Annotated in this window: 52 protein-coding genes (2 of these 52 running past the window's edge); 20 read left to right on the top strand and 32 right to left on the bottom strand. The window is 72.1% G+C overall.

Features of this window, described 5'->3' with window-relative positions:
* Positions 1-22 carry the 3' portion of an SHOCT domain-containing protein gene (locus FB462_RS04725; RefSeq protein WP_229666769.1) on the top strand. 227 nt of this gene lie to the left of the window's left edge, so 22 of the gene's 249 nt are visible here — the last part of the coding sequence; its start codon lies off the left edge, out of view; it ends in the stop codon at positions 20-22.
* On the opposite strand, the gene FB462_RS04720 is transcribed toward FB462_RS04725, so the two are convergent.
* Positions 9-548 carry a gluconokinase gene (locus FB462_RS04720; RefSeq protein ID WP_141860470.1) on the bottom strand — a complete coding sequence of 180 codons (540 nt, stop codon included), beginning with the start codon at positions 546-548 and terminating at the stop codon, positions 9-11. The two genes, FB462_RS04725 and FB462_RS04720, sit on opposite strands and share 14 nt — an antisense overlap.
* A 114-nt stretch (positions 549-662) precedes the next feature.
* Between FB462_RS04720 and gndA the strand changes: the two genes are divergently transcribed.
* Entirely contained in the window at positions 663-2,120 is a 1,458-nt protein-coding gene (gene gndA, locus FB462_RS04715) for an NADP-dependent phosphogluconate dehydrogenase (RefSeq protein ID WP_141860468.1), read from the top strand.
* 69 nt (positions 2,121-2,189) lie between these two features.
* On the opposite strand, the gene FB462_RS04710 is transcribed toward gndA, so the two are convergent.
* The gene (locus tag FB462_RS04710) at positions 2,190-2,816 is read right to left on the bottom strand and encodes a hypothetical protein (protein ID WP_167510015.1); all 627 of its coding nucleotides are present in this window, start codon (positions 2,814-2,816) and stop codon (positions 2,190-2,192) included.
* A 291-nt stretch (positions 2,817-3,107) separates the two neighbouring features.
* On the opposite strand from FB462_RS04710, the gene FB462_RS04705 reads away from it, so the two are divergent.
* Entirely contained in the window at positions 3,108-4,724 is a 1,617-nt protein-coding gene (locus tag FB462_RS04705; protein ID WP_141860464.1) for a molybdopterin-dependent oxidoreductase, read from the top strand.
* A gap of 27 nt (positions 4,725-4,751) precedes the next feature.
* On the opposite strand, the gene FB462_RS04700 is transcribed toward FB462_RS04705, so the two are convergent.
* From FB462_RS04700 to FB462_RS04655, 10 genes are all read right to left on the bottom strand, one after another.
* Positions 4,752-5,528: a putative protein N(5)-glutamine methyltransferase gene (locus tag FB462_RS04700; protein ID WP_141860462.1), complete on the bottom strand. Its 777-nt coding sequence runs from the start codon at positions 5,526-5,528 to the stop codon at positions 4,752-4,754.
* Positions 5,525-6,502: a ribose-phosphate diphosphokinase gene (locus tag FB462_RS04695; protein ID WP_114848877.1), complete on the bottom strand. Its 978-nt coding sequence runs from the start codon at positions 6,500-6,502 to the stop codon at positions 5,525-5,527. Before FB462_RS04695 ends, FB462_RS04700 begins: the two co-directional genes overlap by 4 nt.
* A 49-nt stretch (positions 6,503-6,551) precedes the next feature.
* Positions 6,552-7,988, bottom strand: coding sequence for a bifunctional UDP-N-acetylglucosamine diphosphorylase/glucosamine-1-phosphate N-acetyltransferase GlmU (gene glmU, locus FB462_RS04690; protein WP_141860460.1), 1,437 nt, complete (start codon positions 7,986-7,988; stop codon positions 6,552-6,554).
* Between the two features lie 191 nt (positions 7,989-8,179).
* Entirely contained in the window at positions 8,180-9,580 is a 1,401-nt protein-coding gene (locus tag FB462_RS04685; RefSeq protein WP_141860458.1) for an MFS transporter, read from the bottom strand.
* A gap of 160 nt (positions 9,581-9,740) precedes the next feature.
* Entirely contained in the window at positions 9,741-10,787 is a 1,047-nt protein-coding gene (locus FB462_RS04680) for an NAD(P)-dependent alcohol dehydrogenase (RefSeq protein WP_141860456.1), read from the bottom strand.
* Positions 10,784-12,091: an ROK family transcriptional regulator gene (locus FB462_RS04675; RefSeq protein ID WP_141860454.1), complete on the bottom strand. Its 1,308-nt coding sequence runs from the start codon at positions 12,089-12,091 to the stop codon at positions 10,784-10,786. Before FB462_RS04675 ends, FB462_RS04680 begins: the two co-directional genes overlap by 4 nt.
* A gap of 160 nt (positions 12,092-12,251) precedes the next feature.
* Positions 12,252-13,295, bottom strand: a complete 1,044-nt coding sequence (locus FB462_RS04670; RefSeq protein WP_141860452.1) for a sugar phosphate isomerase/epimerase family protein — start codon at positions 13,293-13,295, stop codon at positions 12,252-12,254.
* A gap of 26 nt (positions 13,296-13,321) precedes the next feature.
* A complete protein-coding gene (locus FB462_RS04665; RefSeq protein WP_167510014.1) occupies positions 13,322-14,422 on the bottom strand; it encodes a Gfo/Idh/MocA family protein in 1,101 nt (366 codons plus the stop codon).
* Entirely contained in the window at positions 14,419-15,117 is a 699-nt protein-coding gene (locus FB462_RS04660) for a ThuA domain-containing protein (RefSeq protein ID WP_141860448.1), read from the bottom strand. Before FB462_RS04660 ends, FB462_RS04665 begins: the two co-directional genes overlap by 4 nt.
* Positions 15,114-16,310: a Gfo/Idh/MocA family protein gene (locus FB462_RS04655; RefSeq protein WP_229666774.1), complete on the bottom strand. Its 1,197-nt coding sequence runs from the start codon at positions 16,308-16,310 to the stop codon at positions 15,114-15,116. The genes FB462_RS04660 and FB462_RS04655 overlap by 4 nt, the downstream gene beginning before the upstream one ends.
* A 97-nt stretch (positions 16,311-16,407) precedes the next feature.
* Between FB462_RS04655 and xylA the strand changes: the two genes are divergently transcribed.
* The 3 genes from xylA to FB462_RS04640 all read left to right on the top strand — a co-directional run bounded on the left by xylA (position 16,408) and on the right by FB462_RS04640 (position 20,279).
* Entirely contained in the window at positions 16,408-17,601 is a 1,194-nt protein-coding gene (gene xylA / locus FB462_RS04650) for a xylose isomerase (RefSeq protein WP_141860446.1), read from the top strand.
* Positions 17,602-17,657: 56 nt separating this feature from the next.
* The gene (locus FB462_RS04645) at positions 17,658-19,142 is read left to right on the top strand and encodes a xylulokinase (protein WP_141860444.1); all 1,485 of its coding nucleotides are present in this window, start codon (positions 17,658-17,660) and stop codon (positions 19,140-19,142) included.
* A gap of 147 nt (positions 19,143-19,289) precedes the next feature.
* Complete coding sequence (locus FB462_RS04640; RefSeq protein ID WP_141860442.1) at positions 19,290-20,279, top strand: acetylxylan esterase; 990 nt, start codon at positions 19,290-19,292, stop codon at positions 20,277-20,279.
* 22 nt (positions 20,280-20,301) lie between these two features.
* On the opposite strand, the gene FB462_RS04635 is transcribed toward FB462_RS04640, so the two are convergent.
* Together FB462_RS04635 and FB462_RS17215 are read right to left on the bottom strand one after the other, a co-directional pair.
* Positions 20,302-20,874: a TetR/AcrR family transcriptional regulator gene (locus FB462_RS04635; RefSeq protein ID WP_058742651.1), complete on the bottom strand. Its 573-nt coding sequence runs from the start codon at positions 20,872-20,874 to the stop codon at positions 20,302-20,304.
* 120 nt (positions 20,875-20,994) lie between these two features.
* Positions 20,995-21,165, bottom strand: a complete 171-nt coding sequence (locus FB462_RS17215; RefSeq protein ID WP_167510013.1) for a hypothetical protein — start codon at positions 21,163-21,165, stop codon at positions 20,995-20,997.
* Positions 21,166-21,248: 83 nt separating this feature from the next.
* Between FB462_RS17215 and FB462_RS04630 the strand changes: the two genes are divergently transcribed.
* Positions 21,249-21,647, top strand: coding sequence for a hypothetical protein (locus tag FB462_RS04630; protein WP_141860440.1), 399 nt, complete (start codon positions 21,249-21,251; stop codon positions 21,645-21,647).
* 11 nt (positions 21,648-21,658) lie between these two features.
* Here the strand turns inward: FB462_RS04630 and FB462_RS04625 are convergent, their stop codons facing one another.
* The gene (locus FB462_RS04625) at positions 21,659-22,093 is read right to left on the bottom strand and encodes a bleomycin resistance protein (RefSeq protein ID WP_141860438.1); all 435 of its coding nucleotides are present in this window, start codon (positions 22,091-22,093) and stop codon (positions 21,659-21,661) included.
* Positions 22,094-22,220: 127 nt separating this feature from the next.
* On the opposite strand from FB462_RS04625, the gene FB462_RS04620 reads away from it, so the two are divergent.
* Entirely contained in the window at positions 22,221-23,093 is an 873-nt protein-coding gene (locus tag FB462_RS04620; protein ID WP_152999550.1) for a hypothetical protein, read from the top strand.
* A gap of 22 nt (positions 23,094-23,115) precedes the next feature.
* Here the strand turns inward: FB462_RS04620 and FB462_RS04615 are convergent, their stop codons facing one another.
* The 5 genes from FB462_RS04615 to FB462_RS04595 form a co-directional block, all read right to left on the bottom strand.
* Positions 23,116-23,358 (bottom strand): hypothetical protein, encoded by a 243-nt coding sequence (locus FB462_RS04615; protein WP_141860435.1) that lies wholly within the window; start codon positions 23,356-23,358, stop codon positions 23,116-23,118.
* A gap of 164 nt (positions 23,359-23,522) precedes the next feature.
* On the bottom strand, positions 23,523-25,892 hold the full coding sequence (locus tag FB462_RS04610; protein ID WP_141863250.1) for a beta-xylosidase/alpha-l-arabinosidase: 2,370 nt from the start codon (positions 25,890-25,892) through the stop codon (positions 23,523-23,525).
* Between the two features lie 170 nt (positions 25,893-26,062).
* A complete protein-coding gene (locus FB462_RS04605; RefSeq protein WP_114848865.1) occupies positions 26,063-26,941 on the bottom strand; it encodes a carbohydrate ABC transporter permease in 879 nt (292 codons plus the stop codon).
* Positions 26,938-27,966 carry a carbohydrate ABC transporter permease gene (locus tag FB462_RS04600; RefSeq protein ID WP_058743122.1) on the bottom strand — a complete coding sequence of 343 codons (1,029 nt, stop codon included), beginning with the start codon at positions 27,964-27,966 and terminating at the stop codon, positions 26,938-26,940. The genes FB462_RS04605 and FB462_RS04600 overlap by 4 nt, the downstream gene beginning before the upstream one ends.
* A 7-nt stretch (positions 27,967-27,973) precedes the next feature.
* Complete coding sequence (locus FB462_RS04595; RefSeq protein ID WP_141860433.1) at positions 27,974-29,269, bottom strand: ABC transporter substrate-binding protein; 1,296 nt, start codon at positions 29,267-29,269, stop codon at positions 27,974-27,976.
* 156 nt (positions 29,270-29,425) lie between these two features.
* On the opposite strand from FB462_RS04595, the gene FB462_RS04590 reads away from it, so the two are divergent.
* Positions 29,426-30,463 carry a LacI family DNA-binding transcriptional regulator gene (locus FB462_RS04590; RefSeq protein ID WP_141860430.1) on the top strand — a complete coding sequence of 346 codons (1,038 nt, stop codon included), beginning with the start codon at positions 29,426-29,428 and terminating at the stop codon, positions 30,461-30,463.
* A gap of 204 nt (positions 30,464-30,667) precedes the next feature.
* Here FB462_RS04590 and FB462_RS04585 read toward each other — a convergent pair whose 3' ends face one another.
* Positions 30,668-31,651, bottom strand: a complete 984-nt coding sequence (locus FB462_RS04585) for a helix-turn-helix transcriptional regulator (protein WP_167510012.1) — start codon at positions 31,649-31,651, stop codon at positions 30,668-30,670.
* A gap of 115 nt (positions 31,652-31,766) precedes the next feature.
* Here FB462_RS04585 and FB462_RS04580 point away from each other — a divergent pair, with 115 nt between their 5' ends.
* On the top strand, positions 31,767-32,213 hold the full coding sequence (locus FB462_RS04580; RefSeq protein ID WP_058743118.1) for a MarR family winged helix-turn-helix transcriptional regulator: 447 nt from the start codon (positions 31,767-31,769) through the stop codon (positions 32,211-32,213).
* A gap of 160 nt (positions 32,214-32,373) precedes the next feature.
* Complete coding sequence (locus tag FB462_RS17210) at positions 32,374-32,529, top strand: hypothetical protein (protein ID WP_167510011.1); 156 nt, start codon at positions 32,374-32,376, stop codon at positions 32,527-32,529.
* Between the two features lie 100 nt (positions 32,530-32,629).
* Here the strand turns inward: FB462_RS17210 and FB462_RS04575 are convergent, their stop codons facing one another.
* The 4 genes from FB462_RS04575 to FB462_RS04560 form a co-directional block, all read right to left on the bottom strand.
* Positions 32,630-33,478, bottom strand: a complete 849-nt coding sequence (locus FB462_RS04575) for a carbohydrate ABC transporter permease (protein ID WP_229666778.1) — start codon at positions 33,476-33,478, stop codon at positions 32,630-32,632.
* Entirely contained in the window at positions 33,478-34,446 is a 969-nt protein-coding gene (locus tag FB462_RS04570) for a carbohydrate ABC transporter permease (protein ID WP_188868843.1), read from the bottom strand. The genes FB462_RS04575 and FB462_RS04570 overlap by 1 nt, the downstream gene beginning before the upstream one ends.
* Positions 34,443-35,762, bottom strand: a complete 1,320-nt coding sequence (locus tag FB462_RS04565) for an ABC transporter substrate-binding protein (RefSeq protein WP_141860426.1) — start codon at positions 35,760-35,762, stop codon at positions 34,443-34,445. The genes FB462_RS04570 and FB462_RS04565 overlap by 4 nt, the downstream gene beginning before the upstream one ends.
* A 165-nt stretch (positions 35,763-35,927) precedes the next feature.
* The gene (locus FB462_RS04560) at positions 35,928-36,956 is read right to left on the bottom strand and encodes a LacI family DNA-binding transcriptional regulator (RefSeq protein WP_180225637.1); all 1,029 of its coding nucleotides are present in this window, start codon (positions 36,954-36,956) and stop codon (positions 35,928-35,930) included.
* A gap of 198 nt (positions 36,957-37,154) precedes the next feature.
* Here FB462_RS04560 and FB462_RS04555 point away from each other — a divergent pair, with 198 nt between their 5' ends.
* The 5 genes from FB462_RS04555 to FB462_RS04535 are packed head-to-tail and all read left to right on the top strand — an operon-like array spanning position 37,155 to position 42,263.
* A complete protein-coding gene (locus FB462_RS04555; protein ID WP_114848858.1) occupies positions 37,155-38,390 on the top strand; it encodes a sugar ABC transporter substrate-binding protein in 1,236 nt (411 codons plus the stop codon).
* Between the two features lie 58 nt (positions 38,391-38,448).
* Positions 38,449-39,396: a carbohydrate ABC transporter permease gene (locus FB462_RS04550; RefSeq protein WP_229666780.1), complete on the top strand. Its 948-nt coding sequence runs from the start codon at positions 38,449-38,451 to the stop codon at positions 39,394-39,396.
* Entirely contained in the window at positions 39,393-40,283 is an 891-nt protein-coding gene (locus FB462_RS04545) for a carbohydrate ABC transporter permease (protein ID WP_114848857.1), read from the top strand. Before FB462_RS04550 ends, FB462_RS04545 begins: the two co-directional genes overlap by 4 nt.
* A 43-nt stretch (positions 40,284-40,326) precedes the next feature.
* Positions 40,327-41,151 (top strand): ThuA domain-containing protein, encoded by an 825-nt coding sequence (locus FB462_RS04540; protein ID WP_114848856.1) that lies wholly within the window; start codon positions 40,327-40,329, stop codon positions 41,149-41,151.
* The gene (locus tag FB462_RS04535) at positions 41,148-42,263 is read left to right on the top strand and encodes a Gfo/Idh/MocA family protein (RefSeq protein ID WP_167510010.1); all 1,116 of its coding nucleotides are present in this window, start codon (positions 41,148-41,150) and stop codon (positions 42,261-42,263) included. The genes FB462_RS04540 and FB462_RS04535 overlap by 4 nt, the downstream gene beginning before the upstream one ends.
* Positions 42,264-42,644: 381 nt before the next feature.
* Here the strand turns inward: FB462_RS04535 and FB462_RS04530 are convergent, their stop codons facing one another.
* The 4 genes from FB462_RS04530 to FB462_RS04515 all read right to left on the bottom strand — a co-directional run bounded on the left by FB462_RS04530 (position 42,645) and on the right by FB462_RS04515 (position 48,465).
* The gene (locus FB462_RS04530) at positions 42,645-45,176 is read right to left on the bottom strand and encodes an OpgC domain-containing protein (RefSeq protein ID WP_141860424.1); all 2,532 of its coding nucleotides are present in this window, start codon (positions 45,174-45,176) and stop codon (positions 42,645-42,647) included.
* Positions 45,173-45,586, bottom strand: coding sequence for an ATP-binding protein (locus FB462_RS17205; protein ID WP_167510009.1), 414 nt, complete (start codon positions 45,584-45,586; stop codon positions 45,173-45,175). The genes FB462_RS04530 and FB462_RS17205 overlap by 4 nt, the downstream gene beginning before the upstream one ends.
* On the bottom strand, positions 45,583-47,610 hold the full coding sequence (locus tag FB462_RS04520) for a glycosyltransferase (protein WP_229666782.1): 2,028 nt from the start codon (positions 47,608-47,610) through the stop codon (positions 45,583-45,585). Before FB462_RS04520 ends, FB462_RS17205 begins: the two co-directional genes overlap by 4 nt.
* 120 nt (positions 47,611-47,730) lie before the next feature.
* A complete protein-coding gene (locus FB462_RS04515) occupies positions 47,731-48,465 on the bottom strand; it encodes a TetR/AcrR family transcriptional regulator (RefSeq protein WP_141860420.1) in 735 nt (244 codons plus the stop codon).
* A gap of 122 nt (positions 48,466-48,587) precedes the next feature.
* Between FB462_RS04515 and FB462_RS04510 the strand changes: the two genes are divergently transcribed.
* Complete coding sequence (locus FB462_RS04510; protein ID WP_141860418.1) at positions 48,588-49,520, top strand: NAD-dependent epimerase/dehydratase family protein; 933 nt, start codon at positions 48,588-48,590, stop codon at positions 49,518-49,520.
* 139 nt (positions 49,521-49,659) lie between these two features.
* Here the strand turns inward: FB462_RS04510 and FB462_RS04505 are convergent, their stop codons facing one another.
* Both FB462_RS04505 and FB462_RS04500 read right to left on the bottom strand, forming a co-directional pair.
* Complete coding sequence (locus FB462_RS04505) at positions 49,660-51,483, bottom strand: DEAD/DEAH box helicase (RefSeq protein WP_229666783.1); 1,824 nt, start codon at positions 51,481-51,483, stop codon at positions 49,660-49,662.
* Positions 51,484-51,618: 135 nt separating this feature from the next.
* Positions 51,619-52,095 carry a MarR family winged helix-turn-helix transcriptional regulator gene (locus tag FB462_RS04500; protein ID WP_114848853.1) on the bottom strand — a complete coding sequence of 159 codons (477 nt, stop codon included), beginning with the start codon at positions 52,093-52,095 and terminating at the stop codon, positions 51,619-51,621.
* Positions 52,096-52,193: 98 nt separating this feature from the next.
* Here FB462_RS04500 and FB462_RS04495 point away from each other — a divergent pair, with 98 nt between their 5' ends.
* Complete coding sequence (locus tag FB462_RS04495; protein WP_141860416.1) at positions 52,194-54,380, top strand: MDR family MFS transporter; 2,187 nt, start codon at positions 52,194-52,196, stop codon at positions 54,378-54,380.
* A gap of 77 nt (positions 54,381-54,457) precedes the next feature.
* A complete protein-coding gene (locus tag FB462_RS04490) occupies positions 54,458-55,048 on the top strand; it encodes a TetR/AcrR family transcriptional regulator (RefSeq protein ID WP_141860414.1) in 591 nt (196 codons plus the stop codon).
* A gap of 377 nt (positions 55,049-55,425) precedes the next feature.
* Here FB462_RS04490 and FB462_RS04485 read toward each other — a convergent pair whose 3' ends face one another.
* Entirely contained in the window at positions 55,426-56,184 is a 759-nt protein-coding gene (locus tag FB462_RS04485; RefSeq protein WP_114848850.1) for an SDR family NAD(P)-dependent oxidoreductase, read from the bottom strand.
* A 91-nt stretch (positions 56,185-56,275) separates the two neighbouring features.
* Here FB462_RS04485 and FB462_RS04480 point away from each other — a divergent pair, with 91 nt between their 5' ends.
* Positions 56,276-56,703: the 5' portion of an acyl-CoA-like ligand-binding transcription factor gene (locus tag FB462_RS04480; RefSeq protein ID WP_141860412.1), read on the top strand. Its footprint extends 136 nt past the window's final position; 428 of the gene's 564 nt are visible here — the first part of the coding sequence; the start codon lies at positions 56,276-56,278; its stop codon lies off the right edge, out of view.

The following is a 56,703-nucleotide window of genomic DNA, read 5'->3' as shown; positions in this document are numbered from 1 at the left end:
CGCCGAGCTCAGCCGGAGGTGACCGACAGCGCCGACCTGATCGTCGCCACGGTGTCGTCGACGGAGCCGTCGATCGACACCGCGACGGCGGCCTCGTCGGGCTCCGGCCGCTCGAGCGTCGCGAACTGCGAGTCGAGCAGCGACGTCGGCATGTACTCGTGGTGCCGGTGCGACTGCCGCTCGGCGATGAGGTCGTGCGAGCCGTCGAGGAAGGCGATGACCAGGTCCGGGGCGGCGGACCGGAGCCGGTCCCGGTACACGCGCTTGAGCGCCGAGTTCGCCATCACGCAGCGGCGACCCGAGGCCTGCACCGCCGCGATCCTGGCCGCGCAGGCGTCGAGCCACGGCCAGCGGTCCTCGTCGGTCAGCGGCGTGCCCTGCCGCATCTTCTCCTTGTTCGCGGCGGGGTGCAGGTCGTCCGCGTCGACGAACTCGCTCGGCTGCCCCTGACCGGCGAGGGCGTCGGCGAGCGCCTGTCCGATCGTCGACTTGCCGGAGCCGGAGACCCCCATCACGAGCACGGGCGGGAGGACGGCGACGTCGTTCATCCCTCCACAGTAGGAGCACGTCCGATTCCCGTCCCCAGTTGCCGTCACACTCGTGCGACCCCAGGGTCCGGCTCGTAGGTTGGGCACCGAACATCCAGGACGAAGGAGACCCAGGTGGCAGAGCACGACGGACAGGCGAACATCGGGGTCATCGGCCTCGCGGTGATGGGCTCGAACCTCGCACGCAACCTCGCCTCGCGCGAGGGCAACACGGTCGCGGTCTACAACCGCACCTACGCCCGGACCGAGGAACTCATGCAGGAACACGGCGACGCCGGGTTCATCGCATCAGAGGACATCGACGGGTTCGTCGCGTCGCTGTCGAAGCCCCGGACCGCGATCATCATGGTGCAGGCCGGCAAGGGCACCGACGCCGTCATCGACCAGCTCGCGGAGCGGTTCGAGGAGGGCGACATCATCGTGGACGGCGGCAACGCGAACTTCCACGACACCATCCGTCGCGAGCACGACCTGCGCGAGAAAGGCCTGAACTTCGTCGGTACCGGCATCTCCGGCGGCGAAGAAGGCGCGCTCAACGGCCCGTCGATCATGCCCGGCGGCTCGAAGGAGGCCTGGGAGACCCTCGGACCGATCCTGAAGTCGATCGCCGCCGTGGCCGAGGGCGAGCCGTGTGTGACGCACATCGGCTCCGACGGCGCCGGCCACTTCGTGAAGATGGTGCACAACGGCATCGAGTACGCCGACATGCAGCTCATCGCGGAGTCCTACGACCTGCTCCGTCGCGTCGGCGGGTACTCCGTCGAGCAGCTCGTGCAGGTGTTCGACGAGTGGAACAAGGGCGACCTGGAGTCGTACCTGATCGAGATCACCGGCGAGGTCCTCAAGCAGCAGGACGCCGACACCGGGAAGCCGCTCGTCGACGTCATCCGGGACGAGGCCGGCTCCAAGGGCACCGGCGTCTGGACCGTGCAGAACGCCGTTGGTCTGGGCATCCCGGTGTCGGGCATCGGCGAGGCGGTCTTCGCCCGTGCGGTGTCGTCGAAGCCGACCCAGCGTGCCGCGGTGCAGCGGAGCGTGGAGAACCGACCGGACATCGCCGAGGTGCCGGACTCGTTCGCCGACGACGTCCGTGCGGCGCTGTACGCATCGAAGGTCGTCGCGTACGCGCAGGGCTTCGACCTCATCATCGCCGGCGCCGAGGAGTACGACTGGGACATCGACCTGGGCGCGGTCGCGAAGATCTGGCGCGGTGGCTGCATCATCCGGGCGCAGTTCCTCAACCGCATCGTCGAGGCGTACGACAAGAACCCGGCGCTCGAGTCGCTGCTGGTCGACCCGTACTTCGCGGACGCCGTCGCCGAGGGCGAAGCGGCCTGGCGGCGGATCGTCGGCATCGCGGTCGCGTCCGGGATCCCGGCGCCGGGCTTCTCGTCGGCGCTGGCGTACTACGACTCCCTCGCCTCGGACCGGCTCCCCGCGGCGCTGATCCAGGGGCAGCGTGACTTCTTCGGGGCGCACACCTACCAGCGCATCGACAAGGACGGCACGTTCCACACGCTGTGGTCCGACGACGACCGGCGCGAGGTCGAACAGGAGCCGTCGACGCACTGACGGGTCCGGACCGGCCGACGGGCGGGGAGCGCAGGCTCCTCGCCCGTTCCCGTGCCTGTGTCTGGTCGTTCAGGCGACGATGCGCTCGCGGGCCAGGTCGGCGACGAGCCGCTCGAGCCGCGGACCACGGCCGAGCAGGCGCTGCGACCCCGGAGCCGAGCGGACGAAGAACGTGGCGACCGCGGTCGTGTCGTCCGGCCGGACGTAGTGCAGCGCGATCGCCGTGGCGCTCCGTTCCCCGACGACGTCCTCGAGTCCGACGTGCACCATCCGGCTCCAGCGGATCACGAGCAGCCGGGTCGCGCGGCGCTCCTCGAGTTCCCAGAGCGACGCCTCGGTGGCGCCGAACGCCCAGGTGACCCGCTGCCCGAGCGCTGCCTCGGGCCGGGCATCGTGCACGGCGTCGCGGAGCTCCTGGGTCGGTACCGAGGGGACGAGCCAGACGGTCGGGTCGATGCGCCGGATCGCGAGCGCGAGGGCCTCGTCGGCACGGCGCCGTCGGATCGCCCTGGCCCGGAGGACCGCGACGGCGATGAGGACCAGGCCGCCGGTGATCGCGACCGCCTCGAGCACCCCGAAGTACGACAGGTCGGACTCCGGCGCGGTGGTGGACACCACGATGCGGGTGACGAGCAGGGCGACCCAGATCCCCACGATCGTCCAGCGCAGGGCGGCGAAGCGTCGGGCGACCGACACCGCCGGGCGGGACCGCCGCTGTGCACGTCGCTGTGCTCGCTGCTGGGCTCGTTCCTGGGCTCGTTCCTGGGCCCGCTGCTGCGCACGCTGCCGACGCGGCACGCGGTCGGGTCGGCTCAGCACATCCCGATCCTCGCACGGTCCGGCGTCGCCGCGCTGGCCCGTTCCGGGGAACGAGGTGATGAACGCCCGGGGAAGCCCCGCTCCACCCCAGCAGGTCGGCCGCCGGCGCCCGTCCACCGTCCGGCCGCCTGTCAGCCCGTCGGCGGCCTGCCGACCTACGCTGCACGGGTGAGCACCGCACCACCCTCCGCCTCCTCCGCACCCGCTGCCGAGCCGCTCCCGCCGGGGACCTCCGTCCGCCGCCCGGCCGGGTGGGCCGCCGCGTGCGGGATCGTGGCCGTCGTCGCGTTCCTGGCCGTCGCCGAGTTCGGTGCGCTGCTGCTCGGTGGCGCCGGCAGTCCGCTCGTCGCCGTCGGTTCCGCCGTCATCGACCTCGCTCCGCCCGCTGCGAAGGACCTCATGGTCGGGCTGTTCGGCACCGGGGACAAGGCCGCGCTCTTCGTCCTGATGGCCGTCGTCACGGCGGGCATCAGCGCCGGCGCGGGCGTCCTCGAACGTCGACGTCCGCCGTTCGGGGCGCTCGTGTTCGCGGTCGGTGGTGCGCTGTCGCTCGCGGCCGTCACCACGCGGTCGGGCAGCGGCACGTGGGACGGGCTGCCGAGCGTCCTCGGCGTGGTCGCAGCGATCGTCGTACTGCGCCTGCTCCTCCGTCGGCTCCGGCGGTGGGAAGCCGCAGCAGCCGTCCCGTCGGCCTCGCCCAGACCGGCGGCGACCGAACGTCGCACCTTCCTGGTGTGGGGTGCGGCGACCGCCGTCGCCGCGGTCGTGGTCGGTGGCGCGTCCCGCCTCGGGACCTCGGCGATGCAGGCGGCCGCGACTGCACGGCGGGCGATCCGCCTGCCGCAGCCCGCGACCACGGCGACGCCCGTCCCCGCCGGGGCGTCCCTCGACGTGTCCGGGATCACGCCGTACGTCACCCCGAACGCCGACTTCTACCGGATCGACACCGCCCTGCGCGTGCCGTCGGTCGACCCGGCGCAGTGGAAGCTGCGGATCCACGGCGCGGTCGAGCGTGAGGTCGAGCTGACCTGGGACGAACTGCTGGCGCTCCCGCTCGAGGAACACATGGCGACCCTGAGCTGCGTCTCGAACGAGGTCGGCGGGGACCTGATCGGCAACGCGCTGTGGCTCGGGTACCCGATCCGCGAACTCCTGGCGCGGGCGGGGGTCCGCGACGGCGCCGACATGGTGCTGTCCCGGAGCGTCGACGGCTTCTCGGCCGGGACGCCCCTCGACGTGCTGCAGGACCCCGACACCGCCGCGATGCTCGCCGTCGGGATGAACGGCGAGCCGCTCCCGCCCGAGCACGGGTTCCCGGTCCGGATGGTCGTGCCCGGCCTGTTCGGGTACGTCTCCGCGACGAAGTGGGTGAACGAGCTCGAGGTCACCCGATTCTCGGACGCGCAGGGGTACTGGACCCCGCGTGGCTGGTCGGAGCGCGGTCCGGTGAAGCTCGAGTCGCGGATCGACACGCCTCGGGATGGGGCATCGCTCACGGCGGGGAAGACCGTCGCCGTTGCGGGTGTCGCCTGGCAGCCGCACCACGGGGTGAAGGGCGTGCAGGTCCGGGTCGACGACGGCGAGTGGCAGGACGCGACCCTGGCCGACTCGGCGTCCGCCGACACCTGGCGGCAGTGGGTGTGGCGGTGGACCCCGACGGCCGGGTCGCACCGGCTGCAGGTCCGCGCCACGGGGACCGACGGGCAGGTGCAGACGAGCGTCGAGCGGCCTCCGGCGCCGAACGGCGCAACGGGATGGCACACCGTGCAGGTCAGCGCGGACTGACGGCGGTCCGCGGACGGCAGCCGGACGTCAGGCCGATCGGACCGCCACGACGCACGTCCCGTCGACCTCGTCGTCGCGCTCGACCGCGACGGTGAACCCGTCGGCGGCGAACAGTGCCGCCGACGCCGCGGACTGGGCCGCCGAGACCTCGATGACGACCGCCCCGCCCGGGCGCAACCACGCCCCGGCCCCGTCGGCGATGCGGCGGTGCACGTCGAGGCCGTCCGCTCCCCCGTCGAGGGCGACGAGCCGCTCGTGGTCGCGGGCCTCCGACGGCATCGTCGCGACCTCGCCGGACGGCACGTACGGGGCGTTCACGGCGATGACGTCGACGGCCTCCCGGAACCGCTCGGGCAGCGGCGCGAACAGGTCACCCGTGACGACGATCCCCCGGTCCCCGATGTTCTCGGCGGCCACGTCGGTCGCGTCGGGGTCCACGTCGGCCGCGACGAGGTCGAGCGCACCGACCCGGCCGAGCAGCGCGACGGAGATCGCGCCGACCCCGCAGCACAGGTCGACGACCCGGTCGTAGCGGTGGAGCCGCCGCGCCGCCTGCTCGACGACGACCGCGGTGCGTGCCCGGGGCACGAAGACCCCTGCGGCGACGCGGACCCGGTGTCCGTCGAAGGCCGCCCAGCCGAGGACGACCTCGAGCGGCTCACCGGCGAGGCGCCGCTGCACCAGGGCACGCAGGCGGACCGGATCGCCGTCGCCTGCCTCGAGCAGCAGGTCGGCCTCGTCCTCGGCGAACACGCTGCCCGCCGCCCGAAGCCGGGCGGCGAGCGCGTCCCGCGCTGTGGTCAAGCCGCGCCGTCGAACATCGACGTGACGGAACCGTCGTCGAAGACCTCGTGGATCGCGCGGGCGATGAGCGGGGCGATCGGCAGGACCTCGAGGCGGTCCCAGCGCTTCTCCTCCGGCAGCGGCAGGGTGTCCGTGACGACGACGCGGTCGATGAACTCGCTCTGCAGCAGGTCCTTCGCCGGGTCCGAGAACACCGCGTGGGTCGCCGCGACGACGACGCCGGTGGCACCGTTCGCCTTCAGGGCCTCGGCGGCCTTGGCGATCGTGCGACCGGTGTCGATGAGGTCGTCGACGAGCAGGCAGACGCGGCCGGAGACGTCACCGACGATCTCGTGCACGGAGACCTGGTTCGGGACGAGCGGGTCACGCCGCTTGTGGATGATGGCGAGCGGGGCGCCGAGCTTCTCGGACCAGATGTCGGCGACGCGCACGCGGCCCATGTCCGGCGACACGACGGTGAGCGTCTCCGGGTCGAGGATCTGCTGGAAGCGCTCGAGCAGCACGGGCATGGCGAACAGGTGGTCGACGGGGCCGTCGAAGAAGCCCTGGATCTGGGCGGCGTGCAGGTCGACGCTCATGATGCGGTGCGCACCGGCGGCCTTGAACAGGTCGGCGACCAGTCGGGCCGAGATCGGCTCGCGACCGCGACCCTTCTTGTCCTGTCGGGCGTAGGGGTAGAAGGGCGCCACGACCGTGATGCGCTTCGCCGAGGCACGCTTGAGCGCGTCGACCATGATGAGCTGCTCCATGAGCCACTCGTTGATCGGCGCGGTGTGCGACTGGATGACGAACGCGTCGCAGCCGCGGACCGACTCGTCGAAGCGGGCGTAGAGCTCACCGTTCGCGAAGGTGCGGGCGTCGGTCGGGACCAGCTCGACCCCGAGTTCGTCGGCGATCTGCGCCGAGAGCTCCGGGTGCGCTCGTCCCGAGACGAGGACGAGTCGTTTCTGGCCGGTTGTCTTGATTCCGGACAAGTGCGGTGCTCACTCCCTGACCCGCTCGGGGTCGCTACCGACGGCCGGGTCAGGTCGCCGTGTTCTGTTCGCCGTGCGCGCGCCGAGCCGCCTCGGCCGCCGGCGTACCGGGTCGGTGTTCCTCGACCCATCCGTCGGTGTTGCGCTGCGGGGCGTAGCTGATCGCGAGCGACCCGGCCGGTACGTCCTTGCGGACGGTCGTACCCGCGCCGGTGTACGCCCCGTCGCCAATCCTAACCGGGGCGACGAACACGTTGTGCGAGCCGGTCCGCACGTTCGACCCGACCTCGGTGCGGTGCTTGTGCACGCCGTCGTAGTTCGCGGTGATGGTGTTCGCCCCGATGTTGGAGTCCTCGCCGACCTCGGTGTCGCCGATGTAGGACAGGTGCGGCACCTTGCTGCCCCGGCCGATCACGGCGTTCTTGGTCTCGACGAACGTGCCGATCTTGCCCTGGTCGCCCAGGATCGTGCCCGGCCGCAGGTACGCGAACGGCCCGACCGAGGCCCCGTCCCCGATCACGGCGAGCGTCGCGTCGACCCGGTTCACGGTCGCGCCGGCGCCGACCTCGGTGTCGCGCAGGGTCGTGTCCGGTCCGACGACGGCACCGGCCGCAATCGCGGTGGCGCCGATCAGCTGGGTGCCCGGGAGCACCTCGGCGTCGGCCTCGATGGTGACGTCCAGGTCGATCCACGTCGTCGCGGGGTCCTGGACGGTGACGCCGGCGAGCTGGTGCCGACGGACGATCCGGGCGTTGAGCTCCCGGGCGGCGTCGGCGAGCTGCGCGCGGTCGTTGATCCCCGCGACGAGCCACGGGTCGGTGAGGGTCACGACGTCGATCGCTCCGCCGCGCGCGGCGATGAGGGCCGGCACGTCGGTGACGTACTTCTCGCCCTGGGCGTTGGCCGTCGTGAGACCGGGGAGCACGGCACGGAGGTGCGCGACGTCGAACGCGTAGATCCCGGCGTTCGCCTCGGTGATGGTGCGCTGCTCGTCGGTCGCGTCCTTGTGCTCGACGACGGCGACGAAGGCCCCGGAGGCGTCGCGGACCACGCGGCCGAGGCCGGTCGGGTCGGGGGCGATCGCACTGACCAGGGTCGCGGCGTTCCCGGCGTGGGCGTCCACGAGCATGCGGAGCGACGCGGCGTCGAGCAGCGGGACGTCGCCGGAGAGCACGACCACGGCGCCCTCGAAGTCGGCGGGGAGTGCCTGGACCGCGACCTCGACGGCGCGCCCGGTGCCGGGGACGTCGTCCTGGTCGACGACGATCGCGCCGGGTGCGCGCTCGGCGACCTCGGCGGCGACGCGCTCCCGCTCGTGCCGGACCACCACGGCGACGTGCTCGGGCTCGAGCGACGCCGCGGTGCGGAGCACGTGGGCGACGAGGGGCAGGCCGGCGAGGCGGTGCAGCACCTTGGGGGTGGAGGACTTCATGCGCGTGCCCTGCCCGGCGGCGAGGACGACGACGGCGATCCGCTGGTCGGTCATGCCCTCCATCCTGGCGCACGGGAGCCGAGCGGGTGCCACGGGGCCGTCACCGTGGACGATCCGGCCCATCGCAGGTGACGTGGGAGGCAAGACCGCGCAAGGGGTGCCGGAAGGAACGACACACCACGCGCGGATCGGCACCCGACGAGCGGAAACGCCTCCGACGCGCGGAACGGCACCCGACGCGCGGATCAGCCCCCGACGCGCGGGACGGCCGCCGCCCCGTCCTCCCGCTTGACGAACGCCATGAGCACGAGCCCCGCGACGAGCACCACCACGATGCCGAGGATGCCGAAGCGCGTCGAGCCGGTCAGGGTCACGGCGACCCCGAACAGCGCCGGCGCCAGGAACGACGCCGCCCGCCCGGTCGTGGCGTACAGGCCGAAGAGCTCCCCCTCGCGGCCCGGCGTCGCGAGCCGCGCCAGGTACGCCCGCGACGACGACTGCACCGGGCCGACGAACACGCACAGCGCGAGCCCGAGCACCCAGAACCCGATCTGGGCCGTCCCGACCGCGAGCACCGCCGTGCCGCACACGACGAGTCCGATCAGCGACACCGTGATGAGCGCCCGGGAGCCGAACCGGTCGTCGAGCCGCCCGGACAGGAACGTCGCGACCCCGGCGACGACGTTCGCGACGATGGCGAACAGGATCACCTCGGACGCACTGAAGCCGAACACCTGCGCGGCGATGATCCCGCCGAACGTGAACACCGCCCCGACCCCGTCGCGGAACACCGCGCTCGCGACCAGGAACGCCAGGACGTTCCGCCGCTCGCGCCACAGCCGGGCGACGTGGCGGCCGAGGTCCCGGTAGGCCCCGAGCAGGCCGCCGGTCTGCGTCCGGTCCGGCGCGGCCTCGGGGACGGTCAGGAACAGCGGCACCGAGCTGACGGCGAGCCACACGGCGGCGATGCCGATCGCGACGCGGACGTCCCACTGCCCGGTCGCCACGGTCGCCGGCAGCTGCAGGACCCCGGCCACGCCGGGCGTCCCGAAGTCCTGGATGCACAGGACGAGCAGCACGACCAGCAGCACGATGCCGCCGAAGTACCCGGCCGCCCAGCCGATCGCCGAGACCCGGCCGGTCTTCGGCCCGGAGGCGACCTGGCCGAGCATCGCGTTGTACCCGACGGTCGCGATCTCGTACGCGACCGTCCCGATTCCGAGCAGGGCGGCCCCGAGCACGAGGTACGGCTGGCTCGGTGCGACGAACACCATCGCCCCGATCGACAGCGCGATGCCGATGGTCGCGACGAGCACCGACCGGCGCCGGTGTCCGGAGGAGTCCGCGAGCCGGCCGACCGCGGGGGCGACGAGCGCCACGACGATCCCGGCGACGGTCAGGGCGGTCGAGACGGTCGCCGCGTTCTGCGCGAGCTCCCGCTCGACCGCGCGGGTGGCGGCAGCCGAGGTGCCCTCGGCCGCGACGAGCCGCGGGTCGACGAACGCGCGGCTCGCGAGGTAGGTGCTGAACACGAAGGTGGTGACGACGGCGTTGAACGCCGCGGACCCCCAGTCCCAGAGCGCCCAGGACACGAGGGCCCGTCGGTCGGTGCGCTGCGGCACTGCGGCCGCCGGTGTCGCCGTCATGGCCGAACCGTAGCGCGTCGCGGTGTCGCGCCGGTGCCCCCGGTCCGGGTGCACCGGCAGGTGCGGTCGCCGGACACGACCGCAGAACGGACGGGAGGCACGTGGCGGGCCCGCAACGTGCCTCCAGTCCGTGTCCTGGTCGCGCCACGACGGACGCGGGTCACGAGGCGGACAGGACCCCGTTCGGGTAGACGACCGACTTGAGGGAGGCCGGGTCGGTGTCGCTCTCGAGGGCCTCGCGGACGTCGTCGAGCCCGAAGCGTCCCGTCACGAGCGCGTCCAGGTCGACCTGTCCGGACGCGACCAGCCCGATCGCGACCGGCCACGTGTTCGTGTAGCGGAAGATGCCGGTGACCGTCACCTCGAGGTTCTGGATGTGCTCGACGGGCAGCACCATCTCGGAGTTGCCGAGCCCGACCAGGACGGCGGCGCCGGCCGGTCCGACCGCCTTGATGCCGTCCGAGACCGCACGGGGTGCGCCGCTGGCGTCGATGAAGGCGTCGACGGGGACGATGTCCGAGGTGACGTCGACGGACACGGGGTCGACGACCTCCGTCGCGCCGAAGGACAGCGCCCGCTCGCGGCGCTCGGGGACGAGGTCGCTGACGACGACGCGCGTCGCACCGAACGCGCGGGCGACCTGCGCGCAGATGACGCCGATCGGACCGGCGCCGGCGATGAGGACGCTCGACCCGGGGACGATCCCGGCCTTCCGTGCGGCGGCGATGCCGACGGACAGGGGTTCGAGGAGGGCGCCGGCCTCGAACGAGACGGTGTCGGGCAGGGTGTGGGCGAACTCGGCCTCGATCGTGACGTACTCGGCGAACGCGCCGTCGACCGGCGGCGTCGCGTAGAAGCGCATGTGCGGGCAGAGGTTGTAGCGACCGGCCAGGCACTGCGCGCAGCGGTGGCAGGGGCGCTGCGGCTCGACGGCGACGCGCTCCCCGACGCGGGCGGGGTCGACGCCCTCGCCGACGGCGGCGATCGTGCCGGAGAGCTCGTGGCCGAGGACGAGGGGCTCCTCGACGACGAAGTCCCCGATGCGGCCGTGGCGGTAGTAGTGCACGTCGGAGCCGCACACGCCGACGGCGGCGACGCGGACGAGGACGTCCCCCGCGGCGACCTCGGGGACGGGGCGGTCCTCGACGGTGAGGTCCTGGGTGCCGAGCAGGACGCTCGCGCGCTGGGTGGTGGCGGTGTCGGTCATGCGGATCTCGCTTCCTCGACCGCGTCGTCGCGGTCGGACGGGGTGGTCGGTGTGTCGGCGGCGGGCGGGGCCGTCTGGGCCGGGACCCGCGTCGCTCGGGCCGGGGCCTGCGCCGCCTGGATCGGGGTCGCCGTCGCCTGGCCGTCGCGGAGCAGGTCGGTGAACCCGAGCTCGGCGGCCCCGCGCACCAGGACGTCCCGGCCGAGCGCCGCCGGCACGACCCGGAGCCGGTCGGTCATGGCGGCCATCGTCTGCGCCCGGACCTCGTCCTCGACGCGGTCCCCGACGTGCCCGAGCAGCTCGCCGAGGAACCCGCCGAGGACGACGACCTCGGGGTCGACCGTGTGGACGGCGTTCCGGATCGCGGTGGCGAGCGCCGTGACCTGCCGGTCGACGACCCGCTCGACCTCGTCCCGGCCCTCGGCGAGCGCCGCGGCGAGGGCGTCGAGGTCGTCCGGGGGTGTCCCGGTGACCGCGGTCAGGGACTCGCGCGAGGCCTCGGTCTCCAGGCACCCGACGGCCCCGCAGTGGCAGCGGACGCCGTTCGCGGCGACGAAGGTGTGCCCGAGCTCGCCCGCGTACCCGTCGGCGCCGCTGAACGGTCGGCCGGCGCTGACGATGCCGCCGCCGATGCCGCTCGCGCCGCCGTTGAGGTAGACCAGGTCGTCGACGCCGCGGGCGCTGCCGTACAGCCGTTCGGCCCAGGCGCCGACGTTCGCGTCGTTCGCGGCGCGGACGGGCAGGCCGAGGCGATCGGCGAGCGGTCCCGCGAACGGCTCGTCCCGCCATCCGAGGTGCGGGGCGTCCCGGACGACCCCGTCCTCGACGCGGACGATGCCGGGGACCGCGACGCCGACCCCGACGAGCCGCAGGCCCGGTGCCGCCCGGGTGGTGAGGGTGCCGAGCACGCGGGCGACGGCGTCGATCGCCACGGCCGCGCTCGGGACGCTGGGCTGGGGTTCGACGAGCCGGTCGCGCACGGTGCCGTCGAGCGCGACGAGGGCCACCCCGACGGCGTCGATCTCGACCGTGACGGCGGCGGCCACGACGTCCGGCGACGCGCGGACGATCGCGCTGGGACGTCCGACGCCGGCTGTGGGGCGATCGGCACCGGGGCCGCCGGGGGCGGGGGACTCCTCGTGCACGAGCCCCTGTTCGACGAGCTCGCCGACTATCGCCAGGACCGTCGAGCGGTTCAGGCCCGTACGACGGGTGAGCTCGGCGCGCGGGAGCGGCCCGCCCTCGTGCACGATGCGGAGGACGCGCGCGGCGTTGCCGGGCGTGGTCGTGGCCGGTCGGGCCATGGGTCCTCCTCGTGGGGTGGTGGTGCGGGGTCGGGCGGTGCCGAGTCTCGGCACGAGCGACAAGTCTCGCGCGGCGCTCCGCGGAACTCGTCGCCCAGGCCGAGACTCGGCGCGGCGCCGGCGGTGCGCCGGCGGCGCGGCGCCGCCGGCGCGGCAGCGGCTAGCGCGAGCGCGAGAACGCGGCGTCGAACGCGGCGTCCGGCGGCGCGATGGTCCCGAGCTGCCGCACGAACGCCAGCGCCTCCGGGCCGCCGACGAGCCGGTCCATGCCCGCGTCCTCCCACTCGACGCTCGTCGGCCCGTCGTACCCGATGTGGTTCAGCACGCGGAACACCCGCTCCCACGGCACGTCCCCGTGCCCGGCGGTGACGAAGTCCCACCCGCGCCGCGGGTCGCCCCACGGCAGGTGCGACGACAGGCGTCCGTTGCGGCCGTCGAGCTGCTTCACCGACTCCTTGCAGTGCACGTGGTACACCCGGTCCGCGAAGTCGAGCAGGAACGCGGCGGGGTCCAGGTCCTGCCAGACGAAGTGCGACGGGTCGAAGTTGAAGCCGAACGCCGGCCGGTCCTGGAACACCTCCAGCGCCCGCTTCGCCGTCCAGTAGTCGTAGGCGATCTCGGACGGATGCACCTCGAGCGCGAAGCGGACGCCGACCTCCTCGAACACGTCGAGGATCGGCGACCACCGGTCGTGGAAGTCCTGGTAGCCGGCGTCGATCATCGAGGGCGGCACCGGCGGGAACCCGGCGACGGTCTTCCAGATCGACGACCCGGAGAACCCGGTGACGGTCGTGACGCCGAGCGCCGCGGCCGCGCGGGCGGTCCACTGCAGCTCCTCGGCTGCCCGCTGACGGACGCCCTCGGGGTCGCCGTCGCCCCACACGTGCGGCGCGAGGATGTCCTCGTGCCGCTGGTCGATCGGGTCGTCGCACACGGCCTGCCCGGTCAGGTGGTTCGCGATCGTCCAGACCTGCAGGCCGTTCCGCTCCAGGATCGCCTTCCGGTCCGCCACGTAGTCGGGATCCGTCGCGGCGCGACGGACGTCCAGGTGGTCGCCCCAGCAGGCGATCTCGAGCCCGTCGTAGCCCCACTCCCCCGCCAGGCGGGCGACCTCCTCGAACGGCAGGTCCGCCCACTGGCCGGTGAACAGGGTGACCGGTCGCGTCGACGCGCTCGGCCGGGAGGCACGGGTCGTCTCCGTCATGCTGCTTCCTTCCTCCTGCTGCTGGTTCACCAGGTGCTCGGCTCGGCTCCGGCGGGCACGGTGTCCGGTCGGTCGACGCGCGACCGCACGTCGACCACGGTGTGCTCGCGGGCGGCGGTCGAGACCGCCTCCATCACCTCGAGCACGTGGAACGCGAGGTCGCCGGACGCCCGGTGTGGCCGGTCCGTCGCGATCGCGTGTGCCATGTCGGCGAGGCCGTACCCGCGTCCGGCGTCGGCGTACCCGGCGCTCGTCGGCAGGTCCCGCCACTCGCGGGGCTGTGCTGTTCCCCCGTGGGCGTCGGCGATCGACACCGGGTCGGAGAACCGGTTCGGGTCGGGGACCCCGAGCGTGCCCGCGGTGCCGTACACCTCGAACAGTGGTGCCCGGGTGGCCCAGACCTCGAAGGACACCGTGACCGTGGAGACGACGCCGTTCGCGTGCTCGAGGACGGCGACCACGTGCGTGTCGATGTCGACCCGGAGCGGGGTGCCCGCGGCGGGCCCGGTGGCGATCGTGCGCTCGCGGTCGGAGCGGGTCGAGGCGCCGCTCACCCGGACGACCGGACCGAAGAACGAGACCAGGCTCGTCAGGTAGTACGGCCCCATGTCGAGCAGCGGTCCACCACCCGGCTGGTAGTAGAACGCGGGCGCCGGGTGCCACAGCTCGTGCCCGGGCGCCGACCAGGACACAGCGGCACCGACGGGCGTGCCGATCGCACCGCTGTCGAGCGCCTGCCGGGCCGTCTGGATCCCGGTGCCGAGCACGGTGTCCGGCGCGCTGCCGACCCGCAGCCCCGAGCGCCGGGCGAGGTCGAGCACGGGTTGCGCCTCGGCCGTCGACATCGCGAGCGGCTTCTCGCCGTAGACGTGCTTGCCGGCCTCGAGCGCCCGGGTGGCGATCTCGGCGTGCGCGGCCGGGATCGTCAGGTTGAGCACGACGTCGACGTCGTCCGCCGCGATGAGCTCGTCGACGCTCGTCCCGCGGACGCCCTGTGCCTCGCCGACCGACTGAGCCCGGGCGACGTCGATGTCCGCGACGGCGGTGAGCTCGAGCCCGGGCAGCGCCGGGAAGTGCTCGAAGTACTGCTGGCTGATGACGCCGACCCCGACGACACCGACCCTCATCGCGCTGCCCACAGGAGTCCCCTCTCGATGATCGTGCGGAGCGGCTGCGACTCGACGACCTCGAGCCGGTGCCCGGGCGCCGAGACGAACACGCGCCCCTGCCCCCACTGCCGGGTCCAGATCGCCGGCGCCGTGACCGGACGGTTCCAGGCGTCGAAGTCCCGGGCCTCCTGCGTCGTGGTCGCCAGCACGTCGTTGTACTCGTCGGAGAGCACCCAGTACTGCTCGGTCACCAGGTCGAAGTCCTCGATGCCCTGCGTGATCGGGTGCTCGTGCCCGGCCTCGGTGATGTGCACCGTGTACGGGATGTAGTTGTCGGACTGCTCGCCGGTGCGCTCGGACGGGTGCTTGCCCGCGTGGTGCGCGAACTGCCCGCCGATCATGTGCAGGTAGTCGGCGGTGTTCCGGAACGCGTCCGCGATCCCGCCGTGCCATCCCGCGAGTCCGGCGCCGCCGAGCACCGCCTTCTGCAGTCCGGCGAACTCGTCGTCCGCGATGGTCGACATGGTGACGACCTGCACGATCAGGTCGACGTCGGCCATCACGGACTCGTCGGCGTACACCGCGGTCGAGTCCGACACCTGCACGTCGAACCCGTTGTCCCGCAGGAACGGGACGAACAGGTCGGTGGTCTCGACCGGCATGTGCCCGTCCCACCCGCCCCGGACGACCAGGGCCTTCTTCCCGCCGGTCATCGGATCGCCGTCCAGGCGCTGCCGTCGGCCGCGCTGCGCTCGACCGCGTCGAGGACCCGCTGCACGTGCAGGCCGTCCGCGAACGACGGCTGCGGGTCGGTGCCGGCGACGATCGCCCGCACGAAGTCCGTGACCTGGTGGCTGAAGGTGTGCTCGTAGCCGATCAGGTGCCCGGTCGGCCACCACGCGGCCATCCACGGGTGCTCCGGCTCGGTGACCAGGATGCGGCGGAAGCCCTGCTCCCCCGCGGGCGCCGACGACTCGTACAGCCGCAGCTCGTTCATCGACTCGAGGTCGAACTGGATCGCGCCCTCGGACCCGCTGACCTCGAGCGTCAGGCCGTTCTTCCGACCGGTCGCGTAGCGCGTGGCCTCGAAGGTGCCGATCGCGCCGTCGGCAGCGCCACCGCTGAGCCGCCCGAGGAAGAACGCGGCGTCGTCGACGGTGACCTGTCCGCGTTCGCTCGACGCGGTGCCCGACAGGCCGACGCCCTCGGCCATCAGCGGGCGTTCGTGCACGAAGGTCTCGAGCGTGCCGGACACGGTGGACAGCTGTGCGCCCGTGACGTGCTCGACGAGGTCGATCGCGTGCGCGCCGATGTCGCCGAGCGAACCGGAACCGGCGAGCGCCTTGTCGAGGCGCCACGTCATCGGGCCCTCGGCGTCGGTCAACCAGTCCTGCAGGTAGAGCGCGCGGACCTGGCGGACGGCCCCGATCCTCCCGTCCTGCACCAGCTGGCGCGCGAGCGCGATGGCGGGCACGCGGCGGTAGCTGAACCCGACCATGGCGCGGACGCCGCGCGCAGCGGCGGACTCGGCGGCGGCCGTCATCGCCTCGGCCTCGGCCACGGTGTTGGCGAGGGGCTTCTCGCACAGCACGTGCTTGCCGGCCTCGAGCGCGGCGATCGCGACCTCGACGTGCGAGGAGCCGGGCGACACCACGTCGACGACGTCGATGTCCGGGTCGGCGACCACCCGGCGCCAGTCGGTCGACGCGGCCTGCCAGCCGTACTGCCGGCGCGCGGCCTCGGTGCGCTCGGCGTCCCGCCCGACGACGACCGCCATCTCGGGCTCCACGCCGAGGTCGAAGAACCGCGGGGCGGTCCGCCACGCCTGGGAGTGCGCCGCCCCCATGAAGCCGTGCCCGACCATCGCGACCCGCAGTCGCCCCGGTCCGTGTCCGTCCTGTGCCATCCACTCGCTCCTTTGCGATCCGATGTTGCCAGGATCCACCCTACCGCTTATGTTGGGCGCGGCAACATTTTGTTTCGACGACGAACGGTGACCCACCATGGCAACGACGCCCACCCGTGACGACAAGTTCTCCTTCGGTCTCTGGACCATCGGCTACGACGGCTCCGACCCGTTCGGCGGCCCGACCCGTCCCGCGCTGGACGTGGTCGAGGCGGTCGAGAAGCTCGACGAGATCGGCGCCTACGGCCTGACCTTCCACGACGACGACCTGTTCGCGTTCGGTTCGACCGACGCCGAGCGCCAGGGCCAGATCGACCGCCTCAAGGGCGCCCTCGAGTCGACCGGGATCATCGTGCCGATGGTCACGACGAACCTGTTCTCGGCCCCGGTGTTCAAGGACGGCGGCTTCACCTCGAACGACCGCCAGGTCCGCCGGTTCGCGCTCCGCAAGGTGCTCCGCAACATCGACCTGGCCGCCGAGCTCGGTGCGAAGACCTTCGTCATGTGGGGCGGCCGCGAGGGCTCGGAGTACGACTCCGCCAAGGACGTGCAGGCCGCGCTCGAGCGCTACCGCGAGGCCGTCAACCTGCTCGCCCAGTACGTCACGGACAAGGGCTACGACATCCGCTTCGCCATCGAGCCGAAGCCGAACGAGCCCCGCGGCGACATCCTCCTGCCGACCCTGGGCCACGCGATCGCCTTCACGGAGACGCTCGAGCGCCCGGAGCTGTTCGGCATCAACCCCGAGGTCGGCCACGAGCAGATGGCGGGCCTGAACTTCACGGCCGGCATCGCCCAGGCGCTGTACCAGGGCAAGCTCTTCCACATCGACCTGAACGGCCAGCGCGGCATCAAGTACGACCAGGACCTGGTGTTCGGCCACGGCGACCTGCAGAACGCGTTCTCGCTCGTCGACCTGCTCGAGCACGGCGCCCCGCAGGGCGGTCAGGCGTACGACGGCCCGCGGCACTTCGACTACAAGCCGTCGCGCACCGAGGACATCACGGGTGTCTGGGACTCCGCGAAGGCGAACATGCGCATGTACCTGCTCCTCAAGGAGCGCGCGCAGGCGTTCCGCGCCGACCCCGAGGTGCAGGAGGCCCTGTCCGCCGCGAAGGTCGACGAGCTGAGCACCCCGACGCTGAACAGCGGCGAGTCGTACGACGACTTCCTCGCCGACCGCTCGGCGTTCGAGGACTTCGACGCCGACGCGTACTTCGGCGGCAAGGGCTTCGGCTTCGTGCGCCTGCAGCAGCTCGCGATCGAGCACCTGATGGGCGCGCGGAATTGAAGGCAGACGCGCCAGCGGCTGCATTCCGCGCGCTGAGGCGGCCTGCCGCCGAAGGGGTGACCCTGGTCGCCGGGGTCGACTCGTCGACCCAGTCCTGCAAGGTCACCATCCGTGACGCGTCGACCGGTGCGGTCGTCCGGGAGGGGCGTGCGTCCCACCCGGACGGCACCTCCGTCGACCCCCGCCACTGGTGGGACGCGCTCGGCACCGCGATCGCGGACGCCGGTGGGTTCGACGACGTCGCCGCGGTCGCGGTCGCCGGACAGCAGCACGGCATGGTCGCACTGGACGCGGACGGTCGCGTGGTCCGCGACGCGCTCCTCTGGAACGACGTCCGCAGCGCCGACGCGGCCGCGCAGATGGTCGAGGAGCTCGGCCGACAGGCATGGGTCGCCCGGACGGGTCTGGTCCCGGTGGCCTCGTTCACCGGGACCAAGCTGCGCTGGCTGCGGGACGCGGAGCCCGAGAACGCGGCGCGGGTCGCCGCGGTCGCGCTCCCCCACGACTGGCTGTCGTGGCGGCTGCGCGGGTACGGCCCGGCGGACGAGAGTCCGCTCGGTCCGGACCTCGACGCGCTCGCGACCGACGGCTCCGACGCCAGCGGCACGGCGTACTGGGACCCGGTGCGCCGCGAGTACGACGCGGAGCTGTTCGCGGCCGCCCTCGGTCGTGGCCTCCGGGTCGCGGGTGGCGCAACCGCAGCCGCAGCCGGTGACGACGACGCGGTCGTGGTGCCGCGGGTGGTCGCACCGGACGAGGCGATGGGCACGCTGGGGTCCGACGTCGCGCTGCCGGGCGGCGCGACCGCCCGCGCCGGACTCGTGGTCGGCCCGGGACTCGGCGACAACGCCGGGGCCGCGCTCGGCCTCGGCCTCGGTCCCGGCGACGTCGCGGTGTCCCTCGGCACGAGCGGGACGGTCTTCGGGGTCACCGACACCGAGGTGACGGACCCGAGCGGGACCGTGGCGGGCTTCGCCGACGGGACCGGGTCGCGCCTCCCGATCGTGACGACGCTCAACGCGGCCCGCGTGCTCGAGGTGATCGGCGGGCTCCTCGCCGTCGACCACGACGGCCTCGGCGAGCTGGCGCTGCAGGCGCCGGCCGGCGCGGACGGGCTCGTGCTCGTGCCGTACTTCGTCGGCGAACGCACCCCGAACCGACCGGACGCGACCGCCTCGCTGCTCGGGATGACCCCGGCGACCACGGACCGGGCGCACCTCGCCCGCGCCGCCGTCGAGGGCATGCTGTGCGCCCTCGCCGACGGGCTCGCCGCGGTCGAGGGCACCGGCGTCACGGTGTCCCGACTGCTGCTCATCGGCGGGGCCGCGCGGAACGAGGCCGTCCGGGCCGTCGCCGCGCAGGTGTTCGGCCGCGACGTGTCGATCCCGGAGCCGGGCGAGTACGTGGCGTCCGGTGCCGCTCGACAGGCCGCGTGGGTGCTGACGGGGAGCCTGCCGTCGTGGGAGGTCTCCGCCACGGTCGTCCCCGCGGACCCGCGCCCCGAGGTGCTCGAGCAGTACCGGGCACACGCCGCGCGCTGACACCGCTCGCGAGCGATCGATCCCATCGCGCACGGTGTAGGAAGACGTTCTGCGCGTCGGAGGTCGGAAGGTTCGTCCTCCGACGCGCGGAACGACCCACGATGCGCGGAACGCCATCCCACGCGCAGAACGACCCCGGAGGACCCCATGCCGCTCACCGACCTGCCCCTCGACCAGCTCCGGGCGTACCGCCCCGAGGTGCGGCGTCCGGCCGACCTCGACGCCTTCTGGGCCGACACGATCGCCGAGGCCCGGGCAGCCGGTGCCGGCACCGCACCCGTCACCACCCCCGCCGAGACGCCGGTCACCGCCCTCGACGTGCAGGACCTGACGTTCCCGGGCTTCGGCGGCGACCCCGTCCGCGCCTGGGTCTCCCGCCCCGCGGGCACGGCCGACCAGGACCTGCCCGTCGTGGTCGAGTTCCTCGGGTACGGCGGCGGCCGCGGGCTCCCCGGGGAACGGGTGTCGTGGGCGCTCGCGGGCTTCGTGCACGTCGTGATGGACACCCGCGGGCAGGGAAGTGGCTGGGGTTCCGGCGGGGACACCCCCGACCCGCACGGCTCCGTGCCGCACGTCGGTGGGTGGATGGCGAGCGGCGTCGACGCCCCGGCGAACCACTACTACCGCCGCGTGTTCACCGACGCGGTGCGGCTGGTCGAGGCGGTCCGCACGCTCCCCGGCGTCGACGTCGACCGGATCGCCCTCACCGGCGGCAGCCAGGGCGGCGGGATCACCCTCGCCGCGGCCGCCCTGGTCGAGGCGCACGTCGGCCCGCTCGTCGCCGTGCTGCCCGACGTCGCGTTCCTGTGTGACTGGGAGCACGGCACGGCCGTCGCCGTCGGCGGCCCGTACCTCGAGCTCGCCACGCACCTGTCGGTCCACCGCGACGACGTCGACCGGGTGTGGGACACGGTGGCCTACTTCGACGGCGTGCACTTCGCCGAGCGCATCAGCGCGCCGGCGCTGTTCTCCGTGGCGCTGATGGACGACGTCGTGCCGCCGCGGACGACCTTCGCGGCGTACAACGCCCTGGGCTCGGCCGACCGCGAGATCGCCGTCTACCCGTACAACGGGCACGAGGGCGGCGGCTTCCGGCACTGGGAGCGCCAGGTGGCGTTCCTGCGCGACCGGCTCTAGCGGGTCCCGCGTCCTGGGCGGTTCAGCGGCCGAGCAGCTGGGCGACCGCATCCACGACGACCTGCCGACGGCGCGCGGCCACCACGGCGGACACGGAGCCCGTCGCCTCGGCGGGCAACGCGGTCCACACCCCGGCGAGCTGCTGCACGAGGGCCAGGAGCACCGCCGGCCGGAACGACCGCGGCAGGACCCCCGCGCGCTGCGCCCGCTCGACCTCGGCGACGCTGGACTCGTACCGCTCGACGAGCGCGGGGACCGGCGCGTCCGTGCGCTCGAGGCGCTGCCAGGTCGCCAGGCGCGCGACCCACGGCCGCTCGACGACCGCGTCGTGCAGACGTCCGGCCCATGCGGGCAGGTCGTCCGTGTCGAGCGGGACGGCGTCGTGCAACCCGCCGAGCTCCTGCACGAGGAGCGCGTCGAAGAGCCCCTCCTTGCCCCCGAAGTAGTGGAAGACCTGCGCCTTGTTGCTGTCCGCCGCCGCGGCGAGGCGCTCGACGCGCGCCCCCGTCAGCCCGTGGGCGGCGAACTCGTCGCGGGCGGCGTCCAGGATGCGCGCGCGCATCGCGTCGGCGGCAGGGGGCGTGAAGCGGGCCATGCGACCACGGTACCGACCCGACGGACGGTCGCCGTCGCGACGTGGTGACCGGGCGACGCAACGGGAGGCCCGTGGCGGCGTCGCCACGGGCCTCCCGGTGCGTCGTGTGGTCGCGTCCGCCTATTCGGCGGCCTCGTCCTCTTCGTGGTTGAAGTGCGAGTCGTCCCCGGCGAAGCCGGCAGCGACGCCCTCGGGGTGGTCGGGGATGGTCCCGTCCTCGCCGAGGCCGTCGGGCTTCGGCGTGCCCTCGGGGTCGTTCGTGGTGTCGCGGGGGTCGTGGGCGTCGGACATGGCCTGCTCCTTCGAGGGTCGTGAGGAACGCGACGGTACGCGCGCTCCCCGGGAGTTCGACGGCGTGCTCGTAGGATGCGACCGTGACGGACGACCTGTGGCACCGGGACGGGCCGTGGGCGCCGCTGACCAGGGACCGGGCCGGCAGGAGCGCGGCGGGGCGGGTCGGGGTGCTGGTGGCCCTCGTGTGGACGACGGTGTACCTCGCAGTCGCCGCGGCGGAGCCCGCCCTCGGCCCGGAGGACCTCACGCCCGCCGCCCGCGAGCAGATCGCGATCGGTCTGGTGCTGGCGACCGCGCTCCCGGTCGCCGTCGTCGTGACCCTGCTCGGCGTGCGGGGCGTCCGCCGTGGTGCCGTGCGCGGTCGGGCGATCGGCTGGTTCGCACTCCTGCTCGGCGGGTTCGCCCTGTTGCCGGCGCTCGTCGTGTCGGCGCTCGGTGTCCTCGCGAGCTGGCTCGCGACGGGTGTGCACGTCTCCTGAAGGCGGGCTCGTCAGTCCACCGGCCGTGGTCGGCGGCCGAGGGACGACTGGAAGCGGACGAGCCACCCGTCGGGATCGGCGACGACGAACTGCTCGACCCCGGTCTCCTCGTCGTCGACGCGGTACCACCGGTGTTCCACCGGCATGAACAGCGCGATGCCGGCGTCGGTCAGGCGGGCCGCGAGCGCTCCGGCGTCGGGGACGGCGACCTGCAGGTTCAGACCGCGGCCGAACGGGCGTTCGAGGGGGCCGGCGAGCCAGTTGCGCCCGACGCCGACCTGCTCGAGCAGCAGGTGCGCCGAGCCGAGGACGATAGCCGCGAAGCGCTCCTCGGGGCGGGCGTACCGGACGACGAAGCCGCAGCGGTCCCGCCAGAACGCCAGGCTGCGGTCGAGGTCGGTGACCAGGAGTTCGGGCACCAGGGCGGGATCGGGATCGAGCGGCACCCGGCCATCGTCCCACCGGGGCGTGTCGTGGTCTCGTCCGGTGGACGGCACGGCGTGGGTGCGGTTTGATCGTGATGTTCGAACTGCACCAAGCGGCGCCGGGGGCGCCGTGTCCGGAGCGGGACCGATGTCAGCAGGGAACGACACGACGGAACGACGGTCGTGGTGGCGGCGGCACCGTGCGTGGGTGATCCCGGCCGCACTCGTCCCGGTGTCGTACCTGGTGCTCGTCGTCGCCGGAAGCAGCCTCGGCGCCCTCGGGAACGACTCCGACCATGTCGGCTGGTCGCTGCTCGGGCTCCTGGTGCTGCTCTGCGCGATGGTCGCACCGATCGTCTTCCTGGTGATCGCACTCCGCAACGGGTACCGCGCGTTCCGATCGTGGCGACGTCGGCACGGGCACTTCACCAAGCGGGAAGCGATCGTCCGGCAGCACGAGGACGCCCACGCCGCCGGATGGCAGCACGCGCGCTGGCTCCGGTCGGTCCTGGAGCAGCGAGAGCTCCCACCCGAGGTCGAGGTGTGGGGCGTCGTGCCGTGGGCGGGCGAGCACTTCTTCCTCGCGGGGCCGCTCCAGTACTCGCGGTACTACGGCACGGACGTCGTGTACGGCCAGTCGTCGGTCGTCGCCTTCGGCCGTCCGGCCTGGGTCGCCGGAGCGGTCATCGGAAACGCGATCGGCAACTCGGTCGCCCGGTCCCGTGCACGGTCCGCGGCGGTGACGCAGTGGCGGGAGCACCAGCAGGCCGAGGTCCTGGTGAGCAACGAGCGCATCGTGTGCAACGTCGTCGGCCGGGGCTGGTTGAGCTTCCCCTTCACTGCGGTGACGGCGGTGTACCCGGACCCCGAGCGCTTCAACGTCGTCCTCGAGTTCGGCGACACGTCTCCACTGTCCCTCACCGGCCCGATGGCACCCGCGGTGAGCACCCTCTCGGTCATGCTGACGCACGGACACGAGGCGCTCCGCACCCACCCCGCGCTCGAGCCGCTGCGCCGCTGATCCCGAGCGGGGTCTCCCCCGGTCAGCGCTGCTGTCGGCGCAGCTCCCGCACGACCTGCCAAGCGGCGAGCGCCACCGAGACGACCGCGATCCCGACGAAGACCCAGACGAGCGGCCAGCCGACCGCGGGCCCGCTCGTGCAGACACTGGCGCCGCCGGGGATCGCGTCCGCGCAGCTGGTCGCCTGGAAGGCCACGCCGAAGAACAGGGCGACGAGGACGGCCCCGACCGCGAAGGCCACCCACCCGACCACACGCCCCGCCATGCGTCGACCGTACGCGCCAGGGCGCACGGTTGGCGGCACCACGGAGACCGGGCAGGCCGAGACTCGGCCAGGCGGGCACGTTCGCGGCCGTGGGGCCGCGAACGTGTCCGCAGAGCCGAGTCTCGCGCGGGCGCACCGCGCGGTGCGCGAGCGCACCCGCGCCCTCAGACGAGCGACCAGGTGACCGTCCGCCGGTCGGCGAGCGACACCTCGTGCACCGCACCGGTCACGCGCACGACCGCACGGTCCGTGGCGGACCCGGGCACCTCGTGCCGGACCGGACCGTCCCCGGAGGCGACGATCCCACCCGTCGGCACCGGGCCTCCCGGTCGGGACGCCGCCGCGTCGGACGCGACCCAGACCTGCACGTCCCCCGGCTCGACGACCTTCCGCATCGCCCGGTCCGTGAACGCGAACCGCTGCACCGGCACGTCGAAGCGCACCCGCACCGACCCACCGGCGGGGAGCGCGACCCGGGCGTAGCCGAGCAGCTGGGCGACCGGACGGGTGACCGACGCGGCGACGTCGTGCCCGTAGAGCTGCACGACCTCGATCCCGTCCCGGTCCCCCGTGTTCCTGATCGTGACGGACGCCGTGAACGCACCGTCGGTGGCGACGGCGTCGTCGACCTGCAGGTCCTCGTACGCGATGCTCGTGTACGTCAGGCCGAAGCCGAACGGCCGCACGGGCGTCGAGTCGGTCGCGGTGACGTCCGACGGGCCCCCGAGCCGCGGGTGCAGGTACGAGTACGGCTGCGCACCGGCGGACCGGGGCAGCGAGACCGGCAGACGACCGGACGGCGCGGCGGCCCCGGTCAGCAGGTCGGCGATCGCGAGACCACCGCCCTCCCCCGGGAAGAACGCCTGCACGACGGCGGACGGCTTCGCGTGGTCGCCGTCGAGCATCCAGCCGATCGCGTACGGCCGGCCGGTCAGCAGCACCACGACGGTCGGGGTGCCGGTCGCGACGACGGCCTCGACCAGCTCGCGCTGCACGCCCGGCAGGTCGAGCGTCTCGGAGTCGTTGCCCTCGCCGACGGTGCCGCGTCCGAAGAGGCCCGCCTGGTCACCGACGACGACGATCGCGACCGCGGCGTCGCGCGCCGTGGCGACGGCCTCTGCGAAGCCGGAGCGGTCGTCGCCCTCGACCTCGGCGCCGGGGGCGTACCGCACGGCGTCGTCCCCGAGGGCGTCCTGCAGGGCCTCGAGCACGGTCGGGATCGCGAACCCGAGCGGCAGACCCGGGTGCGTCGCGAGCACGTGGTTCGCGAAGGAGTAGCAGCCCTGCAGGGCCTCGGCACGGTGGGCGTTCGGGCCGATCACCGCGACGGGGCCCCGCAGGACTGCGCCCGCAGCGGCGACCGCGCCCGTCGCGGCGCCGGAGACCGGACCGCCGAGCGGGAGCACGCCGTCGTTCGCGAGCAGGACGAGCGACTCCGCCGCGAGCCGCCGCGCGAGCGCCCGGTGCTCCGGCGAGTCGAGGTCGACGCCCGTCGGGGGCTCGTCCTCGAAGGCATCGGGGTCGAGCAGCCCGAGCCGCTCCTTCTGCCGGAGGACCCGCAGCACCGCCCGGTCGACGAGCGCCTCGTCGACGAGGCCGCTGCGAACCCGCTCGACGAGGGGCGCGAGGTACGCGTCACCCGTCGGCAGTTCGACGTCGATGCCCGCGGTGAGCGCGAGTGCGGCCGCCTCGCCGCGGTCCCGGGCGACGCCGTGCATCACCTCGAGGAACGCGACCGAGAAGTAGTCCGCGACGACCGTCCCGTCGAAGCCGAGCCGGTCGCGCAGGAGCCCGGTCAGGAGCTCAGGGTCGGCCGCCACGGGCACGCCGTCGACCTCGGCGTACGAGTTCATGACGCTGCGGGCGCCCCCGTCGAGGAGCGCCATCTCGAACGGCGGCAGGAACACGTCCGCCACCTCGCGCGGTCCGGCGTGCACGGGCGCGTGGTTGCGTCCGGCGCGCGAGGCCGAGTAGCCGAGGAAGTGCTTGAGCGTCGCATCGACGCCGGCACTCTGCACCCCGCGCACGTACGCGGAGCCGACGGTGCCGACCAGGTACGGGTCCTCGCCGATGCACTCGTCGACGCGACCCCACCGGGGGTCACGCACGACGTCGAGCACGGGCGCGAGGCCCTGGTGCACCCCGAGTTCGCGCATCGACCGGCCGATCACCGCGCCGACCTGCTCGACGAGCTCCGGGTCGAACGCGGCACCCCACGCGAGCGGCGTCGGGAAGGTCGCGGCGCGCCACGCGGCGAGCCCGGTGAGGCACTCCTCGTGCACGAGCGCCGGGATGCCGAGACGCGTCTCGCGCTTGAGGCGCCGCTGCTCCGCCCACAACCAGGCCGCGCGCTCGTCGGGCTCGACGGGGCGGGTGCCGTACACGCGGGTGTACTGCCCGAGCCCGTGCCGGGTCACGTCGGCGAGCGTCTCGCCGCCCTGCGCGGCCGCCATCTCGCCCTGCATCGGCGCGACGACACCGTTCTGGTCGAGCCAGTAGCCGACGAGCTGCGCCGTCTTCTCCTCGAGGGTCATCGCGGCCAGCAGCGCGGTCACCCGGTCGGGCGCCGTCCCGTGCGCGACGTGCTGCGGATCGGACGGGAGGCGCGTGGCGGCGCCGCCACGCGCCTCCCGTCCGTCCGTCCGGTGGCGTCCGTCCGTCGGCTGGCGTCCGTCCGTCGGGTGCGTGGACGTGTCGAGCGCCGTCACCCCTTCACCGCCCCGGTCAGGCCACCGACGATGCGGCGCTGGAAGATCGCGAAGAACACGAGCGCGGGGATCATCGAGAGCGAGGTGAACGCGAGCACGCGCGCGGTGTCCACCGAGTACTGCGACGAGAACGCCTGCACCCCGAGGGGCAGCGTGTACGCCGACGAGTCGTTGAGGATGAACAGCGGCAGGATGTAGCTGTTCCAGCTGCCGATGAACGCGAGGATGCCGACCGTCACGACCCCGGGCAGGGACAGCGGCACGACCATGCGGAAGAAGAACCCGAGCCGGCTCGCCCCGTCGATCGCGGCGGCCTCCTCGAGCTCGTCCGGGATCGCCCGCAGGAACGGCACGAGGATGATGACCGTCGTCGGCAGGGCGAACGCGATCTGCGGCAGGATCACGCCGGCCAGGCTGTTCGTCAGGCCGAGGTCCTTGACGAGCAGGTACAGCGGGGTGATCGCGACGGTGATCGGGAACATCAGGCCGGCGGCGAAGAGCGAGTAGAGCGCGCCGCGACCGCGGAACCGGTACCGGGCGAGCACGAAGCTCACCATGAGCCCGAGGACGACGACGCCGACCGTGGTGGTGACGCCTGCGACGACGGAGTTGCCGAGCTGCTGCCAGAAGACACCGCTCGTCAGGACCGAGACGTAGTTCCCGATCTGCCATGGGTTCGGCAGGCCGGCGGGGCTCGCGGTGATCTGCGAGTTCGTGCGGAAGCCGCCCAGGATGATGTACGCGACCGGCGCGATGCACACCGCGATGAAGACCAGGGCGATGAAGTAGGTGCCGAGGTTGCGTTCCTTGCGGACCGGACCGTGGTCACGGGACCGGCGGCGGTTCGGCGCGACGATGGAGGCGGTGGCGGTCATCGGTCGCCCTTCTCGGTCAGGGCGCCGGCGGTGTCGCGGCGCAGGACGAACCGCTGGTAGACGAGGGCGACGACCAGCGAGATGAGGAAGATGACCACGGCCACGGCGTTGCCGTACCCGTAGTTGCCGGAGAGCCGACCGTTGGCGACCATGTACGTCGCCATCGTCGAGGTCCCGGCGGTGGCAGCGATGTACTGACCCCAGATGATGTAGACGAGGTCGAACAGCTGGAGCGAGCCGATGATCGACAGGAACGCCCAGATCCGGATGGTCGGGCCGAGGAGCGGGAGCGTGATGCGCCGCTGGATCTGCCAGTAGCTCGCACCGTCGAGCTGCGCGGCCTCGAACAGCTCCTCCGGGATGCTCTGCAGGCCGGCGAGGAACAGGATCACCGCGAAGCCGATGTACTTCCACGAGATGATCGCGAGCAGCGTCCAGATGGCGATGTCCGGGTTCGACAGCCAGTCGTTCCGGAGGGCTCCGAGCCCGACGGCCTGGAGCAGGTCGTTCACTGCGCCGCTCGACTGGAGCATGAGGCTCCAGCCGGTGCCGACGATCACCTCGGAGATGACGTACGGCACGAAGATGAGCACGCGGATCAGGCCGCGCCCCCGGATGCGCTGGTTGAGCAGCAGCGCGAGGATGATCGCGATCGGCCCCTGCACGACGAGCGACCCGACGACGATGAACAGGTTGTGCCAGAGCACGCCCCGGAAGTCCGGGTCGGTGAAGATGATGGTGTAGTTCTGCAGGCCGACGAAGTCGGTCGGGGTGCCGTACCCCTGCCACTTGTAGAAGCCGTAGTACGCGGCCAGCACGACGGGCAGGATCACGAACCCGACGAACATCAGGGTGGCCGGTCCGGCGAGGACGGCGATCTCGACCCGGGTGCGGACGTCGTTGCCCTTGCGGGCCCGGCGGGCCGGGGCCGACGGCGAACCGTCGGCCCCGCCCGTGCGACGCCCCGTCCCGGACCGCGCTGCCCCGGACTGGTCCGTGGAGCGACTGGTGACGGAGGTGGTCATGGGTTCGTCAGCCCTTCGCTGCTGCCTGGTTGACGGTCGAGACGATGTCCGACACGGACCCCTTGCCGGCGAGCAGGTCGACGACGCTCGTGTTGAGGGCGTTGCCGACGTTCTGGCCGTAGACGGTGTCGAGGTAGTTCGAGACGAACGGTGCCTTGTTGTAGGCCTCGAGCACGCTCTTCAGGTAGGGCTCGGTGACGACCGACTGGGCCGACTTGTTCGCGGGGATCGCGTTGAACGCCTTGTAGTAGGCCTCCTGCACGGGCTTCTCGGTCATGTAGTTGAGGAAGTCGGTGCAGGCCTTCTTCGGGGCCTTCGCCGAGCAGGAGTACCCGTCGACGGCACCCATCATCGAGCCGGGTGCGCCCTTGCCGCCGGAGACCTCCGGGAAGGGGAAGAAGCCGAGGTCGGACAGCGGCTTGCCGTCCGGGGTGAGCGAGGAGATCACACCCGGGTCCCACGCGCCCATGAGCTCCATGGCCGCCTTGTGGTTCGCGATGAGACCGGCCGAGCTGCCGGCGCCCTGCTGTGCGGCGGTGGTCAGGTAGCCGTCGTTGAAGGGCTTCGTGTCGAAGAAGGCCTTGGTCTCCTCGCCGGCCTGCTTCCAGCACGAGTTCGTGAACTTCAGGTCCTGCGAGGTCTTGTTGAGGACGCTCTCGGGGCAGGCCCGGAGCGCGAAGTTGTAGTACCAGTGTGCGGCCGGCCAGGCGTCCTTCGCACCCACGGCGACCGGCTGGATGCCCGCGTCCTTGAGCTTCTGGATGTCGGCGTTCAGCTCCTCCATCGTGGTGGGGGTGCCCTCGATGCCGGCCTGCTTGAAGAGGTCCTGGCTGTACCAGATGCCCTCGGGGTTGACGTCGACCGGCATGGCCCACGTCTTGCCGTCCTGCTGGTAGCCCTTGAACGAGCCCTCGCTGATCTCGGACTTCGCGGTGGACCCGATCGAGTCGGAGATGTCGAGCAGCTGGCCGGCGTTGACCATGGCGGCCATCTTGCCGCCGCCGCGCTGCAGGAACACGTCCGGGGCCGAACCGGAGTTCAGGGCGGTCTGCAGCTTGCCGTCGAGGTCCTCGTTCTGGATGGCCTGGACCTTGATCGTGACGTTCGGGTTCTTCGCCTCGAAGTCCTTGACGGTCTGGTCCCAGAAGGCCTTGCCCGGACCGGTCGTCGAGTTGTGCCAGAAGGTCATGGTGACCTTGCCGCCGTCGCTGGAGGCATCGCTGCCCGCTGAGCAGCCTGCCGCTGTGAGAGCGGTCGCCCCGATCAGCGCGATGGCTGCCGCGGCACGGATCTTCCTCGTCATCGTGGAACTCCTCGGTGTCGTCGTTGACGTGCGGCAGCGGATGCCGCTGCGGAGAGCGTGCCAGGCGTCGAGCAGGCTTGTCAATCGTTATCGATAACGTTTTCTTTATCTGGCTCCCGAGCCGTGCCGAGTCCTGAGCGGTTGTACGGTGAGCACATGCAGACGGCCCTCGACACCCCGCCCGGACCGGGCCGGGTCACGATCGCGGACGTCGCGCGGGCTGCCGGGGTGTCCATCCCGACGGTGTCGAAGGTGATCAACAACCGGGACGGTGTGGCCGCGGCGACGATCGTGCGCGTGCAGGAGGTCGTCGAGCGACTCGGGTACGAGACCTCGCTCGTCGCGCGGAGCCTGCGGAGCACCCGGACGAACGTGATCGGCATCCTGGTCACCGAGTTCGAGCCGTTCTCGACCGAGCTGCTGCGCGGCATCTCCGCCGCGACGACGGGCACCGGGTACGAGCTGCTCGCCTACGCCGGCCTGCTCACCGGGTCGAGCCGACCGGGCTGGGAGCGGCGGTCGCTGTCCCGCCTGTCCGGCACGCTCATCGACGGCGCGATCGTCGTCACCCCGTCCGAGGCGATGTCCGCCGCGTCGATCCCCGTCGTCGCGATCGACCCGCACACCGGGCCGGAGGGCCACGCCACCGTCGACACCGACAACGCCGCCGGCGCCCGCGAGGCCGTCGAGCACCTCCTCGCCCTCGGGCACACCCGGATCGCGCACCTGCAGGGTCGCGGCGACCTGGCGTCGTCCCAGCTCCGCGACGCGGGCTTCCGCGCGGCGATGGCGGCGGCGGGCGTCCCGGTGGACGAGCACCTCGTCCGCCCCGGCGACTACCAGGAGGAGCGCTCCGCCGCGGTCGCGCACGAGCTCCTGACCCTGCCGGACCGGCCGACCGCGGTCTTCGCGGCGAACGACTCGTCGGCGATCGGCGTGCTGCACGCGGCCGAGGCGCTGGGGCTCCGCGTCCCCGAGGACCTGTCGGTGGTCGGCTTCGACGACGTGCCGCAGGCGTCGACGACCACGCCGCCGCTGACCACCGTCGCCCAGCCGCTGGTCGACCTCGGCGCGAGCGCGGTGTCCATGCTGCTCGCGATGCTCCGCGGCGAGCCGACGACCGACCACGTGCGGCTCCGCACGACGCTGCGCGTCCGCAGCAGCACGGCGGCGCCGCCGGTCGCGCGCGGCTGACGCCGCGGCCGCGCGCGGCGCAGGTGCCTCGCACTGCCCCGTGCGCTCCGTGCGCTCCGCACAACCGGAAGCACGCCGCACCACGCGAGACCACGGCGCGGTGTGCTTCCGGTTGTGCGCGGGTACACCGCACCACGCAGGCGGCGGCGCCGCCGGCCGCGCGCGGCTGACGCGCCGCGCGCTGACGCCGCCGCGCGCCGCGCGTCAGCGCCAGAGCGTCTGCTTCGGGTACTCGCCGAACCGCTCGGCGTACGACGCCGAGAACCGCCCGAGGTGCGCGAAGCCCCACCGCCGCGCGATGTCCCCCACGGCACCGGCGTGCGGCCCGGCCTCGAGCAGCTCCTCGTGCACGTGGTCGAGCCGGACCTGGCGCAGGTACGTCAGCGGCGACACGTCGAAGACCCGGCGGAAGGACTCCTGCACGGACCGGACGCTCAGGCCGGCGGCGTCGGACAGGTCCGTGATGCTGACGTCCTCGGCCGCGTGCGCGTGGATGTACTCCACCGCGGCGCGCAGCCGGGCGTTCCGGGTCTCCGCCAGGACGTCGGGCAGGTCGTCGGTCTGCGGGGGGAACATGTCGAGGAAGACCTCGGCGGCCGACACCTTGGCGTCCTGCCACGCGTCCGACTCCGGCCCGCCGACGCGCAGCGCCCGGGACAGCGCCGTGAGCGCCCCCTGCCAGCGCTGCCCGACCGTCGCCTCGGGTGAGCGGAACCCGTCGAAGCGCAGCCCCTGCTCGCCGACCTCGCCGCGGGTGGCCGCGACCCGACGCACGAAGTCGCGGTCGAAGTGCACGAGCCGCTGGTCGTAGTCGGCGCTCGTGAACCAGAACTCCTCGTCCGCGGGGAACAGCACGGGGACGTCCCGCTCCATCGGCCAGCGCTCCCCGCGGACCTCGACCTCGCCGGTGCCGGCGCTGATCCACGTGACGACGTAGTCGCCGCCGCCCTGGACGACGCCGCGGATCTCGCCGTGCATCTGGGACCGGCGGATCGTCACCTCGCTGTCGCCGATCGCGGTGTACCGGTAGTCGAACCGGCCGCCGGACGCGCTCGCGCTCCACCGGTCGCCGGCGTAGATGCCTCCGAGGTCGCGGACGGCGTGGTCGGTCCGGGTGCCGGACACCTCGAACCGGACCGGGGCGATCGTGGCCTCGGCGGCGAACGCCTCGATGAGCGGGTCAGCCACGGTTCCCTCCGACTGTCCACATTGCGCGGTACATCTCGTTATCTGGATACGCTTCCGGGGTAGGGGCGGCGTAACGTCGCCCGGGACCACGACGCGACGAGGGGGCGACCACCACGTGAGCGAGATCGACCTGACCGCCGCCCTGACCCGGCTCGAAGCCGCGATGGGCGCACTGCGTGGACGACTCCGTGAACGCCTGTCGGTCTCCGGCTCGGACCTGACCGTGCTGCAGTTCGTCGCTCGCGCGGAGGCCGCGGAGCGGAAGGTCCGCGTGAAGGACCTGGTCTCGCACCTCGGCCTGACGAGTCCCGCGGTGACGGGCACGATCGACCGCCTGGAGCGGGCCGGGCACCTGTGCCGCGTCCCGAACCCCGACGACGGCCGCAGCCGGTTCATCGAGCTCACCCCGGAGACCCAGCGCGCCTACGCGTCCGCCATGGACAGCACCAACGAGCATCTGCACGAGCTGTTGTCCTCCTTCTCGGAACGCGACCGGGTCAAGTACGTGCGGGTGATCAACCGCGTGATCGAGGCGCTCGAGTACGGCGCTCCGACCCCCTGACGCAGGCTACGGGCGCGCGAGGACACTGCTCGAACATTTGTCCAACAAGCGCAACTAGGTAACTTCCCGACCTATCTTGCCGGACGTGACGGCCGCACGTCCGTAGCGTCCTCCGTGGGAGCCCCCGATCGGGGGCAACACAGGGAGACGGGGAGGCACCATGGGCGCGTACCAGTCCGAGCCGGGCATCGACCCGGTGCGCATCGAGACGTTCCGTCGCATGCGCAAGCGTTGGAAGTACGGGGAACTGCAGGACAGCAACGGCCTGTACGCCGACTTCTTCACCGACACCGCTCGGGACCCGCGGCGCGGCTGACCGCGCGGCGTACGGTCGCCCAGGGCGACCGGCAGACGGACGGGAGGCCCGTGGCTCGACAGCCACGGGCCTCCCGTCCGTCTCCTGGGCACGCCCGGCATCAGCCCTTCACGGCACCCGAGGTGAGCCCCGACACGATGGACCGGCGGAACACCAGCACGAGGATGACGATCGGGATCGTCGCCGCCACGCTCGCCGCGAAGATCTGCGCGAACGGCACCGTGAACTGGGTGCCGAAGAGCGCGATGCCGACCGGGATCGTGCGGAACGAGTTCTCGCTGTTGAACGTCAGCGCCATCAGGAACTCGCTCCACGACGCGGTGAACGTGAACACGCCGACCGTGAAGAGCCCCGGCTTCGACATCGGCAGGATCACCGACAGCACCGTGCGCCAGGCTCCGGCGCCGTCGATCTCGGAGGCCTCCTCGATCGTCGAGGGGATGCCCTGCAGGTAGTTCCGCATGATCCAGATGGCGAACGGCAGGTTGAACGCCACGTACGGCACGATCAGCCCCGGGTACGAGTTGAGCAGCCCGAGGTTCCGCTCGAGCAGGTACAGCGGCGTCAGCACCGCGATCGCCGGGAACACCGACAGCATCAGCAGCGACGTCATGATCGCCGTCCGCCCCGCGATCCACCGGCCGGCGAGCGCGTACCCGGCGAGGAACGACAGCGCGAGGACGATCACCGTCGTCGAGACCGACACGACGACGCTGTTCACCATGTACTGCCCGAGCGCGTTGTCCCGGAACGCCGTGACGAAGTTGTCGAACGTCAGGGAGCGCGGCCAGACCGTCGGCGGCGACTGCGCGATCTCGGACGACGGCTTGAGGGACGTCGAGACGAGCCAGTACAGCGGCAGTGCGGTGAGCACCGCGATGACGACGCCGCTGACGTTGATCGTGTTGACCCACCGCCGCCAGCCCTTGCGCACACGTGTCCGGGGCATCAGTCGTCCCCTCCCTTCGCCTGGTTCCGGAACGCCCGGAGGAACAGCAGGCACCCCGCCGCGACGATGACCGCCGTGCTCGTCGCGATGGCCACGCCCGGTCCGATGTTGATGTCCTGGAAGAGCACCTTGTAGCCCATGATCGCGAGCGACTGGGTCGCGGTGCCCGGGCCGCCGTTCGTCAGCACGAACGGCAGGTCGAAGACGCCGAACGCCTGCAGGACGCGGAAGAGCACCGCGATCGTCAGCGTCGGCGTGAGCTGCGGGAGCACCACGCGCCAGAACGTCTGCCACCCGTTCGCGCCGTCGAGCTCTGCCGCCTCGTAGTGGTCCTCGGAGATCTGCACGAGCCCCGCGAGCAGGATGATCGCGACGAACGGCGTCGTCTTCCAGATGTCGGCGACCATCAGGCCGGTGATCGCGGGGACCGGTTCGCCGAGGATGACCGGGGCGTCCCCGAACAGCCCGAAGAACCACGTCGCGACGCCGTACGTCGAGTCGTAGATGTACTTCCACAGCTGGGCGTTCACGATCGTGACGAGCGACCACGGGACGAGCATCAGCGCGAGCATCCACCCGCGGGTGACCCCGAGCCGCTCGAGGACGAGCGCGACGAGCATGCCGAGGACGAGCTCGACCGAGACGGTCACGAGCGTGTACAGCACCGTGAAGCCGAGCGCCCGGTACCAGTCGGCGCTCTGCAGCAGGGCCGCGTAGTTGCCGAGCCCGAAGCCCTGGATGCTGAAGCCGTCGTAGCCGATCTCGACGTCCGCGAAGCTCAGGACGATCGAGTACACGACCGGGAAGATCGTCACCGCGGCGACCACGAGGAGCGCCGGGGCCGCGAAGCCCCACGCCCCGCGCGCCCGGATGCGCTCCATGCGCGACCGGGCCGGGGTCCGGCGGTACCCGTCCGGTCCGGCGCCCGGGGTCCGTGCGGCGGGCCGGGTGGCGGTCCCGGCGCTCACAGCGCCTCCCCCGACAGGGCGAGCGAGATCGCCGAGGCCATCGCCCGGGTGCCGCCGTCCACCGACGCCTGGCCCCCGAGGATGCTGTTGCCGTTCTGGTAGACGCCCTGCGAGACCTTCGGGTAGTACGCGGTCGACGTCGGGCGGGGCACGAGCGTGATGCCGGCGGCCGTGTCGTACGTCGGCCGGTTCTGGCGCTTCGCGTCCTCGCTGACCAGGCTCGCACTGCGGGCCGGCAGGACACCGCCCTCGCGGGTCAGGAACTGCTGCGCGGTCTCGCTCGACATCCACCGGGCGAAGGTCAGCGCGGCGGCGGGCTGCTGGGTGTGCGGGTTGATGTAGTTCCCCCACCCGCCGATCGTCGAGTGGTGCTCGTCCGTGCCGTCGAACGTCGGTCGGGCGGCGAGCCCGACCTTGCCCGCGACGGCCGAGTCCGGCCCGTTCGCGATCCCCCACGCGTACGACCAGTTCCGCAGGAAGGCCGCCCGTCCACCCGAGAAGGCGTCGTTCGTGTCCTGCTCCTGGTAGGTCAGGGTCGCCCGGGGTGCGGCGCCGTCGGCGATGAGCGAGCGCATGAACTCGAAGGCGCGCTTGGTCTCCGAGCTCGTGGTCTCCGGCCGGGTCAGGTCGTCGTTCAGGAGCGAGCCGCCGGCGTCCGCGACGAACTCGGTCACGTTGCACGTCAGCCCCTCGTACACGTCGCCCTGGAACGCCAGGCCGTAGCTGACGTCACCGGTGTCGACGAGCTTCGCGGCGGTGTCCTTGACCTCCTCCCACGACCGGGGCACCTGGAAGCCGTGCTTGTCGAGCAGGTCCTGGCGGTACAGGAAGAACGACTCGTCGATGTAGAGCGGGAACATGTAGTACGTCCCGTCGACGCTCGCCGCCTGCCGCAGTCCCTCGGGGAACTGCTCGAAGAAGTCCGCCCCGACGAGCTCGTTCACGGGCGTCGCGAGCTTGTTCTTCGCGAACTGTCCCGGCCAGGCCACGTCGCCGAGGTACACGTCCGGCGTGGGGCTGCCCGCGGCGATCTGCGTCGTCAGGCTCGTCCGGTTCGTGTCGGTGTCGCTCGGTGCGCTGACGATCCGGACGCGGATGTTCGGGTGCTCCCGCCGGAACTCCGCGATGAGCCGCCGTCGCAGGTCGCCGCCGTCCTTCGAGGCGACCTGTCCGGCCCACCAGCTGATCGTGACGTCACCGTCCGGTGGGTCCGTCGGCCAGTCCTGGACGGTGGTGCGCTCGGGTCGCGTGGAGCAGCCGGCGAGCAGCAGCACCCCCGCTCCCCCGAGCAGGAACAGTCTCCGGTCGATGGCCATCCGTCCTCCTCGACGTGTGGTGCTGCGAACCTGTGAGTCCACACAACCAAGCGTCCCTGGGAGGGCGTGCAGGCGGTGCCGTCGTCGCACTCGGCGCACGTCCGCGCGCGGCCGGCACGGACGGACGGGAGGCACGTGGCGGCGCCGCCACGTGCCTCCCGTCCGTCAGGCGGTCGCGCCGGTGGGGGCCGCGGCCACCGACTCCGCGGGGCGGAGCACGCAGGGCAGCAGGAAGTGCGGTTTGCCCTCGCTCGCGCCGTCGAGCTGGTCGATCAGGGCGTCCGCCGCACGCTCGCCGAGCTCGCGACCCGGGGCGACCATCGTCGTCAGGCGGGGGTGGTGCTGGTCGCCCGCCGTCCCGGACGAGGCGATGCTCAGCACCGAGACGTCGTCGGGGACCCGTCGCCCGGCCGCGGAGAGCCCGACGAGGAGCCCGGCGGACGAGTCGTCCTTCATGACGAGCACGCCCGAGACCTCCGGGTCGGCGTCGAGCAGTGCGCGGGCCGCCTCGCGTCCGCCCTCGCTGCCGGCTCCGGCGTAGACCACGGTCCCGACGGCGCCGCGGGCCGCGACGGACCGTCGGAAGGTGTCCTCGACACGCAGGTGCGGGGCGTACCCGGCCATCGGCGTGCCCTCGAGGTTCTCGAGCACGAGCCCGAACCGGCGGTGGCCGAGGCCCTGCAGGTGGTCGAGGGAGTCCTCGATGGTGGTCTCGAAGTCGATGTCGACGAACGGCAGGTCGCTGCTGTCCCGGGTCCGGCCGATCAGCGTGAAGGGCACGTCGAGCTCGCTGAGCTTCCGGACGCGCGGGTCGTCCATCCGCACCTCCATGAGCACGACCCCGTCGACGAGCCCGCCCGACACGAGGTCGTCGAGGTCCTCGCCAGCGGGGTCGACCGGCCAGAGCACCAGGTGGTAGCCGCGCTGGGACGCCCGCTCGGCGGCGCTCATGAAGAACTCCGACGTCGTCGGGCTGAACCGGTTGCCGACGGTCGGGAACAGCAGCGCGATGATCCGGGTCCGCCGGCTCGCGAGCGCCCGTGCCACGAGGTTGCCGCGGAACTTCAGCTCGCGCATCGCCGCCTCGACCCGGGCGGTGGTCGCCGGCGTGACGTACTTCGTGCCGTTGACGACGAAGGACACCGTCGCGATCGAGACGCCGGCGCGGTCGGCGACCTGCTGCATCGTGGCCATGGCGCCTCCGGGTCGGGTCGTGCTGTCTCGTCAGCCTGCTGTCTGGTCAGCATAGACCCGCCGATTCCCGAAAAAAGCGCTTTACAGGCAAAGCGCTTTGCTGTTACGTTCTCGCCCCAAGGACCACCGCGACGACGACGTCGATGGAGCCGTCGCCGGGCGTCCCCTCATGCATCCGCCCAAGAGAAGAGCTACGCAATGAAGCACCGGTTCCACTCCTCGTCCCGCCGGATCCGCGCCCTCGTCGGCGCGGTCGCCGTGGTCGCCACGGTCCCCCTCGTCCTGTCCGGCTGCTCCGGCTCCGGGTCCGCCTCGTCCGGCGGCGGCTCCAAGACCCTCACGATCGAGGACTACTACGCCGCCAACTACGACACCATCTACCAGCAGTGCGCGAAGACCGTCGGCGCCCAGGTGAAGATCAACCACGTCGCCGGCGCCGGCCTCATCTCGAAGGTGCTGCAGCAGGCGTCGTCGCGGACGCTGCCCGACGTGCTCATGCTCGACAACCCGGACGTGCAGCAGATCGCCGCGTCCGGCGCCCTGTCCGACCTCGGCGACTACGGCCTCGACGCGAACGACGACGTCCCGGGCGTCAAGGGCGCGAACACGTACGAGGGCAAGCTCTACGGTCTGCAGCCCGTCACGAACTCGATCGCGCTGTACTACAACAAGAAGCTCCTGTCGGACGCCGGGGTGCAGCCCCCGAAGACGTGGGACGAGCTCAAGGCCGCCGCGAAGAAGCTCACGAGCGGGTCGACGTACGGCTTCGCGATGAGCAACATCAACACCTACGAGGGCACCTGGCAGTTCCTGCCGTTCTTCTGGTCGAACGGCGGTGACGAGAAGGACATCGCGACGCCCGAGGCGGCACAGGCCCTGCAGCTCGTCGAGGACCTGCAGAACGACGGCTCGATGTCGAAGAGCTCGATCAACTGGGCGCAGGCCGACGTGAACAACCAGTTCATCGCCGGCAAGGCCGCGATGATGATCAACGGCCCGTGGCAGCTGCCGGCGCTGAAGGAAGCGAAGAACCTGGAGTTCGACAGCGTCCCGATCCCGACCCGCACCGGCTCGGCGACCGTCGCCCCGCTCGGCGGCGAGGCCTTCACCGTCCCGCAGACCGGCGACAAGGAGAAGATGCAGCTCGCCGGCAAGTTCGTCGGCTGCCTGAACAGCGACAAGATGCAGAACGTCATCGCGGGCGTCACCGGCAACGTGCCGACGAACACCGAAGTCGGCGCCGCGTGGGCGAAGGACCACCAGGACGTCGCGTCCTTCGTGACCACGGTGCAGACCGCTCGGGCCCGCACCGGCGAGCTCGGCCCGGACTGGCCCAAGGCCGCCACGAAGATCTACACCGCCGTGCAGCTCGCGCTGACCGGGAAGGCCGACCCCGAGCAGGCGCTCGAGCAGGCGCAGTCACAGAACCAGTAGCGGATCCGGGGAGCCGGTCCCCCGACCGGCTCCCCGTCCTCGACGCAAAGGACCTGACATGAGCGCCTCGACCCAGCTCCGTTCGCGAGCGACGTCCCCGGCCCCCGTACGACCCGGACAGCGCCGCGCGCGGCTCCGTTCCGGCCTGACCCGATGGCTGTTCGTCATCCCGGCCGCCGTCTTCGTGGCCCTGTTCTTCGGCTACCCGGTGGTCAAGAACGTCGTGATGTCGTTCCAGGACTACACGACCAAGACCTTCTTCACCGGCGAGGCCCCGTGGGTGGGCTTCGGCAACTACGTCTCGGTGTTCACGAGCGCCGTCTTCACGACGAGCGTCGTCAACACCGCCCTCTTCACCGCGGGATCGATCGTCCTGCAGTTCGTCCTCGGGCTCGGGCTCGCGCTGTTCTTCCGGCGGCACTTCCCGCTGTCCGGGTTCCTGCGCGGCCTGCTGCTGCTGCCGTGGCTGCTCCCCCTCATCGCCTCGAGCGCGGTGTGGAAGTGGCTGCTCGACCAGGACAGCGGCGCACTGAACCAGCTGCTCGGGATCGTCGGCATCGGGCCGGTGCCGTGGCTGGTCAGCCCGAGCCTCGCGCTCATCGCGGTGATCGGCGTCAACGTCTGGCTCGGCATCCCGTTCAACACCACGATCCTGTACAGCGGGCTGCAGTCCGTCCCGCCGGAGCTCTACGAGGCCGGCGCGCTCGACGGCGCCACCGGGTTCAAGGCCTTCTGGTACATCACCTGGCCGAGCATCCGGTCGGTGGTCAGCGTGGTGATCGTGCTCGGGGTCGTCTACACGCTGAAGGTCGTGGACATCATCCTCGGCCTGACCGGTGGCGGACCGGCGAACTCGACGCAGACGCTCGCCACGAACGCGTACCACCAGTCGTTCATCAACTTCCAGTTCGGCATCGGAGCCGCGGTGAGCAACGTGCTCATCGTCGTCTCGTTCGTCTTCGCGATGGTCTACATCGCGATCTCCAGGAAGGCGGTCGACGAATGAGCGTCGGACTCGCAGGCAGGACCGTCACGGCGACCCGGGCGATCACCACGGCACGGAGCACCCGGGCCCGCCGACCCCGTTCGAGCCGCAAGGGGATCCCGTTCACGATCCTCGGCATCGTGTTCCTCGCGATCATGGTCTTCCCCGTCTACTGGATGGTGAACACGTCGTTGCAGGCCACGTCCGGTGCCGCCACCGCGACATGGTTCCCCTGGAACCCGACGTTCGCCGGCTACCAGGCGGCGTTCGCCCAGCAGGGGCAGAACTTCGTCTCGAGCATGATCATCGGCCTCGGCACCGTCGTGCTGACGCTCGTCATCGCGACCCCGGCGGCCTACGGACTCGCCCGCTTCCGGATGCGCGGCACGAAGGCGTTCCTGCTCGTGCTGCTCATCACGCAGATGATCCCCGGGATCGTGATCGCGAACGCGCTCTACGCGCTGTTCAACAACGTCGGACTGCTCAACAGCTACCTCGGACTGATCCTGGCGGACAGCGCCGTGCAGGTCCCCTTCGCGGTGCTGCTCATGCGCGCGTTCATGGAGTCGATCCCGCCGAGCCTGGTCGAGGCCGCGCTCGTCGACGGCGCGAACGACCTGCGGGCCTTCGTGTCGATCGTCCTGCCGATCAGCCGGAACGCGATCGTCACCGCGGCGCTCTTCACGTTCCTCGGCGCCTGGGGCGACTTCCTCATCGCGCTCACCCTGACGTCGACCGACGCCGTCCGACCGATCACGCTCGGCATCTACAACTACATCGGCTCGAACGTGACCGACTGGGGGCCGGTGATGGCGACGTCTGTGCTGGCCTCGCTGCCGGCCGCGGTCCTGCTCATCGTCGCCCAGCGCTACATCTCCGCCGGTGCGCTCGGCGGTGCCGTCAAATGACGACGGCCCGCTCCGCGCTCCCACAGCCAGGAAGGCACACACCATGACCACCACCCCCCTCCGCGTCACCGTCTGGGGCGAGAACGTCCACGAACAGGTCGAGCAACACGTCGCCGAGCGCTACCCCGAGGGCATGCACGGGGCGATCGCCGCGGGCATCCGCGAGCACCTGCCCGAGGCCGTGGTCCGCACCGCGACCATGCAGGAGCCCGAGCACGGCCTGACCGACGCCGTGCTCGCCGAGACCGACGTCCTCACCTGGTGGGGGCACGCCGCCCACGCGGACGTCGACGACGCCGTCGTGGACCGGGTGCACAAGCACGTCCTGTCCGGCATGGGGCTCGTCGTCCTGCACTCCGGCCACTGGTCGAAGATCTTCGGCAAGCTCATGGGCACGACCTGCACGCTCCGGTGGCGCAGCGAGCACGACCAGGAGCTCGTCTGGACCGTGAACCCGCAGCACCCCATCACCCGCGGCGTCCCGAACCCGATCGTCATCCCCGAGCAGGAGATGTACGGCGAGTACTTCGACGTCCCGACCCCCGACGAGCTGATCTTCATCTCGGGGTTCACCGGCGGCGAGGTCTTCCGGAGCGGCATGACCTACCGCCGCGGCCTCGGGAAGATCTTCTACTTCTCGCCTGGTGACCAGGACTTCCCCGTGTACCACCACCCCGACGTCCGTCGCGTGGTCGCGAACGGCGCGGAGTGGGCCCGGCCGGACCGGGAGCGCGAGCTGCCGACGCTCCGCCGCTACGACCTGGGCGAGTACTTCGAGGGCCAGCACTACCGGGGCCCGTTCGACGACGAGCCGGACGAGACGGCGTCCGAGCAGGCCGACGAGCACGCCGCCGGGGCTCGCGCATGACCGACCACGCCCCGCTGCGGGTCGTGCAGGTCGGCGCCGGCGGGATGGGCCGCGCGTGGCTCGCCACCGTCGCCGCCGACCCCGACGTCGAGCTCGTCGGCGTCGTCGACCTCGACCTCGACGCCGCACGCACCGGGGCCGACCTGGCCGGCGCCCCGTCGATCCCGGTCGGCCGGGACCTCACGGCGCTCCTCGCGGAGACCGGTGCCGAGGCCGTCCTCGACATCACCGTGCCGGTCGCCCACCACCAGGTCACGATGGACGCCCTGCACGCCGGTCTGCCGGTCCTCGGCGAGAAGCCCGCCGCCCAGACCGTCGCCGAGGCCCTGTCCCTCGCCGCCGCGGCCGAGGTCACCGGGCAGCTGTTCATGGTGTCCCAGTCCCGCCGCTACAACGACCAGCTCGTCGCCTTCCGGCAGCACGTCCGCGCGCTCGGCGGGGTCGGGAGCCTGAACACCCGGTTCGCGAGGGCACCGCGCTTCGGCGGCTTCCGCGAAGAGATGGACGACGTCCTGCTCCTCGACATGGCGATCCACGCGTTCGACTCCGCCCGCTACGTGCTCGAACGCGAGCCGGTGTCGGTGTACTGCGAGTCGTGGAACCCGTCGTGGTCCTGGTACCGCGGGCACGCGAACGCCGCCGCGGTGTTCACGTTCGAGGACGACGTCCGCTACGTCTACGACGGTTCGTGGTGCGCGCCGGGCGACGAGACGTCCTGGAACGGCGACTGGCGGGCCACCGGCGCGACCGGCTCGGCCGCCTGGGACGGCGACCACGACCCGTCGAGCGTCGTCGACGGCGGAGCGGGGTCGCCCGAGCCCGCCGCCGGGGTCGGGACGGAGATCGCGGGAGCGCTCGCCTCGTTCGTCCGCGCGGTCCGGTCCGGACACCGTCCCGACGGCGAGGTGCACCGCAACGTGATGAGCCTGGTGATGGTCGACGCGGCGATCGCGTCGGCGCGCTCCGGGCAGCGCGTGGTCGTCGACGAGGTGCTCGAGCAGGCGCACGCGACAGCCCTCGAGACCGAGCGGGACGAGGCGGTCCGGGAGCGGCTCGCCGCGTGGGGTCCGGTCCGGCAGGCGCTCGCGACCGACAGCGGCGCGCTCGCCTGACCCGCCCCACGCGACCACCCCACGGACGGGAGGCGCGGTGCCGGCCGGCACCGCGCCTCCCGTCCGTCCGTGGTCGCGGCGCACCCGCCCACCCGCGCTACCGGTCCGCGCGGAGGAAGCCGATCCGCGCATGCCGGGCCGATCCGCGCAACGGAGGTCGATCCGCGCATACCAGGTCGTTCCTTCCGACCTCCGACGCGCGATTCCGCTTCCCGGGTCACTCGCGATGGGAAAGAACGCGCGTGCTCGGTGCCTCCGCGCGTACCGGGCGAAACCGCGCGTACCAGGTCGATCCGCGCGCACCGGGTCGTTCGTTCTGACCAGGTATGCGCGATTCCGCTTCCCACATCACTCGCGATGGGAACGAACGCGCGTGCGGGGTCAGCGGGGGATGACCGAGAAGAGGAACTTCTTGCGGATCATGTACCAGACCAGCAGGATCAGCGCGGTGTGGGCGGCGAAGCCGATCCACCCGTTGAACCAGTCGACACCGGGGATCGACGCGATGGCCAGCGCGAAGAACACCTGCCACACGAAGACGTAGAGGCTCGCCTGCCCGATCGGGATCCAGAGCCAGCCGAGGACCGCCGCGATCGGCTTCCAGAACACCGTGAGGATCGCGTACGACACGATCGCGAAGAACGCGATGTCGACGAGCCGGCCCCACTGGAGGTCCACGCGCTGGTACGCCGTGTTGTAGAGCTGGTCGTACATCGTCGCGGGGAACGGGGTCGGGGTGAAGCCGAACTGGTTGCCCGCCCAGACGTAGACCAGGAACAGCGCGTACCCGGTGATGCCGACGCCGATGAGCACCTTGCCGAGCCGACCGGTGAGCGCGCCGATGACCTGTCGGCGGTAGTAGCCGAGCACGAGTCCGTGCGTGAAGACGACCTGCCAGGTGAGGAGGGGGAAGACCGCCTCGAACTGCGAGTTCAGCGGACGGAAGTCGGGGTTGAGGGCCTGGAAGACGTAGACCGCCCAGCTGACGACGAGCAGCGCCCACCAGAACCCGCGCCGGATCACCCACATGAAGAGCGGGATGAACAGGCTCAGCACCACGAAGAGTCCCATGATGTTGAACGGCCACGGGCCCATCTCGAGCAGCAGGAACTGCCGGATCGCGTACCAGGGCGGCGGGTACGCGAGCAGCTGCATCGCGTTCGGGTACAGGTCGTACACCCGTCCCTCGGCCCCGACGCCGCCGGTCCCGGTCCCCCGGTCCGTGAAGGTCGTGATCGCGTCGGTGTTCAGGAAGGGGATGAAGCTCATCGCGAAGACGACCAGGATCACCCCGAGCGTCACGAGGTACTGCTTCCGCGCACGCTTCCACGCGCCGACGGCGGCGACCCACTCGCCGAACTTCTTGATCGCGAACGGGTAGGTCATGCCGAGGACCATGCCGGACAGGAACACGAACATCTCGGCGCCGGTGATCGCGCCCGTGGCGTGCAGCGTGATGTACGAGTACGGCCCGCCGATCTCGATGTGCGTGATGACGACGGCGAGGATGATGAAGCCGCGGAACAGGTCGAGCCGCAGGTCGCGCCCGGGCTTGCCGTCGTCGGGGTAGCGCCAGCTCGGCAGGAGGCGACCGACGAGGCCGCTGAGCAGGAACACCGCCGCCAGACCGGCCGCCAACCAGACGATCCACGCCATCTGGTCGCCGCCGGTCTCGTACTCCTGGCTGATGGCGGCGGCGCCGTCCTGCGGTGTGATCCGCTCGGTGACCGGCCCGAAGACGAAGTGGTCGGCGTCCTGCAGGTCGGTGCGGAACGACCCGGCGATCCCCGGGACGGCCGTGTCCCGCCAGTCCGCGACCCGGTTGCCGGCCTCGGGCTCGCGGCGGTTCGTCTCGAGGAACGTGACGCCGCGGACCTCGGGGTGCTGCTGCACGGCGGCGATCACCTGCCGCCACCACTCCTGCTTGACCGGGAGCTCCGCGGCTCCCTCGAGCGAGTGGTCGTAGAGCGCCCCGGTGTCCAGGAGCATCGGACGGTCCTGGTCGACGGCGAAGCGCTGGGTGAAGGTCCCCTCGGTCTGCGGCTGCTGGTAGCCCCAGGTCTCGTCGAAGCGTGCCTGGACCTCACCGGCGGCGGGGACCTCGTTGGTGGTGAGGGGGACCTCGCGCCCGGCGGCCTCGGTGGCCTTGCCCTTGCCGAAGGAGAACATGGACAGGCCGACCCAGTCGACGCTCGAGGCACCGGGCCAGTACGGCGCGTACGGGTCGTCGGCCGCGGTGAGCTGTCCGTCGCCGTTCGTGTCGAGCTTCGACACGTCGGTCGCCGACAGGTCCTGCAGGCGGCCGGCGGACTCCCCGAACGGGTAGCCGGCCCCGTACGACGGCGACCACACCATCGCGGCCGACGAGTCGCCGGCGTGCACGACGCGGGCGAGCGTGCGGAAGGCGTCGACGAACGCGGTCGGCTGCTGCCCCCACCGGACCCACGTGCCGTTCATCTGTGGCGCGAAGCGGACGAGCACGCGGGTGTCGTACTGCCGGTGGACCTCCTCGAACAGGCGGTTCGCGGTCTCGGCGTCGGCGCGGGTCAGGGAGCCGAGCGACTGCGAGGGCTCGAGGCTGACGACGAGGACGGCCCCCTGGGCGGCCGCGGCCCGGGTCGCCCGGAGGAACTCCTTCCGGGCGCTCCGGTCGAAGGGGTACTCGATCTCGACGCCGTACATCGACGGCACGGCACCGAGTCGGCCCGCGTAGCCGTCGGGGCCATCGTCGCCCCAGTCGAGGTCCGGGCCGAACCACGCCCGGTCGGACGCCGGGAGCGCACCGCGGTCCGAGGCTGCCGCCGTCGCTGGGGACTGCGTCGCCGTGACCGCGGACGCCGGGAGCGCGCCGCCGAGCAGCAGCGTCCCGAGCACGACGAGGAGCGCGACGGCCTTGGCCAGGACGCCCCTCACCGGCTGCACGCGAGCGTCCAGATGTTGTGGCCGCCGACGTGCTGGTGCTCGAGCCGGTCGAGCGCGGCGATGGAGAGCGCGAGCCCGCGGCCGCTCTCCTCGTCGACGTCCGCCATCGTCACCGCGGACAGGTCGACGTCCGCCGGCTGCCCGTTGTCGGTGAGCACCGCGAGGAGCTCGCGGTCGGTCGCCAGGAGCTCGACCGTGTAGCGGCGGCCCTCGATCCGGTCGGTGCGCTTGGTGTGCTCGACGATGTTCGCGGCGACCTCGGCCAACGCGGTCTCGAGCGCGAAGCGGAGCCGCACGTCGTCGACGTCGAGCGTCTCCCACCAGGCGGCGAACCGGTCCTGCACCTCGTCGAGGGACGCGGCGACGGCCGGCACCTCGAAGGTCACGTGCTGCGTGGTCACAGCGGGCCTCCTGCGGTCGAGGACTCGTGTTCGGACTGCACCGTGCCGGGGCCGGGACCGCCGTAGCGGACCGCTCGGATCACGATGCTGAAGATGAAGAGGTCGAAGACGACCCAGGCGGAGTTGACGAGCGGGGCGATCCCCTCCGCCTGGCCGGTCAGGTAGCGGATGCCGATGAGCACCAGCGACGCGACGAGGGCCGCCATCGCGATGAGCTGCGGCTTGACGAGGTCCCACCGCGGCTTCTGCTCGGACTCGTCGCGGACCTTCGGGGTGACCCGGAAGCCGAGCGGCTTGCCCCGGAACACGTTCTCGAACGCGCTCGTCACGGACTCGATCCACACGGGGAACAGCGCGAGCGAGTACTGCTGCCCGCGCCACGTCGGTCTGCCCGCGGCGACCACCCAGAACAGTGCCTGGTTGAGCACGAGGAACGGGATGAGCCGCACGAAGAAGTCGACGCTGTACGCCTGGACCGGGACCACCCCGAACGACAGGCAGAGCACCGGGGCCGCGATGTAGACGACCGCGGCGAAGCCGGACAGGTAGCTCCACATCGTCGAGAAGTACATGAGGCGCTGCCCGAACGAGAGCCCCTTCTGCACGAGGGGGTTCTCGCGGAAGAACACCTGCATGGTGCCCTGTGCCCACCGGAGGCGCTGCACGAGCATGGTCGGCAGGTCCTCGGGCGCCAGGCCCTTGGCGAGGATCTCGTCGTGGTACGCCGACTTCCAGCCGAGGCCGTGCAGGCGCATCGCGGTCGCCATGTCCTCGGTGACCGAGATCGTGGCGAGCGGCATGATCGGCTGCGCCTCGTCGTCGCGGTTGACGTCGAGCGCGCGGGCCAGGACGGCGATCGACTCGATGGCCGCGACGGGCGAGGCCTCGCGCCGACCGAGGACGTCGAGTGCGGCGTCGTCGAGCCCGGCGAACGTGTCCGCCTCGGTCGACATCGCCGCCAGCTCCTGCAGGTCGCGGCGGACCGCCTCGAGGTCGGCGGCGGCGAACCGGAAGGCGATCGCGTCGATGCCGCGCTGGAAGTCGTACGTGACGTCGCCGAGCGGCTCGCCCCGGTCGATCTGGTCACGGGCGCGGTCGACGACCTGCTCGGCCCCGTCGAGCGCGTCGAGCACGCGCGGGTCGGTCTCGGTCTCGCGCGCCCGGGCCAGGAGCTTCCGCGAGGTCTTGATCGTCCGCTCGACGGACTCCTCGACCTCGCGCACGTAGCGGGTGACGCCGAGCTGCATGAGGGCCTCGCGGCGCAGGATCGCGTTCGAGCCGCAGAAGAACGCGGCGTTCCAGCCGTCCTTCGACTGCTGGATCGGCCCGTAGAACAGGGGCGCCTGACTTCCGAGGAGATCGGCGTCCGGGACGTTCTCGAACCACTGCGGGGTCTGCACGAGCGCCATCCGCTCATCCTTGAAGTACCCGAGCGTGCGGTCGAGGATCGACGGCTCCGGGACCTGGTCGGCGTCCAGGATGAGCAGGAACTCCCCCTGGGTGGCGAGCAGCGCGTTGTTGAGGTTGCCGGCCTTGGCGTGGCGGGGACGGTCGACCCAGTCGGCACCGCGGGTGATGACGCCGATCCCGAGTGCCTCTGCGGCGGCGCGCATCTCCGGACGGTTGCCGTCGTCGAGGATCCACGTGCTGTGCGGGTGTGTGATCGCCTTCGCCGCGCGGGCGGTGCGGACGACGAGCTCGACGGGCTCGTTGTACGTCGTGACGAAGACGTCGACCGTGACGTCCCCGGCCGGCTTCGTCGGCGGCTCCCCCCGCTCGCGCAGCCGCCACGCTCCGAAGGCGAACAGGAGCGAGTCGATGACGCTGTAGGTCTCCGCCAGGATCAGCGGCACCGCGATCCACCACGAGTGCCAGTTCACGGAGGCGGCCCAGCGCCAGACGATGTAGTTCACGCCGGCGATCGAGGCGAGCAGGGCGACCGTCCGGACCACGGCGAGCCGCCGGGTCGGGGTGCCGGTCGTGAGCCGTCGCCGGTCCTGGCGGCTGACGTCGAGCGCCGTCATCGGCATCCTTCCCTGCTGCTGCCGGACAGCGCTGGTGAGTGCGCTGCGTACCAGCCTGTCTACCGCAGGACACGAGGACCTGTCAGCCCGACGCCCCGATGAAGCGCCGCCCGACCACGCTCAGCGGCCCGCGAGCCCCAGGTCGTACGCGAGGTGGACGACGACCTCGTCGAAGTAGGCATCAGGATCGGACACCGATCCGACGGCGTGACCGAACAGCTCGAAGGACAGGACCCCGAACACCGTGGTCCACGCCATGAGCAGGCGGAGCACGGCTTCGGGGTGCGGGTCGGTGTGGAAGCCCCGCTGTCGCGTGTAGGCGACGGCGTCGGCGATCGCGGTGGCCGTCCGCGCCGGGTCACCCACCGCGGGGCCGGTCCCGGTCCGCGACGGACCCTCGTCCGGGTCGTCCCAGACCTCGGTGACGATCCGGACGAGCACGTGCGTCGCCCGCGAGGCCGGCTCGATCGTGTCCTGCGGTGCGACGTAGCCGGGCACGGGTGAGCCGTAGAGCAGTGCGAAGTCGCCGGGGTGGGAGGTCGCCCACGTGCGGATCGCCCGGCACGCCGCCGTCCAGCGGCCGAGGTGGTCGGCCCGGTCGACCGGCGCCTCGGCGGACTCGACAGCGGCGCCGAGCTCGTCGTAGTCCGCGACGAGCAGCGCCGTGAGCAGGTCGTCCCGGCTCGGGAAGTACCGGTAGACGGCGGAGGACACGAGTCCGACGTCCCGCGCGACGGCACGCAGGCTGAGCTGCGCGGGACCCTCCTCGGTCAGGCGCGCCCGAGCTGCAGCGAGGATCCGCGCGCGGACGGTCTCGCGCGCCAGGGCGCGGGCGGTCGGGGCCTTGTCGGACATCTCGTCAGGATGCCATGCGAGAGCAGTGCACACAAACAAGAGCACTGCTCTTGCTAACGGAGCCGATGCGCGCCACACTGCTTTCGAGAGCACCGCTCTCCGAATCGATCCAGGAGGCCACCATGTCCCGTCACCACGTCGTCGTCGGCGCCGGTCCCGTCGGGCGGCACGTCGCCGCCCACCTCGCCGACCGCGGGGAGGAGGTGGTCGTCGTCACGCGGTCCGGCCGCGCCACCGGCCTGCCCGGAGTCCGGCACGAGGCGCTCGACGCGTCCGACGCCCGTGCACTGACCCGCGTCACCGAGGGCGCCGCTGCGCTCTACAACTGCGCCAACCCCGGCGACTACACACAGTGGGAGCGGGTGTGGCCGCCGCTCGCGGACGCCCTGCTGACCACCGCCGAGCGCACCGGGGCCGTGTACGGCATCACCGGCAACCTGTACCCGTACGGACCCGTCGACGGACCGATGCGTGAGGACCTGCCCGACGCGGCGACGGACCACAAGGGCGTGCTGCGGGCACGGATGTGGGCGGACGCCCGGGCCGCGCACGAGGCCGGACGCCTGCGGGCCGTCGAGGTCCGCGGTTCGGACTACGTCGGGCCCGGCATCGGCCAGAACGGGCACGTGACGCGGGTGTTGCCCGCCGCCCTGCAGGGGAAGGCCGTGACGGTGATCGGCCGGACCGACCGGCCGCACACCTACACGGACGTGCAGGACGTCGCGCGGACGCTCGTCGCGGCGGTCGGCGACCCCTCGTCGCACGGGCGCACCTGGAACGTCCCGTCGAACCCACCCCGGACCCAGGAGCAGGCGCTCACCGACGTGCTCCACGCCGCTGGTCGTCCGCCGGTCCGCGTGCGCGGGCTGCCGATGGGACTGGTCCGGGCCATCGGCCTGGTCACGCCCCTGATGCGCGAGCTCGCACAGCTCGGGTACCAGTGGACCGCGCCGTACGTGCTCGACGACCGGCAGGCGCGGGCGCACTTCGGCATCGAGCCGACGCCGTGGGACGAGGTGTGCCGCCGGACCCTGTCGGGACTCGTGACGGCGTAGCGAACGGCGCCCCCGAACGCACCGAGACGCCCCCGAACGCACCGAGACGCCCCCGAACGAGCGAGACGCCCCGGATCCGGGGGCGTCTCGGCAACGGCAGGGCGTCTCGGCAACGGCGCCGAGCCGGCGACCTCGCGTCTCAGTACCGGGGCTTGCGCGGCGCGCGCTCCCGGTCGCCACCACGGAACCCGCGGTCGTCGCGGTCGCGGTCGCGATCCCGGCCCCCGCCACGCGGCCCACGGTCGTCCCGGTCCCGGTCACGCCGCACGCCACCACCCCGGCGGTCCGGCTTGATCTCGATGAGCTTCCCGCTGATCCGGGTGTCCGACAGCCGGTCGAGCACGCCGGCGTCCATGTCCCGCGGCAGCTCCACGATGGAGAAGTCCGGCCGGATCTGGATCGCGCCGAAGTCGTCACGGCGCAGGCCGCCCTCGTTCGCGAGCGCGCCGACGATCTGCCGGGGCTCGACGCGGTGGCGACGCCCGACCTCGATGCGGTAGGCGGTCATCGGCTGCGAGCGACGCGGACCACGGTCCTCGCGGTCCCGGTCGGGCCGGGCGGCGCGGGCACCGTCGCGGTCGACCTGGTTCCGCAGCTGGTCGTCGGCGGGGTCGAGCAGCAGCGGCGACTCCCCCTGCGCGACCACCGCGAGCGCGGCGGCGACGTCGTCGGCCGGCACGTCGTGGTTCCGCACGTAGTGGGCGATGACGTCGCGGAACGCCGTGATCCGGTCCTGCTGCTCGAGCGCCGCGGTGATCGCGTCGTCGAAGCGGGTCAGGCGGGTCTCGTTGACGTCGTCGATCGTCGGGAGCTGCATCTGCGTGAGCGGTTGCTTGGTGTGGCGTTCGATCGCCGAGAGCAGGCGGCGCTCGCGCGGCGTGACGAAGCTGATCGAGTCGCCCTTGCGTCCGGCGCGACCGGTGCGGCCGATGCGGTGCACGTAGGACTCGATGTCGACGGGGATGTCGAAGTTCACGACGTGCGTGATGCGGTCGACGTCGAGACCGCGGGCGGCGACGTCGGTCGCGACGAGGATGTCGAGCTTGCCGGACTTCAGCTGGTTGACCGTCCGCTCGCGCTGCGCCTGGGCGACGTCACCGCTGATCGCGGCGGCGGCGTACCCGCGGGCGCGGAGCTTCTCGGCGAGGGTCTCGGTCTCGCTCTTGGTGCGGACGAAGATGATCATGCCCTCGAAGTCCTCGACCTCGAGGATGCGGGTGAGCGCGTCGACCTTCTGCGGGTACGACACCATCAGGTACCGCTGCGTGATGTTCGCCGCGGTCTTGGTCTTCGTCTTGACGGTGATCTCGGCCGGGTCCGTCAGGTACTGCTGCGAGATGCGGCGGATCTGCGCGGGCATGGTCGCCGAGAACAGCGCGACCTGCTTGTCGTCCGGGGTCTCGGCGAGGATCGTCTCGACGTCCTCGGCGAAGCCCATCTTGAGCATCTCGTCGGCCTCGTCGAGCACGAGGTACTTCAGCTCGGACAGGTCGAGCGTGCCCTTCGCGATGTGGTCCATGATGCGACCGGGCGTGCCGACGACGACGTCGACGCCGCGGCGCAGGGCGGACAGCTGCACGCCGTACGCCTGGCCGCCGTAGACCGGCAGCACGTGCACGTGCTTCATGTGGGAGGCGAACTGCTCGAACGCCTCGCAGACCTGGAGCGCGAGCTCGCGGGTGGGCGACAGCACCAGGGCCTGCGGCACCTTCGCGCCCGACTCCATGCGGGACAGGATCGGCAGCGCGAACGCCGCCGTCTTGCCGGTCCCGGTCTGCGCGAGGCCGACGACGTCGCGCCCCTCGAGCAGCGTCGGGATGGTCGCCTCCTGGATCGCGGAGGGGGTCTCGTAGCCGATCTCCTTGACGGCCTTGAGCACCGGGTCGCTCAGGCCGAGGTCGGCGAAGGTCACCACGGGCCCCTCGTCGGTGGTCTCGGTGGTGGTGGCGGTGTCCGTGCTCATGCGGAAACGGTACCCCGGCTGCGACCTGCGCGGCGACCGCGCGTGGTGACGGAGCACCGGACTGGAGGCTCGTGGCGGGCCCCGCCACGAGCCTCCGGTCCGTCCCCGGTCTCGTCCGCGACGCGGGCCGCGTGGTCAGGCCGCGTCGTCGCGGTCCGGCGCGCCGATGCCGAGGACGGTGTCCGCACGGTCGTTGAGGCGGGCCAGCAGTCCGGCCAGCGTGCGCAGCTCGTCGGTCGCGAAGGCCTGCGTGAGCTCGTCGACGGCCTCGGCGCCGGCGACGTCGAGCCGGTCGAGCAGCCGGCGACCGGCGTCGGCGACCGCGACCAGGCTCGCGCGTCCGTCCGCGGGGTCGGGCGAGGTGTCGAGGTACCCGGCCTCGACCAGCGACGCGACCCGACGGCTGACGACCGGCCGGGACAGCCCGGTCGCGTCGGCGATCGCCATCGAACGGACGGCACCGAAGTGGTCGACAGCCCGCAGGATCACGCGCGCCGTCGGGTCGAGCCCGCCGCGCGACTCGATGAGCGACGAGCGGAGCGCCTGGCGGACCCAGAGCCGGTCGAGCTGCGCGTGCAGGAGCCGCTCGGCGGCGGCGCGGTCCTCGGTCACGCGGCCAGGGTACCGGCGCCCAAATTAGTTGCTTGCTGGAAGCAATGGATGTATCGTTGCGCGGTCTGCAAAGTTACACAGCCAGAAAAAGGAGTTCGATGACCGCCACCGCACCCGTCCCGGTGCAGCACGGCCGCCACGCGGCCGAGGCGCCCGCGGCGACCGCCGCGCCCGCGCCCGGCACGCCCGGCCAGCAGCCGCTCATGACGCACCGCCAGATCCTCCTCGTGATCTACGGCCTGATGGCGGGCATGTTCCTGTCGTCCCTCGGCCAGACGGTGTTCGGCACGGCCATCCGCACCATCGGCGACGACCTGCACGGGCTCGACCAGCAGGCGTGGGTCACGACCGCGTACCTGATCACGTCGACCATCGCGACGCCGATCTACGGCAAGCTCTCCGACATCTTCGGCCGCCGACCCCTCTACATCTTCGGCATCGTGGTGTTCATCCTCGGCGCCGTGCTCTCGTCGATGTCCACCTCGATGCTCATGCTCGCCGCGTTCCGCGCGGTGCAGGGCATCGGCGCCGGCGCCCTGATGTCGCTGCCGCTCGCGATCATGGGCGACATCCTCGCCCCGCGCGAGCGCGCCAAGTACCAGGGCTACTTCCTGGCCGTGTTCGGCATCTCGTCGGTCATCGGCCCGCTCATCGGCGGCCTGCTCGCCGGCTCCTCCGAGATCCTGTGGATCACCGGCTGGCGCTGGGTGCTCCTCATCAACGTCCCGATCGGTGTCGCCGCGCTCATCATGGTGATCGTCTTCCTGCACCTGCCGAAGGTGCACGGCAAGGGCGACAAGCCGAAGGTCGACTGGTGGGGCGCCACGGCGGTGATCGTCACGCTCGTGCCGCTGCTGCTCGTCGCCGAGCAGGGCCGCACCTGGGGCTGGGGCTCCCCCGCCGCGATCGCGAGCTACGTCATCGGCGCGCTCGGTCTCGTCGCGCTGCTGCTCGTCGAGGCGAAGATGGGCGACGCGGCGATCATCCCGCTCAAGCTCTTCCGGTCCGGCACCTTCTCGATGGCCACGGTCATCGGGTTCCTGGTCGGCTTCGCGATGTTCGGTGCCATGCTGACCATCCCGCTCTACCTGCAGATCGTCGTCGGCCTCACCCCGACCGAGTCCGGCTTCGCGACGCTGCCCCTGGTCGGCGGGCTCATGATCGCGTCGATCACCTCCGGCCAGATCGTCGCCCGCGTCGGTCGCTACCGGATCTTCCCGGTCATCGGCACGTTCCTGGTCTCCGCCGGCTACGTCGTCCTGACCTTCATGACGATCGACAAGCCGCTCTGGTTCCTGATGATCGGCATGTTCCTCATCGGCCTCGGGCTCGGCTCGGTCATGCAGTCGCTGACCCTGGCGTCCCAGGGCTCGGTCGAGGCCCGGGACATGGGCGTCGCGACCTCGTCGGCGACCTTCTTCCGGCAGATCGGCGGCACGCTCGGCACCGCCGTGCTCCTGTCGATCCTGTTCTCGGTCATGCCGTCGAACATCCTCACCGCGACCGCGAACCAGGCCGACCTGCAGCCGGCGCTCTCCGCCGCACTCGACCCGACCGTGGCGGGCAAGGCCGAGAACCAGGGCGCGATCGACAAGATCTGGGCCCCGATCACCGCGCCGCTCACGAAGACCGTGCAGTCACAGCTCGACGACGCGACCGCGCAGGCGAAGCAGGCCGCCGACGCGCAGGTCGTGTCGAAGGTCAGCGCCGCCGTCCAGGCCCAGGTCGACGCCGGGGCACTGCCCGAGGCCGCCGCCCAGACCGTCATCGACCAGCAGGTCGCCGACGCCACGCCCGCTGCCGAGGCCGCCGCGCTCGACGCCGTGGCGACGAAGGCCCACGCGAGCGTGCAGGACGGCACGGTGACCGTCGACTGGTCGGACGCCTCGCAGCGGTCGTACTGGGTCGACGAGCTGACGCCGAAGCTGGCGGAGGAGATCCAGGACGGCAGCGGCACCGAATCGAACGCCACGAGCACGAACGACACCTCGTTCCTGACCGGTGCCGACAGCCGGCTGACCCGGCCGTTCATGGCGGGGTTCAACGCCTCGTCCGTGACGATCTACTGGGTCGGACTCGGGGTGATCCTGCTCGCGTTCGTCCTCACCTGGTTCTTCCGGGTGCCGCCGCTCCGCCAGCGTTCGGCGCTGCAGGAGCAGCACGACCAGGCGAACGGTGCCGGCGACGGCGCTGACGAGCTGGAGGTGCAGGCCGGTCTCGCCGCCGCCGAGGCCGGTTCCTTCACCGGGCCGATGACCGGCTCCACGCCGACCCAGCGTCGGTGACCACGCGGCCGGTCCGGGTGCACCGCGCACCGGGACCGGCCGCTCCCGCCCCACCCACCCTCCACCCAGGAGTGCACGTGACCACCACAGCAGCACCGGACCCGGCCACCACGCCGTGCACGTTGCGCGAGCGGAAGAAGCAGCAGACCCGGCAGGCGCTCCACGACGCCGCGCTCACGCTCGTGTCCGAGCACGGTCTCGACGGCGTCACCATCGAGCAGATCTGCGCCGACGCCGACGTCTCCCCGCGGACCTTCTTCAACTACTTCACGTCGAAGGCGCACGCCGCGCTCGGTCTCGACACCGTGGAGGTCCCCGCGTGGGCTGCCTCGCGCTTCGCCGAGGCCGACGGGCGGCTGGTCGACGACCTCTGCACGCTCATCGCCTCGACCGTCCCGCTGTCGCCCGACCGTCGGCGCATGAAGGAGCTGCTCGTGCTCCGGCCCGAGATGGCCTCGATGGTGATGCGGTGGATGGCCGAGTCGCGGCAGTCGCTCCTCGCCACCGTCGGTGTCCGGACCGACGAGCAGACCGCGCGGACTGCGGTCGGGCTGGTGATGTCCGCGCTGTCCGAGGTCGCACACCGGGACACCGTGGGCGACAGTGATGAGCTCGACGCGCGGCTCCGGGTCGTCGTGGCGGAGATGGGCGCGCTGGCTTCGGCGTAGGGCGCGATCGGACCCGGTCCCGGTCCCGCTGGCTCGGCCGCTGCCGCTGGCTCGGCCGGTGCCGCTGGCTCGGCGAGACGCCCCCGTGTGGCCGAGACGCCTTCGTCCCCGGGGCCGTCTCGACGGGGCCGGGGCGTCTCGACGGGACCGGGGCGTCTCGACGGGACCGGGGCGTCTCGACGGGACCGGGGCGTCTCGAGGCAGGCGGGCGTCTCGGCGGGGCTACGCGAGCAGCGTGCGGGTTGCCGTAACGCAGCCGTCGGTGCGGGCGGGACCGCCCTATGCTCGGTCCCGCCGACCCCGGTCGGCGGGAACCCGTGTCGGCGACGCCAACGTCGTCGTCGTCGACACCGGGGGTCCCCGCTCGGCGCACCGGGTCAGACGACCGACCACCCACCGTCAGACGGCAGCACGACGCCGTTGACGTTCGCTGAGTCGTCGCTCAGCAGCCAGGTGATGGCCGCCGCGAGCTGCTCGGGCTGCGCGACGGGCGGGATGGCCACCTGCATGATCGGTCCGACCCGACCGGCCGCGTACTCGCTCCGCATCGGCGCCTCGATGTTCGTCGCGACCGCCCCGGGGGCGACCGCGTTCGCGCGGATGCCCTGCGGACCGTGGAAGAACGCCACGCTCTTCGTGAAGCCGGCGATCGCATGCTTGGATGCCGTGTAGGCGGCCCCGGCAGCGGAGGCCCGGAGCGCCGCCTCGGACGCGACGTTCACGACCGCACCGCGACCGGCGCCGATCATCGCCGGCAGGACGGCCCGGGTCAGCCGCATCGGACCGGTGACGTTGACACTGAACACGCGGTCCCAGGTGGCGTCGTCGACCTCGTCCGGCGGCAGGAACGCGTCCATGATCCCGGCGACGTTCGCGAGCCCGTCGATGCGCTGGCCCGCGGCGGTGAGCAGGGCGTCGATCGTCGCCGGATCGGTGACGTCGCCGACGACGGTCTCGACGGCGAGCCCCGGGAGGTCGTCCCGGAGCGCGTCCAGTCGCTCGGACACGACGTCGGTCGCGACGACGCGTCCGCCCTCGTTCGCGATGCGCGTCGCCGTGGCGCGTCCGATGCCGGACCCCGCTCCCGTGACGATGATGGTCTTGCCGGCGAACCGTCCGGCGGTGGTGTCGCTCATGTCGTCTCCTCGTCGAGGTGCGCGGTGCGCGAGCTGCGCAGGTGCGCGGTGTCCACCACCCAGTTGTAGCACTCAGTGCCGAAAGGATGCCATGGGAACCGTCGGACGCCCGCGCACGATCGATCCGGATGCGGTGTCGCTCGTCGCGCTCCGGATGTTCGACGACCTGGGCTTCGACGCCGTCTCGATGGACGAGGTCGCGGTGGCCGCCGGGGTCAGCCGTCGTTCGTTGTTCCGCCTGTTCCCGAGCAAGGCCGCGCTGGTCTGGGGCGGCCTCGACGAGTTCGCCGACCGCTTCACCGCCGCGCTGCGGGAACGCCCGACGAACGAGACGTCCGCGGAGGCCCTGCGGGCCGCGTACCGGATCGGCGCGACCTTCCCGGACGACGTCGTCGAGACGACACGGCACCGACTCCGGGTGATCCGCGCGGAGCCGTCGCTCGGCCTGGTCGGCGCGGAGACGATCGCCGCCCTGACGAGGACCGTCGTCCGGTTCGTCGCGGAGCGGGACGGGCGATC

It is taken from the genome of Curtobacterium citreum, assembly GCF_006715175.1.
GTDB lineage: Bacteria > Actinomycetota > Actinomycetes > Actinomycetales > Microbacteriaceae > Curtobacterium > Curtobacterium citreum.
Note: the sequence above shows the minus strand (reverse complement) of the source record. Positions and strands in the feature narration are given on the sequence as shown.

Bases quoted from the DNA above. Each gene is read 5' to 3' on its own strand.
- FB462_RS04720 (WP_141860470.1), bottom strand. From the start codon at position 548: ATGAACGACGTCGCCGTCCTCCCGCCCGTGCTCGTGATGGGGGTCTCC.
- glmU (WP_141860460.1), bottom strand. From the start codon at position 7,988: ATGACCGACCAGCGGATCGCCGTCGTCGTCCTCGCCGCCGGGCAGGGC.
- FB462_RS04685 (WP_141860458.1), bottom strand. From the start codon at position 9,580: ATGACGGCGACACCGGCGGCCGCAGTGCCGCAGCGCACCGACCGACGG.
- FB462_RS04680 (WP_141860456.1), bottom strand. From the start codon at position 10,787: ATGACCGACACCGCCACCACCCAGCGCGCGAGCGTCCTGCTCGGCACC.
- FB462_RS04675 (WP_141860454.1), bottom strand. From the start codon at position 12,091: ATGGCCCGACCGGCCACGACCACGCCCGGCAACGCCGCGCGCGTCCTC.
- FB462_RS04670 (WP_141860452.1), bottom strand. From the start codon at position 13,295: ATGACGGAGACGACCCGTGCCTCCCGGCCGAGCGCGTCGACGCGACCG.
- FB462_RS04665 (WP_167510014.1), bottom strand. From the start codon at position 14,422: ATGAGGGTCGGTGTCGTCGGGGTCGGCGTCATCAGCCAGCAGTACTTC.
- FB462_RS04660 (WP_141860448.1), bottom strand. From the start codon at position 15,117: ATGACCGGCGGGAAGAAGGCCCTGGTCGTCCGGGGCGGGTGGGACGGG.
- FB462_RS04655 (WP_229666774.1), bottom strand. From the start codon at position 16,310: ATGGCACAGGACGGACACGGACCGGGGCGACTGCGGGTCGCGATGGTC.
- xylA (WP_141860446.1), top strand. From the start codon at position 16,408: ATGGCAACGACGCCCACCCGTGACGACAAGTTCTCCTTCGGTCTCTGG.
- FB462_RS04640 (WP_141860442.1), top strand. From the start codon at position 19,290: ATGCCGCTCACCGACCTGCCCCTCGACCAGCTCCGGGCGTACCGCCCC.
- FB462_RS04635 (WP_058742651.1), bottom strand. From the start codon at position 20,874: ATGGCCCGCTTCACGCCCCCTGCCGCCGACGCGATGCGCGCGCGCATC.
- FB462_RS17215 (WP_167510013.1), bottom strand. From the start codon at position 21,165: ATGTCCGACGCCCACGACCCCCGCGACACCACGAACGACCCCGAGGGC.
- FB462_RS04620 (WP_152999550.1), top strand. From the start codon at position 22,221: ATGTCAGCAGGGAACGACACGACGGAACGACGGTCGTGGTGGCGGCGG.
- FB462_RS04615 (WP_141860435.1), bottom strand. From the start codon at position 23,358: ATGGCGGGGCGTGTGGTCGGGTGGGTGGCCTTCGCGGTCGGGGCCGTC.
- FB462_RS04610 (WP_141863250.1), bottom strand. From the start codon at position 25,892: ATGACCCTCGAGGAGAAGACGGCGCAGCTCGTCGGCTACTGGCTCGAC.
- FB462_RS04605 (WP_114848865.1), bottom strand. From the start codon at position 26,941: ATGACCGCCACCGCCTCCATCGTCGCGCCGAACCGCCGCCGGTCCCGT.
- FB462_RS04600 (WP_058743122.1), bottom strand. From the start codon at position 27,966: ATGACCACCTCCGTCACCAGTCGCTCCACGGACCAGTCCGGGGCAGCG.
- FB462_RS04595 (WP_141860433.1), bottom strand. From the start codon at position 29,269: ATGACGAGGAAGATCCGTGCCGCGGCAGCCATCGCGCTGATCGGGGCG.
- FB462_RS04590 (WP_141860430.1), top strand. From the start codon at position 29,426: ATGCAGACGGCCCTCGACACCCCGCCCGGACCGGGCCGGGTCACGATC.
- FB462_RS17210 (WP_167510011.1), top strand. From the start codon at position 32,374: ATGGGCGCGTACCAGTCCGAGCCGGGCATCGACCCGGTGCGCATCGAG.
- FB462_RS04575 (WP_229666778.1), bottom strand. From the start codon at position 33,478: ATGCCCCGGACACGTGTGCGCAAGGGCTGGCGGCGGTGGGTCAACACG.
- FB462_RS04565 (WP_141860426.1), bottom strand. From the start codon at position 35,762: ATGGCCATCGACCGGAGACTGTTCCTGCTCGGGGGAGCGGGGGTGCTG.
- FB462_RS04560 (WP_180225637.1), bottom strand. From the start codon at position 36,956: ATGGCCACGATGCAGCAGGTCGCCGACCGCGCCGGCGTCTCGATCGCG.
- FB462_RS04555 (WP_114848858.1), top strand. From the start codon at position 37,155: ATGAAGCACCGGTTCCACTCCTCGTCCCGCCGGATCCGCGCCCTCGTC.
- FB462_RS04550 (WP_229666780.1), top strand. From the start codon at position 38,449: ATGAGCGCCTCGACCCAGCTCCGTTCGCGAGCGACGTCCCCGGCCCCC.
- FB462_RS04545 (WP_114848857.1), top strand. From the start codon at position 39,393: ATGAGCGTCGGACTCGCAGGCAGGACCGTCACGGCGACCCGGGCGATC.
- FB462_RS04540 (WP_114848856.1), top strand. From the start codon at position 40,327: ATGACCACCACCCCCCTCCGCGTCACCGTCTGGGGCGAGAACGTCCAC.
- FB462_RS04535 (WP_167510010.1), top strand. From the start codon at position 41,148: ATGACCGACCACGCCCCGCTGCGGGTCGTGCAGGTCGGCGCCGGCGGG.
- FB462_RS04520 (WP_229666782.1), bottom strand. From the start codon at position 47,610: ATGACGGCGCTCGACGTCAGCCGCCAGGACCGGCGACGGCTCACGACC.
- FB462_RS04515 (WP_141860420.1), bottom strand. From the start codon at position 48,465: ATGTCCGACAAGGCCCCGACCGCCCGCGCCCTGGCGCGCGAGACCGTC.
- FB462_RS04510 (WP_141860418.1), top strand. From the start codon at position 48,588: ATGTCCCGTCACCACGTCGTCGTCGGCGCCGGTCCCGTCGGGCGGCAC.
- FB462_RS04505 (WP_229666783.1), bottom strand. From the start codon at position 51,483: ATGAGCACGGACACCGCCACCACCACCGAGACCACCGACGAGGGGCCC.
- FB462_RS04495 (WP_141860416.1), top strand. From the start codon at position 52,194: ATGACCGCCACCGCACCCGTCCCGGTGCAGCACGGCCGCCACGCGGCC.
- FB462_RS04485 (WP_114848850.1), bottom strand. From the start codon at position 56,184: ATGAGCGACACCACCGCCGGACGGTTCGCCGGCAAGACCATCATCGTC.